We start from the raw sequence: 55473 nt of genomic DNA on the forward strand, positions 1-55473 counted from the left end.
GCTGTTGATACTGAGTTCTTTCGTGCATCGCAACACCTTATACGAAACAGGTGTTGCACGTCAGATTTGAGGCCGCCCGGCCAAAAGCGTTCATCGACGTGGACGAAGCGGAATACGACTGGTTCCTCGACACCATCCTCAAGGGCAAGTTCTTCATGGCGCAAGCAGCCGCGAAGGCGATGCAGCAGCGCGGCGCGGGCGCCATCGTGCAGACCGGCTCGCTGTGGGCGCTGCAAGCGATCGGCGCGACGCCATCGGCCGCTTATTCGGCAGCGAATGCGGGCGTGCATGCGCTCACGCGCAATCTCGCGATCGAACTGGCGGCATCGAACATTCGCATCAATACGGTCGCGCCGGCGGTTGTCGAAACGCCTGTCTACAACACGTTCATGAGCGACGATCAGGTAAAGGAGACGCTGCCCGCGTTCAATGCGTTCCATCCGCTGGGCCGCAACGGGCAGCCCGCCGACGTCGCCGAAGCGATTCTCTTTCTGGCCTCGCCGCAAGCGGCATGGATCACGGGCACAGTGCTTCCCGTCGACGGCGGCGTGATGGCCGGCCGTCACGCGTAACGTTCAGGCGGCCGGCCGTGTTTCGGCGGTGACGTCGAGCGGGCGGGGCATCGTCAATATGTCCCGCCGATGCCGGTATTTGCGGCCCCATTCGGTCACGGGCGCGGCCTCTTCGTCGAGACAGAAGTTCTCGAACTCGCGCCACGTTTGCGCGTAATCGCCTTCGCGCGCGAGCTCGAACTGATGCCCGTCCGTCGCGCACGATGCGAGATTCATGAACTGCTTCAGTATGGGCCGGCATGCGTGGCCGATGTACGCGTCCGCTTCGTCTCTCGGCCACTCGTTCGCGGCGATGAGCATCTGACGCCACGCGAGGATGGTGTCGCGGCACGCCGTGCATTGCGCATCGCCCTGAATGAGCGCGCTCGCTTCGAGCACGGCGACTGCGTGCTCCTCGAATTTCGGCAGCTTGATCCAGGCGGCGCGGGCGAGCGAATCGGGCTTGCCGTCATCGCAGCCGATGAGCGCGCTGTTGCTATCCGCTGGCAGCTCGATCTTCATGGCGACGCCTTCTTCATGCAGCATCACGCGCACGCCGAAGTCCGCGACGAGCATCGCGAGACGGCAGCCCCAGCGCATGCTCATGTCGTGAAGCCATGCTTGATCGCAGGTTCGGAGCGCCGCGTCGATTTCCTCGCGCGCATCGGCGAGCCATCGGCTTTGCGCAACTCCCTCTGTTCGACTCATGACGTCATTCCGATGCGAGCGGAATGACTAGCTTAACTCGCCAGCGTTCAGCGTGGAATCGCGGACTCGGTTAGCCTGTTCGACGTGAGCATGTGTCGATGACAAGGAGCGCCATTGAATAGCCAGCAACGCGCGCACGCCGTCGCCTCGCCCACGAGCCCTTGCGACGAACTCGCCATTCGCGCGCAGCCCGTCGCCTCCGATCAGCCGTGCCGGCGCAAGCGCCTTGCCTTGTCGGCGACGATACTCGGCTCGAGCATGGCGTTCATCGACGGCTCGGTCGTCAATGTCGCATTGCCGTCGATCCAGAGCGAACTCGGCGCGAGCATTGCGGCGATGCAGTGGGTCGTCAACGCGTATCTGCTCTTTCTCGGCGCGCTCGTGCTGGTCGGCGGCGCGATGGGCGACAAGCTCGGCCGGCGCAAAGTGTTCGTCGCGGGCATCGCGATCTTCACGGTGGCGTCGGCGGCGTGCGGCTTCGCGCCAGGCACCGGCTGGCTGATCGCGGCGCGCGCGTTGCAAGGCATCGGCGCGGCGCTGCTCGTGCCGGGCAGCCTCGCGATCATCGGCGCGGTGTTCGACGGCGAGGAGCGCGGGCGCGCGATCGGCACGTGGGCGGGCGTCGGCGCGATCACGTCATCGGTCGGTCCGGCGGCGGGCGGCTGGCTCGTCGATGCCTTCTCCTGGCGCGCGATTTTCTTCCTTAACCTTCCGCTCGCCGCCGCGACGATCGCGCTGGCGCTCGCCTCCGTTCCCGACAGCCACGACGCCGGCGCGCCGCAGACGCTCGACTGGTCCGGCGCGGCGAGCACGGCGGCGGGCTTGGCGGCGCTGACTTTCGGTCTCACGGAAGCGCCGTCGCGCGGTTTCGCCGATCCGCTCGTGCTCGCGATGATCGGCGCGGGCGTCGTGCTGCTCGCCGTGTTCATCGCGATCGAAGCCAGATCCCGCGATCCGATGATCCCGCTCGACATCTTCCGCTCGCGCGATTTCACCGGCGCGAATCTCGTCACGCTGCTGCTCTATTTCGGGCTCGGCGGCGTGCTGTTCTTCCTGCCGTTCACGCTGATCCGCGCGTATGGCTTCGACGCGACCGAAGCGGGCGCGGCGCTCTTGCCGATGCCGCTCATCATCGGCTTGCTGTCGCGCTTCACGGGCGGGCTGACGAGCCGCTTCGGGGCGCGCACGCTTTTGATCGCGGGGCCGTGCGTTGCGGGTCTCGGCTTCACGATGCTCGCGCTGCCGTTCGTCGCGGGCAGCTACTGGAAGGGCTTTCTGCCCGCGCTGGTCGTGCTCGGGCTCGGCATGACGATCACCGTGGCGCCGCTGACGACGACCGTGATGGCATCGGCGGGAAGCGGGCGCGCGGGCATCGCGTCGGGTATCAACAACGCGGTCGCGCGCGTGGCGAGCCTGCTCGCGATCGCCGTGCTCGGCATCGTGTTCGTGTGGTCGCACGACGCGGCGTTGTCGGCGCGGCTCGAGCGGCTGCACGTGCCGCACGAGCGCATGCGCGGGCTGGATGCGCAGCCGGCGCCGGCGTCGTCGACACCGCTTGCGCGCGCCCGAGCCGATGCCATCGCCGATGCGCTGCGCGCCGTCGCCGCGCTGTCCGCCGTGTGCGCGCTCGCGGCGGCGGGCGTGGCGGCAGCGACGATTTATCGCAGGAAATGAAAAATCCCGATGCCGGGATGAGCCGGACATCGGGATGCGAAGGTGCTGCCGTGAAGCTTCGTTATTGGCCGACGTGGGCCGGTTGTTGTTCCATCGACTTGGCGCGCTTTTGCAGCGCTTCGGTCGTGTGGCCTTCGCCGTTCGGCAGCCAGCCCGGAGGACGCAGCAGGAAGCCGACCGCATCCGACACGCTCTTCGCGTTGAACATGTCCTTCACGAGGCTGACCCAGTGCTGCATCTCGACGACGATCGGGTTATGCGAGGTCACCGGCGTCGTCAGACCGTAGACACAGGGCTCTTCGGCGCGCTCTTCCACGTACGTTCCGAAGAGGCGATCGAAGATGATCAGCACGCCGCCGAAGTTGGCATCGAGATACGTTGCGTTCGATGCGTGATGCACACGGTGCGACGACGGCGTGTTGAACACATATTCGAGCCAGCCGAGCTTCGGAATCCACGTTGCGTGCAGCCAGAACTGGTACAGCAGGTTGATCGATACGACCGCGAGCACCACTTCCGGCTTCACGCCGAGCCACACGAGCGGCGTGAAGAAGATGGACGAACCGGCGAGCTTGGTCAGCCAGCCGAGACGGTACGCAGACGACAGCGTCAACTGGTTCGGCGAGTGGTGCACCGCGTGATTGGCCCAGAAGAAGCGGATCGTGTGCGACGCGCGGTGATACCAGTAGTAGCAGAACTCCTGTCCGATGAAGAGCAGAAAGATCGTGAGTGCGGTGTTCGTCGTGACGGTGTGGATGCGATGCTCCCACGCGAAGTTGAACACGGGCGTCGCGAGCGAGATCGGCACGAAGGCGAGCAGCTTGCGGCCGACGAGATCGACGAGCGAGATCCAGGTCTCGTGCCAGTCGAAGGCTTTGTCGGTGCCTCTGTGCTTGAAGTGCAGGACGACGGCCTCGATCATCGACGCAGCGAGAACGACGCCCATCACATACATCGAAATTTTTCCGAGCAGTGCCAGTTCCATGATGGTTCGCCTTGGTGGGTGGTTGCGAATGAACCCATTGTGGCGATCGGCCCGGTTAAAAACCACGCACAAACTATTTCACGGAATGTCACGGCCCGCCCGCAAAGCCTTGTGGCATAAGGGGCGGGCGTTTCGCGGGAGTTGTTTCAGGGTATGTCGCGAGGCGCTACGGCCGGGCGGGAATCTCGAAGACGGTCCAGCCTTCATTCCTCGACATTAGAAAGCGCTTGATGGACTCGACGGTGACCGTGCGAATCCGGCCCGCATAGCGCAGTTCGTTCGGATGGTCGTTGAATGCCACGTTGGCTTTGAACATCCGGCCACCGAGCCGGGTGAACGTGCCGAGTTCCATCTCGGACGGCTGGTAGCCCGCCATCTTGAGCCAGGCTTGCGCCTGCTCGCGGTTGCCGAGCGTCGCGTCGCGAGCGCTCGCGGCGGCCAGCGTTTCGAGAACCCATGTGTTCGAGTTCTGATACCGGGTCGAAAACGGATACGCGACAAGGCTGTAATCCTTGTCATGCATCGATCGCAGCACGTTTCCCTGCGGCAGGCGCGCCAGAAGCGCCTGCGCCGTGGCAGGCGGCGGAACGATGACGAGCGCGTCGTAGGAAAACATGTCGTCGAGAAAGAAGTTTCCGACGCCCTCGTACCAAAGGTCCGAATTGCTGGTGCCGCAGGTGTTCAGCAGATGCGCAATCTGCCAAGGCGCCGCCGGACTCTCGCGATAGACAAAACCGGCATGGCTGTACTTCAGGCCGTATTTGCTCAGATCCTGGCCGACCCGGCCGAGCACGGCGACCTGAATGCCGCGCCGGTCGAGTTCGGCCGTGACGCGCTGGGCGGTAGACATCGCGCTTTGCAGCGTTGCTGGCGTCAACGCCGTGTCTTCGCAGCGCTGTCCGGCCTGAACGTGCGGCACGGCCAGCAGGCCGAGCAGGGCCAGCATTGCGCCAGCCACCCTCTGACGGCGCGTCATTGCGCGGCTTGAGCGTGGGGCGCGGGGCTCTCGCCTGGCACGCGCGCGTGATGCAGCAGGGCTTCACCGGCCGCGTTCGGCACGAACGCCAGTACCTTGCCGGATGCGACCAGCGCCGTGCCAGTAGACTGCGCGACGACGTTGACCGACTGACCGACCGACAACCCGGCCTGCTTCAACGCTTCCTTCGACATCTTCAACGACGCCTTGCCTGCGGACTGCGAGGCGGTCAGAAGCACGTCGACCGCGTCTTTGCCCGTTTCGACGATGCCGGCGACGATCAACATGCTGCCCATCCCTGCCAGTGCGACGCCAGCGGAAGGATTGTCGCCGCCGACGCTCGCCGCAACGCTAGCCGCCGGCGACACCAGGATCGACACGGCGCCAGTAGAGATCGCGTCGCTCGGCGTTTTGACATTGGCGGATTGCCCCATGCAAAACGCTGGTAGCAGGGCAATTATCGACGCGAGAAGGAAAGGTTTGATCGACATCAGAGAATGGTTCCGGAATGGGGAAATGTCCATTCTTTGAAAGTCGAATCCTCTGATCAATCGGAGTTAGCTGAGAACTGATGCCTGAGCGACGGCATGCTGCCTTGACGGCCCGCGCCTTTTTAAGCTTCCGGTTCCACACCCCACATCGATCAAGGACAAAAAGTCGGTAAGCAGCTTACGAACAGCTTGTGCGTACAAGCGCACGCCGGTATAATTGAGAACAATTCCCATTTACATCGCAATAAAGATGATCGCTGTCGCGCACGACCACCGCTCCGAGGATTCGCGGGCATGAGACCGGTTCTGGTTCGCCTGCATCGCTGGCTCGGCGTCGCGACCGCGCTTTTCTTGTTCGTCTCGGGTCTCACCGGCGCGATCATCGCGTGGGATCACGAGATCGACGGACTCCTCAACCCAACGTTCTTCGAGGCGCGCACGAACGCGCCCGCGCTGCCGCCGCTCGAACTCGCGCGCCGCGTGGAAGCCGCCGATCCGCGTGTCGAGGTGACATATCTGCCGCTCGGCGTCGAACCGGGACACACCGCGCAGATGATGGTGATGCCGCGCACGAATCCGGCGACCAACGCGCCGTTCGATGTCGCGTACAGCCAGATCGCCGTCGATCCCGCGACCGGGCAAGTGCAGGCGCGGCGCATGTGGGGCGCGGTGTCGCTCGCGCGCATCGACCTGATGCCGTTTCTCTACAAGCTGCACTACACGCTGCATCTGCCGATCGTCGGCGGCTTCGATATCGGCACGTGGCTGATCGGCATCGTCGGCATTCTGTGGTTCTTCGACAGCGGCATCGCGCTGATTCTGTCGTTTCCGAGCGTGAAGGCGTGGCGCAAGTCGTTCGCTTTTCGCGTCAAGCGCGGCGGCTACGCGCTCACGTTCGACCTGCATCGTTCCGGCGGCGTGTGGATCTGGGGCCTCTTGCTCGTAATGGCGCTCACATCGATTTCGATGAATCTTTCCGAGCCGGTCGTGCGCCCGGTCGTGTCGATGTTCTCGAAGCTCTCGCCGTCGTTCCTCGACAACCCGGAACTCGTGCGCGCCGGCCCGCCTGGCAAGGCGCTCGCCACGCGCGAAGAGATTCTTGAGAAGGCGACGCGCGACGCGAAGCGCGAGAACCTGACCGGGCCGATGGGCGCGCTCTACTACGCGCCGATGTTCAAGGCGTACGGCGTCGGCTTCTTCGCGCCGGGACACGATCACGGCGACGTGGGTCTCGGCAACGCCTGGCTCTACTACAACGCGCAAACGGGCGCGCTCGCCGGCTCGACGATTCCAGGCCGCGGCTCGGCTGGCGACATCTTCATGCAGGCGCAGTTTCCGCTGCATTCGGGGCGGATCATCGGCATCGGCGGGCGCATTCTCGTGAGCGCCGTGGGCATCGCGGTCGCGGTGCTCAGTGCGACCGGCCTCATCATCTGGTTCAGAAAGCGCGCGGCGCGCCGGCATTCGGCTGCCGTCGCGAACGCGCGGGCGGCGCGCTCGCTGACTTCGTGAAATAAAGCGCGCCGTCAGCGCGAGACCGTTGGGCATCGGCACGTCGTATTCCGCATTCACATTGAACAGGAAGTTCGGCCCGCCGATCGGTTTCTTGCCATCCGAAGCTGATCTCGGTGCGAGCGTGCTCAACGTGGCGAACAAGTCGTACTGGGCATTGACGATCGGCGGTTATCTGACGCAGGGCGCGCCGCGCACGGTGCTCTTGTCGATGACGACGGATTTCTGACCGGTTTCATCCGCAGCGCAAAAAAAAAGCCGCGTGTTCACAAGAGCACGCGGCGTTTGTGTTTTGGTGCTGCGCGAGTTCGAATACGTCGAGGGCAAGGCTTCGGGCATCGGCGCGAATGGTCTAATTCTTCACGCAGCGGAACCCTGCATAGACATACTGATAATGCGCCTGGAACCAGTTGCGGAAACTCGGCCGCAGCATGCACGCGGCGGTGCGCGGCGAGCCGCCTTTGATCACGAAGTGCTTGCCGTCGAAGAAATTCGCCGAATAGCCGAGATAGAACGGAAACGGCTCGAAGCCCGCCAGCGGGCCGAACTCCGTCGATGTCCATTCCCAGCCGTTGCCGAATTGCCCTTCGACGCCGAACTCGCTGCGATTCTCCGGATGCGCCTGCACCGGCGACGGGTCCCATCGGCGGAAATCGAAATTGCCTTCCGCGACCTGCGGTGTTCCCGACGCCGCGCGCTGCCACTGTGCTTCGGTCGGCAACGACTTGCCCGCCCAGCGCGCGTACGCCTTCGCTTCGGCATGGCTCACGTACACGGGCCAGTCGGGCGGCAGCGCGATTTCATCGAACATCGTGCGCAGCTTCCACGCGTCCTCTGCGTCGTCGCCGGGAATCCAGAACGCCGGATGCGCGATGCGCTGCTCTTCCTTCCACGCCCAGTCGGCGTCGTCCCAGTAATCGCGATTCCAGTAGCCGCCGGCATCGATGAAACGCAGATAGTCGCCGTTCGTCACCATATGGCGGTCGATCGCGAACGCCGGCACGTCGATGCGTTCCTCGCCGAATTCGTTGTCCCAGCCGAACGTGCCGCTTTCGCGCGTGAGTCCGAGCGTCGTGCGGCCCGCCGGAATGTGCACCGTTTCGTGCGTGAGCGCGCGATCGGACGTGCGCTCGGAAAACGCATTCGATGGCGCAATTTTTCTATCGACCGGCAATTGATGCAGCATGTACGCGAGCGTTTCCGCATGCATCAGCCGATGCTCGATCGCGACTTCGAGCAGCTTCGCGGGCGGTTCGTCGGAGGAAAGCGGCGCGGCGGCGATCCGGGTCGGGTCGAAATGTGCGTCGATATCGGCGCGCACTTTGTCCCGATACGCGCGCACTTCGTCGAGCGTGGGCCAGTCGGCGGGCTGATCGGTGGGCAGGCCGCCATCGACGGGATCGATGCCGAAGGCGAAAAGCTGATCGTAGGCGGGATTCGGGCTCGGCAGGTCGAAGAGCCGCCGATCGAGCAGATTGCGGTCGAAGGCTTCGAGATGCCCGATATAAAAGACGATGCGATGCCGCTCGGCGATCGGCCTGTCGTACAGGTGCTCGGGCTTGACGACGTCGAAAAGCGCGTCGGTGACGCGGCGCGCCTCGGCGAGGCGTTCGAGCAGCGGATGACGCAGGGAAGGTTCGCGGTTCATGTCGCCCAATCTCCGTGGCTGGCCAGTTGGCTTCGCATTCGGCCGGACGCGCGGCAAAGCTCGCGTCGGCCGAACAAAAGAGACTAAACCGTAGCGAACCGCGTGCCAACTGAAAAATAGGCGGCGATTATTCTCGCGAACGCAATAATCGCCCGCTGCGCTCCGTCAGACGGCGCGCAGCGCCTCGAAGTCGCGAATGCGGATGAACTTGCCCTGCGTTTCGATGAGACCCGCCTTGTCGAAGCGCGACAGCGTGCGGCTCACCGTTTCGAGCGTCATGCCGAGATAGCTGCCCATGTCGTCGCGCGTCATGCGCAGTGTGAATTCCGAGGACGCGTAACCGCGCTTCGAGAGCCGCGACGAGAGATCGAGCAAAAGCCGCGCGACGCGTTCGTCCGCCCGCAGCATGCCAAGCCGCACGACGTGATTCGCCTCGCGGTTCACCGCGTGACTCATCATGCGATGCAGCCGCTTTTGCAGCGCGTCGGTTTCGCGGCACATGCGCTCGAAGAGCGAATAGGGCACGACGCACACTGAACTGTCTTCCAGCGCGATGGCGTCGCACGTGTGCTCGCCTTCCTCGATGCCTTCGAAGCCGAGTGCATCGCCCGCGAGCAGCAGGCCCGTGACCTGTTCGCGGCCGCCGTCGTGCGCGATGACCGTCTTGATCGAACCGGAGCGCACGGCGAACAGCGCATCGAAACGGTCGCCGGTGCGAAAGAGCGCGTCACCCCGCTTGACCTTGCGCGTCACGGAGATGATGTTCTCGAGCTTGGCGATGTCGTTCGCGCACAAGCCTTCCGGCATGCAGAGATGACGCATCGCGCAGGTCGAGCAGTGCGCCGATTGTCGGCGCGCGCGAGAAAGGTCGGACAGGGCGGTCATTTGGGGTTCATTTTGTTGATGAATGACAAAACGATTCTCCCATAGGCCATCACCCCGTCCGCGTGAAAAAATGTCGCGGTCAGGGCATCGATCAAACTTTTTTACCTTATCGGCTTGCTTTTTCCGCTGGGTCGCTCGCAGCCGATGGAATCAGCAGCACCGGCAGTGTTGCCTGGCGCAGACACCGCTCCGCGACGCTGCCGAGAATCAGCCGCTGAAATCCTTTGCGACCATGCGTGCCCATGATGAGCAGGTCGGCGTTGAACGTATGCGCCGCGTTGACGATGAGGGCCGCGACGTCGTCGCTCGCGGTGGCTTCGACCGTCACGACTTCGCCCGTCACGCCGCGCGCTTTCATCTGATCGGCGGCTTCGCGCGCGAGCGATGCGCCTTGCTCCATCAGGCTCGAATGCAGCGACGAGGGATCGTAGCCGGGCACGTCGAGATACATGGGGCCGGCCTCGACGACATAGTACGGTTGCACGACCGCCTGATGCGTGACGGCCAGATCGAGCGCGGCACTGAAGGCGCGCTCGGAAGTCCGGCTGCCGTCGATGGCGACGAGTATGCGTTTGAACATGACGGTTTTCCCCTGAAATCGATCGATCGGCGCACGGCGCGCGCCGTCTTCCATGACTTCGCATGTTAGAGCGCACGCCGCGCACCGCAGCGCTGCTTTTTTGCGATAAGTCGATCTGGCGCAAGGCAGGTCGTACAATTCGTGGTTCTTCGACATCAGCGCCCGCTTAAGAATCGACGGCGCGGCCTCTTTTTAGCACTTCTCCAGCCAGCCCGCCCCACCGTGACTCAATCGCCGCCTGCCTTACCGTTCAGAACCGCTCTCTACGCGATGCTCGGCATCGGTCTCGTCAACATGCTCGTCGCGCTCGATCAGACGGTGGTCAGCACCGCGCTGCCGTCGATCGTCGCGGAATTGCACGGCTTCGAGTTCTACGCGTGGATCGCGAGCGCTTATCTGCTGGCGTCGGTCGTGACGGTGCCGGTGTTCGGGCGGCTCGGCGATTACTTCGGGCGCAAGCGCTTCGTGATCGCGGCGGTGATCACGTTCACGGTCGCGTCGGTGCTGTGCGGACTTGCGCCGAGCATGCTGTTCCTCGTGCTCGCGCGCGGGCTGCAAGGCGTCGGCGGCGGGATGATGGTCGGGACCGCGTTCGCGTCGATTCCCGATCTGTTCCCCGATCCGCGCGCCCGCGTGCGCTGGCAGGTGGTGCTCGCGGCGGCTTACGGCATCGGCACGGCGGCGGGGCCGTCGCTCGGCGGCTGGATGAGTCAGCACTGGGGATGGCGCTCGACCTTTCTCGTCAATCTGCCAGTCGGCGCGGCGGCGCTCTATTTCATCTGGGCGCATCTGCCGAATCTGCATCGGCCGCGCGAGGGCGGCGTGAAGATCGACTGGACGGGCGCCGTGCTCGTCGCGCTGGTGCTCGGCGGCTTCCAGGCGCTGATCGAGGCGCTGCCCAAGGACGGCATCACGACCGCGAATATCGCGCTCGGCATCGGCGTGGCGATCTGCGCGGCGGCGCTGCTGATCTGCGAGCGGCGCGCGACGCATCCGATCATCCCGCTCGACATCTTCCGCGACGCGCAGATGAACACGCTCTTCACGCTGTCCTTCCTCGCGGGCTTCGTGATGTTCTCGCTGATCTTTTTCGCGCCGCTTCTGCTGCAAGGCGGCTTCGGCCTGTCGCCACAGGCCGCCGGTCTGCTCGCGACGCCGATCGCCGCGTGCATCGCGCTCGGCAGCTTCATCAACACGCGCATCGTGATTCACATGAAGAAGCCGGTGAATATCCTGTCGATCGGCTTCACGCTGCTGCTGATCGCGTCGGTGGGGCTCGCGTTCGCGCGCGAATCGACGCCGCATCTGTGGATCGAGCTGCCGATGGCCGCGACCGGCATCGGCCTCGGTTTCATCCTGAACAACATGAATATCTTCGGGCAGGAGATTGCCGGGCGGGAGCGTTTCGGCATCACGACGGCGCTGCTGCAATCCACGCGCATGGTCGGGGGGATGATGGGCACGAGCATTGTCGGGACGATCGTCGCGCATCACTATGCGAGCGTCGTGACGCGCACGGTGAGCGTGCTCGGCCCGTCGGTGTCGGCGCAATGGCTGCCGCGTCTGTCGGACCCGCGCATTCTCGTCGATGAAGCGTTGCGCGAGCGCATTCTCGCCGAACTCGGCGCGGGCGGGCTCGATGCCGCCGCGCTCTTCGACGCCGCCCGCGACGCGCTCGTGCAGTCGATTCACATCGGCGTGATGCTCACGGCCGTCGCCGCGCTCGTGGCGGCGCTGCTGGTGCGGCGCATCGCGCACATCACGTTCAGAAAGCACGCGACGCCCGTGGAGAAATCCTGACGCCGCTTCTTTGACAAGTGGTTCGCCCCGCCTATAGTTTTTGCTTCACCGGACGGACCGGTTTCCGGCTTCGCATCGACCGCGCACCGCATTTGCTTCTCTGCCCTCGACGACGACTCGCACGCCTCGCGCGGAACGCTTGCGCGGGGCGCGGGTCACTCGCTTAAGCGGGCGGCCGCGCCACGCGCCTGCCGCTCACCGCCAACGAAGATGAGGAACTGACATGAAGATCACCGGAGACATGCTGATCGGGGCATCGGCCGTGCGGGGCACCGATGCCACCCTCCGCGCGTTCGACCCCGCGCGTAACGCCGATCTCGAACCGGCGTTCGGCGGCGGCGGCGCGGCGGAAGTCGCGCGCGCGTGCGAACTGGCGGAAGCCGCTTTCGACGATTATCGGCACGCGCCTTTCGAGACGCGCGCGCAGTTTCTCGAAGCAATCGCCGACAACATCATCGCGCTCGGCGATACGCTGATCGAACGCGCGATGGCCGAATCGGCGCTGCCGAAGGCGCGTCTCGAAGGCGAGCGCGCGCGCACGGTCGGGCAATTGCGGCTCTTCGCATCGCTCGTGCGCGAGGGCCGCTGGCTCTGCGCGACGCTCGATTCCGCGCAGCCGGACAGAAAACCGCTGCCGCGTTCCGACCTGCGATTGCAAAAGATTCCGGTCGGCCCTGTCGCCGTGTTCGGCGCGAGCAACTTTCCGCTGGCGTTTTCGGTTGCGGGCGGCGATACGACGGCGGCGTTCGCGGCGGGCTGCCCGGTCGTCGTGAAATCGCATCCGGCGCATCTGGGCACGTCCGAGCTCGTCGGGCGCGCGGTGCAGAAGGCCGTGACCGACAACGGTTTGCCCGAGGGCACGTTCTCGCTCGTCGTCGGCGCGGGCAATGCGATCGGCGAGGCGCTCGTCGCACATCCGGCGATTCAGGCGGTGGGCTTCACCGGCTCGCGGCGCGGTGGACTTGCGCTCGTCGATATCGCCGCGAAACGCGCAGTGCCGATTCCCGTCTTCGCCGAGATGAGCAGCGTGAACCCGGTGTTTGCGTTGCCGGGCGCGCTGGAGGTGCGCGGCGACACGCTCGCGGCGGCCTATATCGATTCGGTCACGCTGGGCGTCGGCCAGTTCTGCACGAATCCGGGCCTCGTGATCGGCCTCGCGAATCCGGATCTCGACGATTTCATCGACAACGCCGCGGCCGCGCTCGAAAAGAAGACCACGCAGACGATGCTCACGGCGGGCATCGCGGCGGCCTACGCGGATGGGCTCAAGCATCGCGATGAGGCCGCGAAGCGCATTGCGACGGGCGAGACGGGCGAAGCGTCGAGCGGCGCGCTGCCGGCGCTGTATCGCGTGAGTGCGGAGGACTTTCTCGCGAAGCCGCAACTGGCGGAGGAGATTTTCGGGCCGACGTCGGTGATCGTCGTGTGCCGCGACGAGGACGAGATGATTTCGGTCGCTCGCCGTCTGGAAGGCCAGTTGACCGCGACCTTGCTCATCGACAAGAGCGATGTCGAGCTTGCGCGGCGGCTTGTGCCGGTGCTCGAGCGCAAGGCGGGGCGGATTCTCGCGAACGGCTTCCCGACGGGCGTGGAAGTGTCCTACGCGATGGTGCACGGCGGGCCGTTCCCGGCGACGTCCGACAGCCGCTCGACGTCGGTCGGCGCGATGGCGATCGAGCGTTTCCTGCGGCCGGTGTGCTATCAGGATTTGCCGGCGGCGCTGTTGCCCGCGTCACTGGCGGATGACAATCCGCTGAATCTGTGGCGGTTGAGGGACGGGGAGTTGGGGCCGAATTGAATCTCGAGTGAAATATCTCTGATACGAATAAACGCATTTTATTCTTTTTAGAGATATTTTGTTTAGATCGACCGCCTATCTGTGTGGCGAATAAAATGCGTTTATTCGCCACACAGATAGGCAAGCCATGCAACAAGTCATCGTTACGGTTGCCCAGATGGGCCACGTGCTCGCGGCGGGCCGCAAACGCGCGGGTCTGACGCAAACGCAGGCGGCGGCGCGCCTCGGTATCAGTCAAAGCCGCATCTCTACTTTGGAACGTGATTCCCGCGCGTTGACGCTCGACCAACTTCTCGCGATGTTCGGTGCTTACGGGCTTCAGCTGGTGGTGCAAACCCGGCCCGACACGTCGCTGATCGAAGCCAACGAGGTGGACTGGTAATGGCCGGGCGGCGGCCTCATTCGCGCGCGCTGTCCGTGTGGGCCAACGATCAGCGCGTGGCGACGTGGAGTCTGCCCGCGCGCGGATCGGCGGAGCTCGTGTACGACCCGGACTGGATTCGCTCGGACGAGGCGCGGCCTCTTTCCCTGTCTCTGCCGATTCGTCTCGACGGCGCGCCGCTGAAAGGCGACGCGGTTCTCAACTACTTCGACAATCTTCTCCCCGACAGCGAGCCGATCCGGCGCCGCATCGCGCAGCGTTTCCAGACCGGCAGCGCCGATGCCTTCGACTTGCTAAGGGCGATCGGGCGGGATTGCGTCGGCGCGGTGCAACTGCTCGCCGACGACGAAGCGCCTAAAGACGTCGAGAGCATCGAAGGGACGCCGCTCGATGACGATGGCATCGAGAACCTGCTGAATCAGGCCGCCGGCGGTGCTCCCTTGGGTACCGATCATGACGACGACTTTCGCATCTCGCTCGCGGGCGCGCAGGAGAAAACCGCGTTGTTACGGCACGACGGTCGATGGCTCAAGCCCCACGGCGCGACGCCCACGACACACATCTTCAAGTTGCCACTGGGACTGGTCGGCAATCGACGCGCCGATCTCACGACGTCGGTCGAGAACGAGTGGCTGTGCATGCGTCTCCTGCAGGCGTTCGGCTTGCCTGCTGCGAACGTCGAGATTGCGACCTTCGGCAAGCAACGCGTGCTGGTCGTCGAGCGTTTCGACCGGCGCGTGCATCGCAATGGCGAGTGGATTCTCCGTTTGCCGCAGGAAGATTTTTGTCAGGCGAACGGTTTGCCCCCGCACAAGAAATACGAGCACGACGGAGGCCCGGGCGTGCTCGAACTCGCGCGCGTGTTGCAACAATCGACGCTGGCAAACCGCGACATTCAAACGCTCGTGACCGCGCAGATTCTGTTCTGGCTGCTTGCCGCGCCGGACGGCCACGCGAAGAACTTCAGCATTCGCCTGTCGAGAGGCGGACAATACCGCCTCACGCCGGTCTACGACGTCATGTCGATCTGGCCAGTGGAAGGCGATGGCGCCAAGCTGTGGTCGTGGTACAAAGCGAAACTTGCGATGGCTATACCCGGCACGAGCCGGCACTATGCCTTTCGCGAGATCAAGCGCCGGCACTTCAACGCAATGGCTCGAAAATGCGGCTTCGGAGAGAACGCGGAGCCGATCATTCAGCGGATCATCGAAAGCACGCCGGCGGTCATCGACAAAGTCACGGCGCAATTGCCCACGGACTTTCCGCCTCGGGTCGCCGAGCGTATTTTCGACGGCCTGAAAAGATCCGTAGCCGAGCTGGAAGTCATGCCCGCCGAGTAATCCTGACAACAACCAATCAACGGAGACGAACCACATGACAAGCGACTCGCGCCGCTACCCCGACCCCGCCGTGCGCGTTCTCGACCCGCGCTTCAACGCGCTGCGCATCGCCGCGGCGTCCGTGGAATGTCTTTATCAGGGCGCGCGCTGGTCCGAAGGCCCGGTCTGGTTCGGCGACGGCCGCTATCTGCTCTGGAGCGATATCCCGAACAACCGCATCCTGCGCTGGGACGAAGAAAGCGGCCAGGTCGGCGTGTTTCGCAAACCGTCGAACAACGCGAACGGCAACACGCGCGACCGCGAAGGGCGGCTCGTCACCTGCGAGCATCTGACGCGGCGTGTGACGCGCACCGAATACGACGGCTCGATCACCGTCATCGTCGATCGCTTCGAGGGCAAGCCGCTCAATTCGCCGAACGATGTCGTCGTGAAGTCGGACGGCTCGATCTGGTTCACGGATCCGAGCTTCGGCATCGACGGCTTCTACGAAGGCGAGAAGAACGAAGCGCAACTGAAGCCGTGCGTGTATCGCGTCGACGGCCAGAGCGGCGAAATCACGATGATGATCGATGCGTTCGTCGGCCCGAACGGCCTCGCGTTCTCACCGGACGAATCGGTGCTGTATGTGGTGGAATCGCGCTCGACGCCGCGCAAGATCTACGCGTTCGACGTGCTCGACGGCGGCCGCAAGCTCGGCGAGCCGCGTCTTCTGATCGACGCTGGTCCGGGCACGCCCGATGGCTTTCGCGTCGATATTCACGGCAACCTGTGGTGCGGCTGGGGCATGGGCGATGCCGAACTCGACGGCGTGCGCGTGTTCACGCCGCAAGGCGAGGCGATCGGCCATATCGACTTGCCGGAGCGCTGCGCGAACGTGTGCTTCGGCGGACGGCATCGTAATCGCCTGTTCATGGCGGCGAGCCACGGGCTTTATTCGCTCTACGTGAATACGCAGGGCGCGAAGGGCGGCTAAGCCTTGCCGATCTTCTCCATGATGCGCTCCGGATGTTTGCTCGCCGCAAAGCCGAAGCGTGCATAAAGCCCGTGCGCATCGGACGTGACCAGCATCATGCGGCGCAGTCCCTGAAGATCGGGATGCGCCATCACGCATTGCATCATCCATGTGCCGAGGCCCGCGCCGTGATGCTCGGGCAGCACGAACACATCCGCGAGATAGGCGAACGTGGCCGTGTCCGTGATCATGCGCGCATAGCCGATCTGCGCATTGCCGCGAAACAGCCCGAACGCGAGCGAATGGCGCGCGGCGCGCTCGACTTTTTCACGCGCGACGTCCGGCGACCAGTACGCCACTTCGCTCAGGTAACGATGCACGACATCGAAGTCGAATTCATCGATATTCGTGCTCAACCGATAGTCGTCCCGGGTCCACTGCATCGCGCCGCTCCATGAGCTTCATGAAGCGGAGAATAAGCGATCGGCGCGCCGCGCTCCATGCACACTTTGCGCGCGCAAGTGTCAGTGCACGGTGTAGATGCGTCCGGTCTCCGCGCCTTCGACGCTGCGGCTGTAGGCCAGCGCCACACGCGCGCCGCTCGCGGCCTCGAAGCCGCGAAAGTACGGACCGAAGCTTTCGCGCGCTTCTTCGAGCATCGTCGGGCTCACGACATTGATGCGCAGACCGCGCGGCAATTCGATGGCCGCGCCGCGCACGAAGCCTTCGATCGCGCCGTTGACCGCCGCCGCGCTCGCGCCTTCGCGAATCGGCTCCGCGCCGACGATGCCGCTCGTCAGCGTGAACGAACCGCCATCGTTCAGATGATCGCGCGCCGTGAGCACGAGATTGACCTGACCCATAAGCTTGTCGTTGAGGCCGAGGCGGAACTGCTCCGGCGTCATCTTCACGAGCGGGCCGAAATGCACGTGGCCGGCCGTCGCGACGATCGCATCGACTTTGCCGATGGTCTCGAAGAGCGTCCTGATGCTCTCCGGATCGAGCAGATCGACGCGATACGCGCCGCGTGTCGCGCCAATTTCGAAGACTTCATGACGGGCTTTCAGTTCGGCGGCGACCGCCTGGCCGACCGTTCCGGTCGCACCGATGACAGCGATTTTCATGATCGGGCTCGCATGGTTGACGTTGATATGGTCATGCATTGTGCGAGCGGCGTCACGCGCGAGCAAGCCGCGTCCGCTTCAAGGATTGCAAACCGCCGGTTTCGAATGGCTACTGCGTCGCGAGGCGTGCGGGCATCGGCGAAAGCAGGTAGAGCGAGGCCGCGAACTTGCAGACGAGTCCCACGCCGCCCACGAACGCAGCGGCCGGAAACACGTGCCATTGCAGCGCGAGCGTCGGCGCGACGAGCGCAACGGATGCGAACCCGAGCACGACCGTGAGCCAGCGCGCCCATTGCAGCCGGGACGCGACGCACACATACAGCAGGCCGATCAGAACGCGCGAAGCGAGCATGGCCGCGAGCGGATGACTCGATGCATCGCCGGGAAGGCCGATCGCGAGCGTCAACGCCAATTCGGCCCACGACAGCGCCCATGCTGCGCCGAGACATGCGATCGCCGATGTAAAGCGCTGCTCCGGCGTAACGATGTGCCGGGCTACCGTCTGAAGCGGCGCGGCTTCGTCGGATGCTTCGTCAAAACCGTCGTAGGCGTGGGTGGTCATGTGGTCCTTCCCCTTTATCGACTCTTGGCAATGCTGCGTCGTTTTGTCGGCCACGATCGCACTTGCTGCGATGCGGCGTTTAATTCGCCGTGCCTATGCGCATACGCCGTGCCAGCCCTAAGGTATGCGCGTTGCTTCCAGCCAAGTCTATTGAACGACGCACACAGGAGGGCGCCATGAGCAATATCAAGGAACAACATCCTCATTCCGAACGCGACGAAGAGGATCTCGACAAAGCTGTCGAAGACACGTTTCCCGCTAGCGATCCGCCCGCGACGGGCGGCGTGACGCGCATCGAATCCGACGATGAGAAGGAAGAAAAAAAGTAACGTCGCGAACGCGCGCAAGTAAAAAGAGCCGCATAGTCCATGCGGCTCTTTGCTTATGCGTGATGCGTATCCTGTTCATCCACGCTCGATCTCGAACAGCCGCGATGGCCGCATATGATTGAGCGCGTAGTGCTTGCGCCCGCGCAAGGTATGGCCGTGCGCATCGCGTGCTTCGAAGCGCACTTTGTCTTCGACCTCGGGCACAGTCGGCGCGACCATGCCGCGATCGATCATGCGATAGCCGCGCTCGAGCGCGAGCAATATGCCATTGCGGCCGGGACGGCTGTCGAAGCCGCCGAGGCCGTCGCCCGGTTCGGATACGTAGTTCACCGTCGTCGCGTTCGAGTTGATCACGGAGTCGGGCTCGCGTGCGCGCATTTCGGCCTCGCGCCGCGCGTGAATGCTTTTCGCGTCGGCATCGACGGTGTCGTCGGGTCCGTCGTCGTTCGCGACATCGACGCCGCGCGGCGGCTTCTCATAGACGCCTTGCGGACCGACGTGCAAGCCTTCCTTCGTGGTCTCGGTTTTCGCGCCCGCGCCCGCATGCGCTTCGCCGCCCGCTGCGGCCTTCTGCGCGTCGCTCATCTTCACGTGCGCGGTTTCCGTGCCGGGCGTCTTGATCGGACTGTCGGCGACCTGATCCTTCTGCTTGCCTTGCGGATCATTTGCTTCAGCGTTGTTCATCGCATGCGCTCCGTTGGAAGTTAGACGTGAATTGGCCAAGCCTGTACGCAAGACTCGTTCCGGCTATTTGGCGACGGAACCGCGAGCCTTGCCTGAGGGCGCCTTAACGGACGAGCTAAATTTCAGGCTTTTTTTTCGACCCCAAGCCGATTTCCTGCAAGTATCATTTGGAACCTGTCGGTGGCAAAGCGCAATACGCGAACACGAGCAATCAGGAGGGCGTGTCATTTTGCCGTCGAAGAAGCGCAATGCGATTCGAGCGAGCAGGGCACTTTCACACAGGTGACTCATGCAACACGATGCAGCCTTTTCACATCGAGGCTACCTTCTAAACTGCGCGCCCGCCCGGGCCGGAGATGGCAGCTACCAGCCGTATGTAGTGATCTCGCGATCGAGCGATGGCGAACTCGTCGCGAACCGATTCTTTCCATCCGACTTACGATTCCGCAACGAAGGCGAAGCCATCGCGCACGCGCGCGACTGGGCCGTGCGCTGGATCGACGCGAGCAACGTGACAGTGTGAGCGATAGCTCATGAAGCGCAGGGAACACAGGCAGGCGAGCCGCCGGACGGCAGGCTCGTCCAAAACCGGTTACCCTTGATGCTTCATCCGTCGTGCGCACGCGCGGCGGCCGCTTCTCTCGCATCATGGCCAACATGCAGAACACGCCCAGGTTTGGCGCCGTACCGCCGCTCGACACATCCCGCGACACCGCGCACGACACGCCTCAGGAATGGGGTCTCGCGCGCATCGTCGCAGACTTGCGCCAGTCGCGCGAAGAGCTGCATCGCACGCGGCATCCGCTCGGCATACGTGAATTGCCTTCACGCGAGGCGATCGTCGGGATCGTCAATGGCCTGCGCTCCGCGCTCTTTCCCACGCACTACGGTGCGCCCGATCTGACCGACGAAAGCGTCGACTACTACGTCGGGCAGACGCTCGAAACGAACCTGCGTCTGCTGCGTGAGCAAATCCGCCGCGCGCTGCGCTTTCTGCCCGAGCATCGCGAGACGAGCGAGGCCGATCTCTCCGCGCAAGCCTTCGCCATCGCGCGCGAGTTCGGCGCACAGTTGCCGCATATCCGCGCGCTGCTCGTGAGCGACATACAGGCTGCGTTCACCGGCGATCCGGCCGCGCAGCACATCACCGAAATTCTGCTGTGCTATCCGGGCGTATGGGCGATGACGCATCATCGTCTCGCCCATGCGTTGCACCAGCTCGGCGTGCCCTTGCTCGCGCGCTTCATCAACGAGATCGCGCACTCGCTCACGGGCATCGACATTCATCCGGGTGCGACCATCGGCCCGAGCTTTTTCATCGATCACGGCACGGGCGTCGTGATCGGCGAGACGGCGGTGATCGGTCAGCATGTGCGCGTCTATCAGGCCGTGACGCTCGGCGCGAAGAGCTTTCCTTCGACGAGCGATGGCGCGCTCGTCAAGGGCAATGCGCGGCATCCGATCGTCGAGGACGATGTCGTCATCTATGCCGGTGCGACGATTCTGGGCCGCGTGACCATCGGCAAAGGCTCGGTCATCGGCGGCAATGTCTGGCTCACGCACAGCGTGCCGCCGGGCAGCAACGTGTCGCAGGGCAAGATCCGCGAAGGTTCCGGTCCGGATGCGCCGGGCAACGGATTCGGCGCATGAAAAGACGAAAGGGCCGCGAGGCCCTTTCTGTTTTGCGCATGCGTGATGTCGTGCGACGACGCTACGTATTCGACACGCTGAACGCGTTCTGATTGCCGACGATGGCCAGAAACTCGCGACGCGTCGATGGATCGTCGCGGAACGAGCCGAGCATGCGTGAGGTGACCATCGACACGCCCGCCTTGTGCACGCCGCGCGTCGACATGCATTGATGCGCGGCTTCGAGAATCACGCCGACGCCAATGGGCTGCAGCACTTCGTTCAGCGTATCGGCGATTTGCGCGGTCATCTTCTCCTGAATCTGCAGACGCTTGGCGAAGGCATCGACGAGGCGCGCGAGCTTCGAAATGCCCACGACGCGATTGTTCGGCAGATAGGCGACATGCGCGCGACCGATGATCGGTACCATGTGATGCTCGCAATAGCTTTCGAAACGAATGTCCTTCAGGACGATCATTTCGTCATAGCCTTGCACTTCGGAAAACGTGCGGGCGAGGATGTCGTGCGGATTTTGCGTGTAGCCCGCGAAAAACTCTTCATACGCGCGCACGACGCGGCCTGGTGTGTCGAGCAGGCCCTCGCGGCTCGGATCGTCGCCGGCCCAGCGCAACAGAACGCGGACGGCGGCTTCGGCTTCCTCGCGGGTCGGACGATCGGCTGTATCAGCGGGCATGTCCGAGCCTGAAAGATGGTTTTTGCGCGGGGCGCTCATCGAAAGCTCCTGTGAGTCAAGGTGCAAATAGTACGTTCAGTGCATTCGGCACCCCGCCATTGTTCCACGTTTCGGATGGTCGATACGGATGTCAGGTTTTTCCGCCTCCGTCGATGCCCGAGCCCGTGCGCCACACCTGTTTGCCTTCTTCCGTCAGCACACCGCTGCTGTGCTCCTTGTCGGGTTCCGTGCCGGGCTCGGCCATCGACCCGCCCGGCTGCTCCTGCGCGGTTGGCTTGCGGCCCTTGCGCTGCGCGATGCGGTCTTCCTGAGAACGTCCGGCGTATTCGTTGCTCATGTCGCCTCTCCTTTCGAATTGATGCGATGAAAGGCGCGCAAGCCGCGTTCCAGCCGGACGTCCTGCCGCACGATTACTGCGGATGGCTCTCTACGCCGCCGAGCACCATCCACGTGACGCCGAACTTGTCGGTGACCATGCCGAAGCGCTTGGCGAAGAAGGTTGGGGTCATCGGCATCTGCACCTGGCCGCCATTGGACAGCGCATTGAAATGCTTTTCGGCCTGCTGTTCGTCGTTGGCCGTGAGCGAGAGCGATACGCCCTTGAATTCGGGCTTGCCGCTGCACATGCCGTCCGAACCCATCACCAGCGAATCGCCGATGGTGAAGGCCGAATGCATGATCTTGTTTTCCGATCCCGCCGGAATGCCGCAGCCGCTTGCGGTTTCGGCCTTGTTGGCTTCCGGGCTTTCGCTGTAGCGCATCATCATGACGACTTGCGCGCCGAGATGCTCGCGGTAGAACGTGATCGCTTCTTCGCAGCGGCCTTCGAAAAACAGATAGGGTTGCACTTGCATGTCTGCTCCTTGGGTTATGACGTCTCGTCAGGGTCCATATCCATCATGAGCGGCACGGATGCGTGCTCGTGCACGACACGCCAGTCGCCGTCGATCTTCCTGAAGCACACGGTGGCGCGCACGATGTCCTCCTGCTCGCCCACGGCGACGCGGTTGACGGTGTGCGCATAAGCCAGATCGCCGCTCGCGGCGACTTCCACTTCCCGCATCTCGAACGTGAGCGGGCCTTTCATGCTCTCGAACCAGCGCCGCCAGTTCTCGCGATACTGCTCGACGCCCCTGATCGAAGCGGGCGGCACGACATCGAACACGACGACATCCGGCGCGTAGTGGCGAAGGAGGGCGTCGGCGTCTTTCGCGAGCACAGCCTGCCGCCATGCTTCCATCAGTTCGCGGATGCGCGCGATGTCCTCAGGCGCATCCGTACGATCATTTGCTTTCGTCATGCGAGCCTCCTGTCGAACACGATGCTCGCGCGTCGTGACAATGCAACGGCAAGCATCGATACAGAACTATTTTTCTCGTTGTGTACACCGTCCACAAAAAGTAGCAGAGATAATGGACAGTGTCCACATCAGAAAAGCCCGACGAATCGAAATGACGAATGGCAAACCGCGAAGCACGTATCGGCATGGCGATCTGAAACGTGCGCTGATCGATGCCGGCATCGAACTCGCGCGCGAGGGCGGGCCGGATGCGATCGTCTTGCGCGAGGCCACGCGTCGCGCGGGCGTCGTGCCGAACGCGGCCTATCGGCACTTCGAGAGCCGTCAGGAATTGCTATCGGCGGTGCGTTCGGCTGCGTTGTCGTTCGTCGCGCAGGCGATGGAAGAGGAACTGGCGGCGCGTCCGAAAAAGCGCCGCCGCGCCGATGCCGCGCGCGCGGGATTGCGCGCCATCGGCACGGGCTATCTGCGTTTCGCGCAGACGGAAACCGGACTTTTTCGCACGGCTTTCACGGCGCCGCAAGCGGAGTGGCTCGAACACGAGGGATCGTATGGCGCGGGCCCGAGCGGCCTCGATCCATTCGAGCTATTGAGCCGCGCACTGGACGACATGGTCGAGGCGGGCGCGCTCGAAGCGAAGCGCAGACCGGAAGCGGAGTACCTCGCATGGAGCGCGGTACATGGCTTCGCGCTGCTGGTGATCGAAGGCCCGTTGCAGGGCATGAAGCGCGCCCAGATCGATCCGCTTGCTGCCCGCCTGCTCGACATGGTCGAGAATGGGCTCTGATTCGCGGCTACCAAAAAAAACGCGCCGCATCGAGCGGCGCGATTCATCGGCTGATTCGACGTTACTTCGCGGGGCGGGCGTCGTCGGCGACTGGCTCGACCACGCTGAAGAGCAACAGCAGACATAGCGTCGCGGTTCCGACCATGTACAGGAATACTGCGGTCCAGCTATAGCTGTCGAGCAAGAGGCCTACCGCAAGCGGGGCGCATGCGCCGCCGATCTGTCCCACCGAGTTCACGATGCCGAATGCCGTCGGATAGGTGGCTTTGGTTGCGAGGCCCATCGGATAGGCGGAGTAACCGGCAAAGCCGATGCCGAGCATCAGTCCCGCGAGAATCAGCGCGCCGCCGAGGTACGCGACGCTGTCGGGCGCATCGATCAGCAGGAAGGTCATGATCATGGTGCCGAGTGCGCCGAGCATCATCATCGGCTTGCGGCGGCCGCCGAGCAGGCGATCCGAGATGATGCCGCCGAGCATGTTGCCCGTCACCGCGCCGATGAAAGGCGCCGATGCCAGAAAGCCCATCTTCACCGAAGCGAAGCCCTTCACCGTGACGAGATAAGTGGGAATCCACGAGATGAAGATGTTGCTGATGCCGATCATGCAGCCATAGCCCAGCGCGATCCCGAAGATATTCCACGAGCCGAAGACCTGCCGAATCGTCTCGAGTTGCGGCACGCGCTTCGTGCGGTTGATTGCGTCGAGCCGGGGCATCGGCTTCATCTGCGCGCGGGAGAGCGACTTGCTGTTATTGCCGCCGACGGTCGTTTCATCGGCGATATAGCGGCGCTCGGCCGGCGAGCAGTAGCGGTTCTCGCCCGGCGAGTTGGTGACGAAGAACATCCATACGACCGCGAGCAGAATGCCCGGCACCGCGAATACATAGAAGATCTCGCGCCATCCCCACAACTGGATCACGATGATGCACACCGATGGCACGATCAGCGGCCCGAGCTTCGATGCGGCGATCCACAGGCCCGTGGCCGTGCCTTTTTCCTTCGCGGGGAACCATCGGTTGATGACGTTCGTGCAGCCGATGCCGAGCGGCCCTTCGGAAAGGCCGAGGCCCACGCGATACGCCATCAGCAAAAACACCGATGACGTCGTGCCCATCAATCCCGTGAATACCGATGTGAGGATCATGAAGACGGAGAACAGCAGGCCTGTCGTCTTTTCGCTGAGACGCTTATAAAGCAGGCCGACGGGAATCTGCACGAAGCCGTAAGCGAACGAGAACAGGCTCACGATCAGCCCGGCCTCGGTATTCGTGATGTGATATTCCTTCTTCAGATAAGGCAGCGCAATGCCGAAGTTCGCGCGATCCGCACAGGCGATCGCCCAGATGCAGAAGATCAAACCCATCACGACCCAGCGATGCTTCGTGTGTTTCTCCGCTACAGGTTCCGCCTTCGAGGAAGCGATGATGCCGTCAGCGTTGCTCATTGCGCTGTTGTCTCCGATGTCGTTTTCAAGGCTTTATTGTCGATATGCCTTCTGATGCTTCGAATTGTGGGCACGGTGGGCAAGAGCGTCCAATCTTTTATTGCTATTACCTGATTCCCGGATTGAATCGATCGGAACGCTGCTTTCGATGCTTCGATTCGTGGATCAATTGATAGCGTTTTGGGATTGGACGTCGCCGGTAAAAGCGGACATCATGCGCTCCACATCGCAAACGAACATCACGGAGCACGCGAATTGAAGCCGAGCATTCTGCAACTGAATCCCATCCTCGTACCGGCCATCAATGAAAAGCTGAACACGCTTTACACGATGCATCGCCTCTTCGAGCAGGAAGACAAGGACGCGTATATCCGCGAGCACGGCGCATCGATTCGCGGCGTGATTACCGGCGGCCATACGGGCATCTCAAACGATCTCATCGAGCGCTTGCCCGCATTGCAGGTGATCGCGGTGAACGGCGTCGGCACCGATGCGGTCGACCTCGAATTCGCCCGCTCGCGCGGCCTGCCGGTGACGGGCACCTTCGGCGCGTTGACCGAGGACGTGGCCGATCTCGCGATCGGTCTGATCCTCACCACGCTGCGCGAGATCTGCCCCGGTAACGAATTCGTGAAGACGGGCAAGTGGGTGAAGAACCCGAGCCCGAGCGCAATTCCCTTGTCGCGCCGTTTCAGCGGCAAGCGCGTGGGTATCGTTGGACTCGGCAAAGTGGGACGCGCGATTGCGCAGCGCGCCGCCGCGTTCGGTTGTCCGATCGCTTATACCGATGTGCGGCAGATGGACGATATCGACTATCGCTTCGTGCCGGATCTGCTGTCGCTCGCACGTGAAAGCGACATTCTCGTGCTCGCCGCCGCCGCCGATAAAGCGAAGGGCATCGTCAATGCCGCCGTGCTCGATGCATTGGGCAAGGACGGTTATCTCATCAACATCGCGCGCGGCAAGCTCGTGGAGGAAAGCGATCTCGTCGAGGCATTGTCGCGCGGTGTGATCGCAGGCGCGGGTCTCGATGTTTTCGTCGACGAACCGAACGTGCCGGCCGAATTGTTCGCGATGGATCGCGTGGTGCTCCAGGCGCATCGCGCGAGCGCGACGATCGAATCGCGCACGGCAATGGGCGAGATGGTGCTCGCGTCTCTCGCTCAAGCTCTTGCAGGACAGCGCCCCGAAGGCAGTCTCACGACCTGACGCATGCGCGTGAGTTCGTCCGGGGCGAACATATAATGATCGGCAATCACATCAACGTCGATTACGAATGCTCGATCTCGGACAAGTGCGTTGCTTCGTCGCGGCTGCGACGGAACTGAACTTCAGGCGCGCGGCCGCGCTGCTCAACATGACGCAGCCGCCGCTTTCGCGGCAGATTCATCTGCTCGAAGAAAACCTGGGTGTGAAGCTCTTCGAACGCGTCGGCCGCGCGGTCAAGCTGACGACCGAGGGGCGCGTGTTTCTCGCCGATGCAACGCGTCTGCTCAATCTTTCAGAGCAAGCCGAAAGCACCGTGAGGCGCGCGAGCAAAGGCAAGACGGGGCGCGTGCGCATCGGCTTCACGGGCGCTGCGGGATACGAGTTGATACCGGAGTTGCTCGTCGCGGCGAAGCGTGATTTGCCGGATATCGATGTCGTATTGCTCGAAATGATTTCCGTCGCGCAGATCGAAGCCTTCGAGGCGAACGCGATCGATCTAGGTTTCATGCGGCCCTTGCCTTCGCGGCAGAAAGTGGAGTTTCTTCTCGTCGATCGCGAACCGATGATCGTCGCATTGCCGGCCGGACACGCGTTGTGCCGCTTCGATCGGCTCGAACTCGCGCAATTGCACGAGCAGGCGTTCATCATGCATTCGCCCACGCACGGCAAATACTTCTACGACCGCATCATGAGTATGCTCGTCGCCGATGAAGCGAAGCCGAATTTCACGCAATACATCGATCAGACGCCAACCATTCTTTCGCTCGTTCGCGCGGGATTGGGGTTATCGATTCTGCCGGCGTCGTCGCAGCGATTTCATTACGACAACGTCGAGTTCAGGGACATCGCCGGCAATACCGTGCAGGCCGAAATGAGCATGGCGTGGCGTTCCGATCAGGATAATCCCGCCGTCACGGCCTTCAGGCACATGGCGGCGGAATACTTCGCTACGCGGCGCGCGTGATGGCGCACGCGGTGGCATCGATGGCTGCGCGGGCCTTGTCGACGATCTCGTCGATCTCGTCATGCGTGACGACGAGCGGCGGCGACAACACCATGCGATCGTGACTCGCGCGCATCACGAGATTGCCCGCGAAGCAGAAGTCGCGGCATATCGTGCCGATATCGTCGCTATTGGCAAAGCGCTTTCTCGTCGCGCGATCTTCGGCAAGCTGAATGCCCGCGACGAGTCCTGCACCCGCAATTTCACCGACGATCGGATGATCGCTCAATGCTTCTCGCAATCGCTTCTGGAAATACGGTCCCACGTCGTTTTTCACGCGCGCGACGATGCCTTCATCTCTCAGCAGCTTCAGATTCGCGACGGCCACCGCGGCCGCGACCGGATGCCCCGAATAAGTAAAGCCGTGATTGAACTCGCCGCTGTTCACGATTGCATCGGCGATGCGATCCGATAGCGCGACCGCGCCCATCGGCACATAGCCGCTCGTCAGACCTTTCGCCATGGTGATGACATCCGGCTCGAAGCCGAAGTGCTCATGCGCGAACCATTCGCCCGTGCGTCCGAATCCGCCGATCACTTCGTCGGCGATCAGAAGCACATCGTGTTCGCGGCAGATGCGTTCGATTTCAGGCCAGTAAGTCGATGGCGGGAAGATCACGCCGCCCGCACCCTGAAACGGCTCGCCGATAAACGCAGCGACATTCTCCGCACCGATTTCGATGATCTTTTCTTCGAGCTGACGCGCGCGCGAGAGACCAAAATCGTCAGCGTTCATTTCACCGCCTTCGCCGAACCAGTAAGGCTGATCGATATGCTCGACATGCTCCATCTTCGACGGCATCTGCTCGTGCATGTAGCGCATGCCGCCGAGCGTGGCGCCTGCGATCGTCGAGCCGTGATACGCATTCGTGCGCGCGACGACATAGCGCTTTTCCGGCTGGCCTTGCACGGCCCAATAGCGATGCACCGCGCGCAAGGCCGTATCGTTGGCTTCCGAGCCGCTATTGCAATAGAGAAAGCGGTTGAATTTCGCGGGCGCGAGTTCCGCGAGCATGGCGGACAATTCGATCACCGGCGGATGCGTCGTCTTGAAGAACGTGTTGTAGAAGGGCAATGCCTGCATTTGCTCGAGCGCGGCATCGGCGAGTTCGCGGCGTCCATAGCCGACGTTCACGCACCACAAACCCGCCATGCCGTCGATGATGCGGTTGCCTTCCGAGTCCCACAGATACACGCCGTCGGCCTTCACGATCACGCGGCTGCCCGTGCGATTGAGCGCGCCCATGTCGGAGAAAGGATGCAGATGATGTGCAGCGTCGAGCGCGCGGTAATGCGCTGTTGAATCGATTCGATCGTTCATGTCATCGTCTCCGTTTCAAACATGCAATAGCAGATGCTTGCGTTCCCACGAGCTGATCACGCGGAAGAACGCTTCGTATTCGGTTTCCTTCAGCGCGAGATAGGCGCGCACGAACTTTTCGCCGAACATGTCGGCAAGCGGCTCGCATGCGCCCATCAGCGTGAGGCCTTCGTCGAGATTGCGCGGCAATTGATAAGGCTGGCGATAGCCATCGCTCGCAAGCGGCTCGGTCGGTTCGAGATGCTGCGTCATGCCGAGATATCCAGCAGCGAGCGTTGCGGCGATGGCAAGATAAGGATTGCAGTCGACGCCCGGTATGCGATTCTCGATACGCCGTGCCTGAGGCGACGAATGCGGCACGCGAAATCCCACTGTGCGATTGTCATAGCCCCATTGCACGTTGATCGGCGCGGCCATGAAGCGCGATAACCTGCGATAGGAATTGATATACGGCGCAAAGATCGGCATCAGCGCGGGCGTATATTTCTGCAAGCCCGCGATATAGCTATAGAAAAGCCCGGTCGGTTCGCCTTCGCGATTCGTGAAGAGATTGTGGCCCGTGTCTTCGTCGACGACACTCTGATGCACGTGCATCGCCGATCCCGGCTCGTTTTCCATCGGCTTCGCCATGAATGTCGCGTACATCTTGTGGCGCAATGCCGTTTCGCGCACGGTGCGTTTGAATAGAAAAACACGGTCCGCGAGATTGAGCGGATCGCCATGCAGGAAGTTGATTTCCATTTGCGCCGCGCCGACTTCGTGAATCAGCGTGTCCACCTCCAGCTCCTGCAGCTCGCAATATTCGTAAATGTCTTCGAAGAGCGGATCGAACTCGTTGACGGCATCGATCGAATAGGCCTGACGTCCCGTTTCCGCGCGGCCGGTTCGGCCGACAGGCGGTTGCAAAGGCAGATCGGGATCGCGATTCATATCGACGAGAAAGAATTCGAGCTCCGGCGCGACGACAGGGCGCCAGCCCTTTGCGGCGTACTTTTGCAGCACTTCACGCAGCACGCGGCGCGGCGAAATCGCAACGGGCGTGCCGTCGAAATGCACGCAATCGTGGATTACTTGCGCGGTGGGATCGGTGGCCCACGGAATCAGGCGGATCGTCGTCGGATCGGGCACGCACACCATGTCGGGATCGGTGACGCCGGTGAAGCTGCCATCGACGGGATAGTCGCCCGTCACGGTCTGGATCATCACGGCTTGCGGCAGGCGCATGGCTTCACCCGATTCGAACTTGCTGCGCGGAATGATCTTGCCGCGCGCGGTGCCCGCCATGTCGGGAATGATCGCTTCAACTTCGGTGATGCGATGCTTGCGCAGAAATTCGTCGATGCGTTCCATTTTCGTTCTCGTGTTTCGAAAGGGCGCGCGCTTCCACCGCCTTCGCGATGCATCGCGAAGGCGCAAAAGAGCAGGCGCGCGCATTCACGCGTGCGTATGCACGCGCGCGGGCCAGTACCTGGGCGAAGAGAAAACGAAAGGAGGCGCTACGGCAGCAACGAAGCCGCGCCGACGCAATGCACGGCGATGAATGCGCGGGCGGAAATCGCGTTGCGACGCCGCACGCAGCGGCGGGAAAGGACGGTCAGAACCGACAGGAAGCGGCGATCGGGAAGCTTGCCGCAGCGATCGGCGCAGGAGTTGCGGCTCCAGCGTGCCAGAGGGCTTTGGACTGTCACGATAAGACTCGTTGGTCGAGTGAATTTACAGAGCAATTGCCGATGCCGACAATTGCCCTTCGGCCAGCATATACGAGCCGTAAAAGCCGTCAATACGTTTTTTCCATCGGTCGCGGGCGCGACTATTTTGTTGCGCCACGAGACTGTTGCTCAATTCATCGATAATGTCGGCTCTTTCAGTCGAAATGCTCACCGAGCCGATGCTCTCGAACCTGCTCGTTCAACTCGTCAATGGCTTAGCCGATGCCTGCGCGCTCTTTCTCGTCGCGTCGGGGCTGTCGCTCATCTTCGGCGTCACGCGTATCGTCAACTTCGCGCACGGCTCGCTCTATATGCTCGGCGTGTATGTCGCGTATAGCCTGACGAGCCGCTTCGGTGCGAGCGTGGCGGGCTTCTGGGCATCGGTCGCGGGCGCGGCGCTAGTTGTCGGTGCAATCGGCGCGGCGATCGAAGTGGGCGTGCTGAGGCGCATCTATCGCGCGCCCGAGCTGTTTCATCTGCTTGCCACATTCGCGCTCGTATTGATCATTCGCGACGCCGCGTTGTGGCTATGGGGACCGGAGGATCTGTTCGGCCCGCGCGCGCCGCATCTCGAAGGCGCCGTGCAATTGCTCGGTCATGCGCTGCCGACATACGATCTCGCGTTGATCGTCATCGGTCCGCTCGTGCTGCTCGCGCTCTGGTACGCACTCACGCGCACGCGCTGGGGCACGCTCGTGCGCGCGGCGAGCGCGGATCGCGAGATGCTCGGCGCGCTCGGCGTCAATCAGGCGTGGCTCTTCACCGGCGTGTTCTTCGTCGGCGCGATGCTCGCGGGACTCGGCGGCGCGCTGCAGGTGCCGCGCATGTCCGCGAATCTTTCGCTCGATATCGACACCATCGGCAATGCGTTCGTCGTTGTCGTCGTGGGCGGCATGGGCTCGATACCCGGCGCGTTCGTCGCGGCGCTGCTGATCGCGGAGATCAAGGCGATGTGCATCGGCATCGGACATGTATCGATCATGGGCGTCGACTTCTCGTTGTCGAAGTTCACGCTGGTCGCGGAATTCGTCGTGATGGCTGTCGTGCTCGTGCTGCGTCCGTGGGGACTCTTCGGACGCGCACAGTCGATCGCGCGTTCTGCCGCGCCCGCCGATCAGCCCTTGATTCCGGCCACGCGCAACGTGAAGATCGTTGCGGCTGCCATCGTGATCGCATTGGCGCTCGCGCCTGTCGCCGCCGATGCGTTTCCGTACATGCCTGTGCTTTTCGTCGAGATCATGATCGCGGTGCTGTTCGCCGCGAGCTTGCACTTCATCATGGGATCGGGTGGCATGCACTCGTTCGGTCATGCGGCGTATTTCGGCCTCGGCGCATACGGCGCAGCGTTGTTCCTCAAGGTTTTTGCATTGCCGATGGAAGCCGCGCTCGTGCTCGGTCCGCTCATCGCGGGCATCGGTGCGATCGTGTTCGGCTGGTTTTGCGTGCGCCTGTCCGGCGTCTATCTCGCGATGCTCACGCTCGCGTTCGCGCAGATCGTCTGGTCCGTCGTCTTTCAATGGGACGCGGTGACGGGCGGCAGCAACGGCATATTGGGCATCTGGCCGTCGGCGTGGCTGTCGTCGCCCGTCGCGTTCTATTACCTCACGCTCTTCTTTGCGGTGATCGGCGTCTGGCTCTTGCGCCGCATGCTGTTCTCGCCACTCGGCCTCGCGATGCGCGCGGGTCGCGATTCGCCCTTGCGTGCCGAAGCAATCGGCGTGAACGTCGCGCGCGTGCAGTGGGCTGCGTTCATCGTCGCGGCGCTCGTCTGCGGACTCGCAGGCTCGCTCTATGCGTTCTCCAAAGGCAACATCTCGCCCGAAGCGATCAGCGTGGGCCGCTCCGTCGATGGCCTCGTGATGGTCCTGCTCGGCGGCATTCAGACGCTGGCCGGTCCGATCGTCGGCGCGAGCGTGTTCACGTGGCTGCAGGATGCCGTCGCGCGTCAGACCGATTACTGGCAAGCGCTGCTCGGCGCGGCGATCCTCGTGCTCGTCATCGCGTTTCCGCAAGGCATCGCGGGTTTCGTGCGCGAGCGCTTCTTCAGGGAGGCGCGATGACCTTGCTTTCCATCGCGCATCTCTCGAAGTCGTTCGATGGCGTGCAAGCCGTCGACGATGTCTCGTTCGATCTCGAAGCGGGGCAGTTGCTCGCATTGATCGGCCCGAACGGCGCGGGCAAATCGACGTGCTTCAACATGATCAACGGCCAGTTGCAACCGACGTCGGGCGCGATCCGCCTGAACGGTCACGATATCGCCGGCATGCGTCCGCGCGATATCTGGCGACGTGGCGTAGGACGCACGTTTCAGATCGCCGCAACATTCAATTCGATGACCGTGCTCGAAAACGTGCAGATGGCATTGCTGTCGCGCGAGCGGCGCATCTATCGCCTTTTCAGCCGCGTCGAGTCATGGAAGGAAGATGAAGCGATGGCCTTGCTCGATCTCGTCGGCATGACCATGCATGCGCGCCGCAGTTGCGCGGTGCTCGCATACGGCGACGTGAAGCGCGTCGAACTTGCTATCGCGCTCGCGAATCATCCAAAGTTATTGCTGATGGACGAACCGACCGCAGGCATGGCGCCGCAAGAACGCAACGAATTGATGGCACTCACTGCGCGGCTCGCGAAGGAGCGCAACATCGGCGTGCTGTTCACGGAGCACAGCATGGACGTGGTGTTCTCGCATGCGGACAAGCTGATCGTGCTTGCGCGCGGCCGTCTGATCGCTCAAGGCAACGCCGATGCGATCCGCAACGATGCGCGTGTGCGCGAGGTCTATCTCGGCACGGGCGCATCGTTCTCGCCGCGTGCGGCGTTGAGCGCGGGAGCATCGTCATGACGATGCTGAAAGTCCATGCATTGAACGCGTTCTATGGCCGCGCGCAGATCTTGTTCGATGTCGGCTTCGAAGTCGGCCGTGGCGAAGTCGTGGCGCTGATGGGCCGCAACGGCGCGGGCAAATCGACGACGATGAAAGCCGTGATGGGCCTGTTGCCGCGCATATCGGGCGCGGTGTCGTTCATGGGCGAGGACATCGCGGGCATGGCGCCGCATCGCATCGCGCGACGAGGGCTGGGCTATGTGCCCGAAGATCGCCGCGTGTTCGGCGATCTCACCGTGATGGAAAATCTCGACACGGGCCGCCAGCCGCCGCGCGAAAACGCGCCGTCGTGGACGCCCGACAAGCTCTTTCGCGTGTTCCCGAATCTCGCCGAAATGCGCAACCGCCGCGCGAGCCGCATGAGCGGCGGCGAGCAGCAGATGCTCACCGTATCGCGCACACTGATGGGCAATCCGCGCCTCGTGCTGCTCGATGAGCCATCAGAGGGCGTCGCGCCGGTGATCGTCGAACAGATGGCCGATATGATTCTCGAACTGAAGCGCGAAGGGCTCGCGATACTTTTGTCGGAACAGAACCTGCACTTCGCGGAACTCGTCAGCGATCGCGTGTATGTGCTGGAGAAAGGCCAGATACGCCACGAAGGCGCGATGAACGCATTCGCCAGCGACGATGCCGCGCGCCGCGAGTTCTTAGGTGTTTAAAGCAAGCCATACATTGAAATACATTGGAAGAGGAGAGACTTAAATGACGATTCGTGCAGGCATGCACCTGACCCTGGCCGCCATTGCAGCGGGCATGGCCTTCGCCGCGCACGCCGATACCATCAAGATCGGCGAGATCAATAGCTATAAAGCGCAGCCTGCGTTTCTGATGCCGTACAAGAACGGCTGGAATCTCGCGCTCGACGAGATCAATGCGGCAGGCGGCATCAACGGCAACAAGCTGGAAGTCGTTTCGCGCGATGACAACGGCAATCCCGGCGATACGGTTCGCGTCGCGCAAGAGTTGGTCACGCGCGAGCAAGTGAAGTTGTTGTTCGGCGGCTATCTGTCGAATACGGGTCTCGCGCTCGCGGACTACGCGAAGCAAAGGCGCATCTTCTTTCTCGCGGCCGAGCCGCTCACCGACAAGATCGTCTGGCAGGACGGCAACAAATACACGTACCGTCTGCGTCCGTCGACCTACATGCAGGTCGCGATGCTCGTGCCCGAAGCCGCGAAGCTCAAGAAAAAGCGCTGGGCGCTCGTGTATCCGAATTACGAGTACGGGCAATCGGCGGTGGCCACGTTCAAGCGCTTATTGAAGGCGGCGCAACCGGATGTCGAGTTCGTCGCGGAGCAGGCCACGCCGCTCGGCAACGTCGATGCAGGCGCGGTCACGCAAGCGCTCGCCGACGCGAAGCCCGACGCCATCTTCAACGTGCTCTTCAGCGCGGACCTCGGCAAATTCGTGCGTGAAGGCAATACGCGCGGCTTGTTCAAGGATCGCGCGGTCGTGTCGCTTTTGACGGGCGAGCCGGATTATCTCGATCCGCTCGGCAAGGAAGCGCCGATCGGCTGGATCGTGACGGGCTATCCGTGGTACTCGATCGATACGCCCGCGAACAAGAAGTTCGTTGCCGATTATGAGGCGAAGTATCACGACTATCCGCGCCTGGGATCGGTCGTGGGCTATACGGCGATGATGTCGATCGCGAACGGCCTGAAGAAAGCGGGCTCGCCCGATGCCGACAAGCTCGCCGCCGCATTCAAGGGCTTGCCCGTCGATACGCCGTTCGGTCCCATCACGTACCGCAAGCAGGACAATCAGTCGACGATGGGCGCGTATGTTGGCGTGACGGGCCAGAAGGACGGCAAGGGCGTGATGACGTCGTTCCGTTATGTCGATGGCGCGAGCGTGCAGCCATCGGACGAAGAGGTGAAGAAACTGCGTCCGGCAGAGTGACGCGAAACGTCAATCCTTGGGAAAGGGCTTGCTGACGAATTTCGAACCGGCAAGCCCGAAGCGCCACGGCACATCCATCGCCTTGCTGATGCCGATGCGCGGCCCGTGAACGACAGCGAAATCTTCCTCGGGCGGCGCGATATGAAAGGGCGCTTCGAGCAGCGACATGCCGTTGTTCTTGTGCGTGATGCCGAGCGCCTGCGCGACGCGCCCCGGCCCCGAGCACAGCAGTTTGATCGGCGTGAGGCCGCGCCGCTCGCGCATTTCATCGATGCCGAAGAGCGGCTCGATTGCGCGAATCAGCACTCCCGCACCGTGGCCGGGTTCACGGCACACGAAATTCATGCACCAGTGAATGCCGTACGAGCGATAGACATAGACATGCGCAGGCGGCCCGAACATTGCTGCATTGCGCGGCGTGGGGCCGGAGAAACTGTGCGAAGCGGGATCCTCGCGATCATAAGCTTCCGTTTCGACGATGCGGCCGCCGACGCCATCGACGGTCACGATTGCACCGATCAGGCGGTGCGCGACGATCTCGGACGATGCATAAAAATCGATGGGTTCGGGCTTCGTGTTCATAAACGGTATTCTAGCCGCGCTGCGTAGCACACCCCAATGTTCAGGAGATGCCGAATGAAAACTTCGTGGTTTCTCAGGTTCTCGAATGCGCTCGCGCAAGTGGCGGGCCGCGCATCGACGTTTGTCATCGCCGTGTTGCTCGTGATCGTATGGGCCGCGTCGGGGCCGCTCTTTCACTTCAGCGACACGTGGCAGCTCGTCATCAATACGTCGACGACCATCGTCACTTTTTTGATGGTCTTCCTCATCCAGAACACGCAGAATCGCGACACCGCCGCGATGCAGATCAAGCTCGAAGAGCTCGACGAAAAGGAGCTCAAGGTGTTCCGCCTGCGTTACGAGAAGCTGGCGCAGGAAGCGCGCGATGACTTTCGCTCGGCGAGCAAGGATATCGACATGCCTTCGTTCGGGCATGGCGAAGACCGCTCCGGCGAAGCGGAGCGGTAGGGCGGCGCATTACTTCGTCAGACGCAGCACGCCCAGATTCCCGGCGATCTGCTGGAAGATGTTATCGAGCGTCGTGTTGTCCGGCGCGTGGTAATAGTTGCCCGGGCTCGCGCAGCTTTGCATCGTGAGCTGCGCGGTCGAGCTCGATGCGGATGCGCCAAAGGTGATCGAATAGATCGTGATGCCGGCGGCCTTGATCGCCGAGCAGATCGCCAGTTGGTAGGAATTGGCGTCGTCGGGGTAGCCCGCGTTGTTGCCGCTCGATGGGTCCTTGACGCTGCCGCCATGCAGCTCCGACGAGTCCGTGAGCGCGTTCGACATCTTGCTGCCGTCTGCACGAAGCACGGTCGGCGCCGACAGGCTGTTCGTGCCGACGCCGGACAAGCCGTTGAAATACAGCGTGTTGGGAATGGAGCCGGCCGCGCCGATCTGGTTCAGGCCGTCGGTAAGCACGATCATCACGCGTTGCAGGTTCTGCACGGAGCCATCGGTGGGCTTCGGCAGGCTCGGGTCCGTCGACGTCCAGCCGTTCTTCGCGCCCGCGACATTCTGCGACCACGACGGCTCCAGCATGCGCCAGCCCCACAGGAGACCGACCGGAATGACCGTCGAACCGGACGGCGTCATCTTGTTGACGGCCGTGGTGAGCGTGCTCGAGCTTTGCGTGAGGAACGTCATCGAAGTCGCGAGGCAGCCGGAATTCTGCGTGAGATTCTGGCCCGTCGTGTTGGTCTCGTCGAACTGTGTACCGATGCCGGTGCCCGTTCCGGCGGTCGGGTTGTTGCACTTGTTCGCCTGGCCCGACGAGCCGATGGTGAACGGCACATTTGATATGGATGACGAAGTACTGTTCGTCGTATCGCAATTGTTGTAGCGGCTCGACGAGCTATACGTGATGACCTTCAGCTTGGTCGTCGGCACGTTGTAGTAGTAGCGCTGGAACTTGCGCGTGTCCGTCGGCGAATAGGCCTCGGGCGAGAGATTGTTGTTCGTGCGCGGCTCGATCACGCAGCCGTTCCACGTGCTCGTCGATATGTTGCTGGTGTTGTAGGTCGGCAGCACCGAACTGAGCCAGCTTCCGGTGGACGGCAGCGCGCCCGTCGTGTTGACGGTGCTCGCGAATGGCACGAGCCCGATGAAGTTCTTGCTGGTGGAACTGCTTCCGCTCGGCAGCAGATCGGAGATCAGCGCGTTGGCCGCGGTTTGCAGGCCGCTCATCTTGGTCGGACCCGAGATGCCGTTCGCGGGGTCTTTCATCGAGCCGGTGTTATCCAGCACCATCACGAGCTCGAGCGTGCTCTGCGGAAGGCGCAGCGCGGTGTTGGTCGCCGATATCGTCGACGTGCCCGGCGATGTCCCGCCGCCGCTGGATCCCGAGCCGGACCCGTTGCCCGATGTCGTGCTGAGAACCTTCGGCGCAAGCAGCGGCAGCGATCCCGACGCCGACAGCACGATGGTTTGCCCGGTCGACGGCGCGCCCGATACGGTCGCGCTGAAATTCGCGTCCGGCATGGTGAAGCCGAGGACGCCGGCGGGACTGTTCGCGTTGTAATAGGCGAGGGCGTCGGCCTGCCACGTAGCGAGATTGGCGCCGGTCGGCGTATTGCCGTAGCGCTGGAGATCGGCGCCCGCCGACAGCGTGGCCGCATCCAGCGCCATCTGCATGCGGCCCTGCGTCATCACGTAGTCGATCGCATCCAGCGACATGCACATGGAACCGATCATGGCGCTCGCACACATCGCGAACATCATCGCGACGCTGCCCTTTTCGGCGTTCGACGGGCGGCTGCACGAGCGCAGCATCGAACCGAGGCGTGTGCGTCTGATTTTCATGTGGGCGTCCATGATCCTGCGCATGTCAGTAGAACGCTCGCATCGAGCGCGGGCGCACGTACACGCGGCGATACACGGTTTGCTGACCCGGCAGACCCGACAGAAAATTGGAGGTCATCGTGAACGGGTTATAGGAGAGGAAGACTTCCACGACGATCGCGGAATCGCCCGTGCGGAACGGCCAAGAGGTCGGCAGCGGACTCGTCGACGAGATCTTCGACGCCATGCTCGCGCTCTTGCTGTTGATCCATGAAGTCGGGGAGGCCGTCCACCGGATTTTCGGCGTGGCCTTCGTCATGGTGGTATCCATGTCCTTGCATTTGTTGCTGGCATCCGGATCGCACAGGAAGGTCACGTAGACCATGCCGTTCGCCTTCAGCTGATACGGCGCCGCGATCAGCGTCGCGTCCTGCCATAGCGAGCCATAGCTGTTCGCATCCGTGGTGTCGTTGTTGTCGGCGATGATCGAGGTCATCTGACCGATGGTGTTGGCGAGCGTGAACGCGGTGCGATCGACTGCGCTGACGGCGCGCATATACATGTAGACCTCGGCGAAACCGAGCATCACGATCATCATCATCGGCACGATCAACACAAACTCGATGGACACGCTGCCGCGATCCGAACGCAGCATGCGGCCGAGCTTTCCGCCAATCGATTCCCAGGTTTCGCTGATCGTTCTCATTTCTCGTTCTGCACCAGGAAATTGCGCTGGAAGGTCAGCAGGGGCACGCCGAACATCGCTGGAATGCCGGTGAAGCCGGGCATCGTGAGCTGGACGTTGTAGGCCACCACGTCGCCGTAGCCGCCCATGTCCTGCGTGGGCACGTAGGTCGTGCTGGCGGCGTTGTTGTAGCCGTAGCTGCCGTAGTTCAGCTCGGTCACCTTGATGGTCGCGCCGATGTTTCTCCATCCGCCGAGAATGTTCTCGACGATCTTCTGCGCCTGCTGCACGCGCGTGCCCGTGGCCGGAGCGGTCGTCGTCAGACCCACGCGCGACGCTTCCTGTGCCGCGGCCTGCACCATCGCGTCGACGATCATTTCCATCGCGAGCTCGACCGTGCCGATGATGACCATGACCGCGAGGACCATGACGAACGCAAACTCGATCGACGCGATGCCGCGCTCGTCGCGCAGAAGCTGCGTCGCGACGGCTGGCGGGCGAGGGCGGCGGCGCGCGGAGGCTTTCATTTGAGACGCGTCGTCTGCACCTGAGCCGTCGGGATGGCGGCCGGCCTCGCCGACGAAGACGACGATGCGGGCAACACCGACGATATCGACGGCGCGCGCTGCGACATCAGCTCGCGCTGAATGTCGTAGTAGCGCAGATTGTCCTCGACCGATGCTTTCGGCAGATCGCGCGACAGGATTTCGGCGGCCGCTTCCCGATTGCCGAGCAGCCCGTAGGCGAGCGCGAGATCCTGGCGCGCCTGCGGCGGCGCGGCGGGAAAGCGCGTGACGTCGAGCAGCACGTTCGCGCCTTCGCGCGGATTGCCGGAGAGCGTCAGCGACAGGCCCAGATTCACCGAGAGCAGCGGATCGCCTACGTTCTTCCTGAGCGCCTGGCGCAGCACCCGCTGCGCGCCCTTGTGATCGCCGTTCATGTCGAGCGCGGCGCCCAGTCCGGCGGAGGCGAGCGGTTCGTCCGGCGTCAGCACGAGCAGACGCTGGTAAGTCGCGATGGCGTCGTCGAAGCGGCGCTGACGCATGGCGACGCGCGCAAGCCCGATGAGCGGCGCGGTCGCCTTCGCATCGGCCTTGCTGGCCCGATCGTAGAAGACGCCCGCGCGCGTGAAGTCGCCGACCATGTAGAGCGTGTTGCCGAGTCCCGTCAGTCCAGCGACCGAGTGCGGGTCCGCCTGCACCGCCTTTTCATAGAGCGACGTGGCGAGCTCGACGTTGCCCGATTCGAGCGCCGTGTCGGCGATGCGCAGCTCGCTCATCGAACTGGGCGAGGAATTGCGCATGACGCCGTGGGTGTCGAAACTCTGGCGGGTCGTCGTCGTCGTCGTGCACGCGCCGAGCGCGATCGCGAGCGTCGCGCAGCCGGCCGCGAGTCCGAGGCGGCGCTTGCCGGTAAGTGGAATCCGTGTGGTCTTCATTTCTTTGCAAAGACACTGATGAGTTGAATGACGGCCGGGCCCGCAGCGATCAGCATCACGGCGGGGAGAATGAAGAGCATCATCGGGACGGCCATCTTGGGCGCGAGCTTGGCGGCCTTTTCTTCCATCGCGACGATGTGCGCGAGCCGCTCGGTATGCGACAGCGTGCGCAACGCATGCGTGATCGGCGTGCCGTAGCGCATGGACTGCGTGAGCGTGGAGATCAGCGCGCGGATCGACGGCAGGTCGATGCGATCGGCGAGCGCCTGCAGCGCGCGCGTGCTGTCGCCGGACAGCTTGAGTTCGTCGGCGGTCAGCGAGAACTCGCCGGAAAGCGGCGGGCAGATGCTCTTCATTTCGTCGGCGACGCGCCGGATCGACACGCCGAGACTGTTGCCCGCGTTCGTGCAGATGACGAGCAGATCGAGCGCATCGGGCAGGCACGACGCCATCGCCTTGCGCCGCCGCGACGCGAAAAAAGCGATCACGTACTCGGGCACGATCATGCCGACCACGAACACGAGCAGCATCATGACGCCGCGCACGGCCGGATAGCCGCCGACCACCGGAATGTGCGAGCCGAGCATCACGGCGAACGCGGCGCAGATCAGCCCGACGACGAACTTGATCGCCAGCAGGACGGACACCGCCGAATGACTGCGATAACCGCTGCGGATCATCTGCGCGCGCAGCTTCGCGCGGTACTTGGCGTCGAACAACGGCAGGCGGTCGCCGAGGCGCGCGAGGCGATGCGTGATACGCGCGGCGAGGCCGTCGCCGTCGTCTTCTTCGGCGAACGCGCTTTCGTTGCGCTGCACGAGCGCGGCCTGACGCGTGCGCTCGGCAATGCGGCCGCGCGTCCCGCCGTGCTTGGTTGCCCACCACAGCGCGATCCCGACGACGAGCGCGAGCAGCATCAGCAGGTTGATCAGTGTTTCGATGTTGTCCTGGCTCATCGCGCGGTATCCAGTTTCGACATCTTGTGAACGATGCCCAGGCCCATCGCGAGCGAAATCCCGGCGCACGTCAGCACCTTCTGGCCCGCCGACGTGTTGAACAGCACCATGAGATACGAGCGGTTGAGCAGGAACATGCTGCCCAGGATGAAGAACGGCACCGCCGCGAGAATCTTGGTCGTGATGCGCGCCTCGCCCGTCAGCGCCTTGGTTTTCTGACGAATTTCGCGACGCCTGCGCACGATGCCCGCCAGGTTTTCCAGCGTTTCGCCGAGCTGGCCGCCGGTCTCGCGCTGAAGCAGCAGGCAGACGCAGAAGAACGAGAAATCCGGAATGCCGATGCGCGTCACCGCCGTCGCCAGCACTTCTTCCAGATCGAGACCGACCTTGAGGCCGTCGCCCATCAACTGGAATTCGCTCTTGAGCGGCTCGGCGCATTCGGCGGACGCGACGCCCATCACGTGCGTCACCGGCACGCCCGCGCGCACGGCACGCACGATCAGGTCGATGAGATCGGGAAAGCCATCCAGAAAGCGGCGCTTGAAGCGCTCGACGAGAAACTTGTAGGCCTGCATCGCGCCGAGCACCGGCAGGCCGAAGACGAGCAGCGGCGTCGCGAACGAGGGCAGCGGCAGCAGCTTCGACATCGCGAGCGCAATGACCTCGGCGACGCCCGCCGCGATGATCACGAAGCGCAGCCCGCTCGCGCCGGCGACCGTCTTGAGGCGCGCGATCTTCGGCGCGAACCAGCGGCTCGCGACGTGCTCGTTGCGATTGAACGTGAAGAGGTCGGAGTCGTCGCGCGTTTCGCGTCCGGTCATCCCCGCCGACGGAAATGCGGCCTGCAGCCGCGCCTGAATGCGCGCTTCGGGGCGCTGCTTGCGCATGTCCTGTACCACGAGCAGCATGATGCCGAGCAGCAGCACGACGGCGAAGGCGCTGAAGGTGATCAGGTCGATGGAAGTCATGGCCGCATCGCCTCCAGCAACGCGTCTTCGAGACCGTAATACGCGGCGCGCGCGGCGAACGCCGGCCGCACGGCGCCCGTTTCGAACACGCCTTTCACTTCCTCGCTGTACGCGCTCGCGTCGTAGCGGAACGTGAAGAGATCCTGCGTGATGATGACGTCGCCTTCCATGCCCACCAGTTCGGTGATGCGCGTGACGCGGCGCATGCCGTCGCGCATGCGCTCGATCTGCACGATCATGTGCACCGCGCTCGCGATCTGACGGCGGATCGACAGCAGCGGAAGATTGCCGTTGGCCATCATCACCATCGATTCCAGACGCGTGATGCCGTCGCGCGGTGTGTTCGCGTGGATCGTGGTCATCGAGCCGTCGTGGCCCGTGTTCATCGCCTGAAGCACGTCGAAGGCTTCCGGGCCGCGCGTCTCGCCGAGGATGATGCGGTCGGGCCGCATCCGCAGCGCGTTGCGCACGAGATCGCGCTGCGTCACGGCGCCGAGTCCTTCGGCGTTTTCCGGGCGCGTTTCCAGACTGACGACATGCGGCTGCACGAGTTGCAGTTCAGCCGCGTCCTCGATCGTCACGGTGCGCTCGCCGTGTCCGATGAAGTGCGACAGCGCGTTGAGCAGCGTCGTCTTGCCCGAGCCCGTGCCGCCCGACACGATGACGTTCAGCCGGCACGTGCTCGCGAGCTTGAGCACGTTGGCCATCGCGGGCGACAGGTTGCCCTGCGTCGCCATGCGATGCAGCGTGATGTTGCGCTTCGAGAACTTACGAATCGAGATCGATGCGCCGTGGATCGCGAGCGGCGGCAGCACGACGTTCACGCGGCTGCCGTCGGCGAGACGCGCATCGACCATCGGGCTGCTTTCGTCGACGCGCCGCCCGACGCCCGCCGCGATGCGCTGCGCCACGTTGATGACGTGCGTGTTGTCGCGGAACTTGCAGTGGGTCAGTTCGAGCCGCCCGTGCCGCTCGACCCAGACCTGATCGGGCCCGTTGACGAGCACGTCGGTGATGGTGTCGTCGGCGAGCAGCGGTTCGATCGGACCGAGGCCGAACATGTCGTTCAGCAATTCGCCGACGATCTGCCCCTGCTCCGCGATGGTCACGTTCAGGCGCTCGCGCTCCGCCACGTCCAGCACGAGCTGCTCGACGCCCGGCTTCATCTGCTCGCGCGACTTGCCGACGGCGGCCGAGGGATTCATCGAGGCGAACACGCCGTTTCGGATCACCTTGAAGAGGTCCGAGCGCACGAGCACTTCGCTGCCTTCCGGCGCATGCGGGCGCGCAGGCGGGGCGGCCGGCGGCGGCGCTTCGGCCACCGGCGCGGCTTCCCCGCCGGGTGCCGCGTCCGGATCGGGTGTGCGGGGAACCTGCTTCTGACCGAACATCAGCCTCTCCTGAGCCTGAGCTTCTGGAAGAACGTGCGCTCGGCGTTCATTTGCTGACCGGTGAGGTCGCCGCCGATGCGCGTGATCATCTGATTGAAGCCGTTCACGGCTTTTTCCTTGGGCGCTTCACCGAGGTTCTCGGCCGTTGCGAGCGACTTCGCCTCGAACGGGATTTCGTACAGCACGTTGCGGCCGATCGCCGCCATGAAGTCGTTCGTCTGCACCTTGCCGGCGGAAACGGCGTTCGGATTGTTCAGGAGCAGCGAGGTCGGCGGATTGTTGTCGCGATCCTCGATGTGACGCAGCAGGCGGATCGTTTCGCGCGTCGAATGTACCGAGCGGTCCGCGACCAGATAGACGCGCGCCGCATGATCGAAGGCTTCCTGCGCGAGCGGATCGGTGACCATGCCGATATCGAGAATCACGTAATGGAAGCTGTCGCACAGCAGTTCGAGCACGCGCGGCAAGGCGCCCGGGCCGAACGGACGCGCGGCGCCGTATTCGTGTTCCGCCGACAGCATGAAGAGCCGGCTGCCCTTCGCGACGAGCGTGCGCTCCACGTATTGCGGATCGAGACGATGCACGTTCTGCAGCACGTCGATGAGCCCGTTGTTGCTTTGCAGCCCGAGCATGGAATTCGCCGCGCCGCCGTGCAGGTTCAGATCGACATAGGCGACGCGCCGGTGCGTGTCCTCCGACAGATGGCGCGCGACGTTGAGCGCGAGCGTGGTCACGCCGACGCCGCCGCGCGAGCCCGCGAACGCGATCGTCTTGCCGGCGCGCGCAAGCATCACCGGACTCACTTTGCCTTCGGAGACATTGACCGTGCGCTTGAGCAGCTCGACCGTGATCGGCTTCACGAGGTAATCGCGCACGCCGATCTTGAGCAGGCTGCGGAACAGGCCGACATCGTTACGCTCGCCGAGCGCCACGACCTGCACCGACGGCTCGCATACTTCGGCGAGGCGGCCGAGATCGGAGAGCGGCATCACCGAATCCTGCAGGTCGACCAGCAGGAAGAGCGGCGAGCGGTCGACGCGGGCGAGATAGGCGATGGCATCGTCGACATTGCCCACGACGATATGCGCGTGCGGCAACGCCTGTTCGAGCACGAAGCTCTTCACGATCTGCTCGGTCTTGCGATCGGAGACGAAAGCGATGAAATCCGCGTTGCGCGTGCCGGACTTGCTCTTCGAGAAAGAGAACTCTGTGCTCATGGCTGGCCTTTTGGCATCACTTGCTGTCGCGCGACGTCGATGTGTCGAGCGGGATCACGCGGCCGGTCTCGTAGCGCCGCACCGCGCTCGCTGCCACAGCCGCGTCCGCCGGGCCGAGCGTCTGCGGATGCACGGCGTCTTCGGGATGCGCGAGCTGCGCGGCCAGATTCGTGTACGTCGCGCAGCCCCATTGCATGCTCGGACGGCGGATGCCGGCGTCGGTCAAGAGCGACGGGCGCGCGAGGCTGTCGCAATCGGGCGGCACGGCCGAGGTGCCGTCATAGCCGATCACCGTTTCGTTCGGCATGTTGCGCGGCGGCTTGAAACAGCCGCTGGCGGCCACGGCAAACGCGCCGGCGAGAAGAAGCGAAAGCAGTCGTGTGTGTTTCATGACGGGCTCAATAGACGTAGCCTGCCGCGCCGACGAGACGCGGGGCGCCGGCCGGAAGCTGTATTCGACATCGCTCGACGGCGAAATCAGGGAATCGAGCGGCGAGCGCAGTCTGGACGGATCGGTCGGCTCGACGAGATACGGCGTGACCATGATCACGAGCTCGGTCTTGTTGTTCTGATAGTTCGTCGACGAGAACAGCTTGCCGAGAACGGGAATCGAACCTAAACCGGGCACCTGTGAAACCACGTCGCTGGTATTGCTCTGCAAGAGCCCGCCGATCGCGAAGCTCTGGCCGCTCGCGAGTTCCACGGTCGTGTCCGCGCGCCGCACGGACAGCCCCGGCACTGTGACGCCGCCGGTGGTCACGCTCGCGGTCGTGTCGATCTGGCTGACTTCCGGGCGCACTTTCAGGCTGATGCGCCGGTCGTTGAGCACGGTCGGCGTGAAATCGAGCTTCACGCCGAACTGCTTGAACTCGACGGTGATCGCGCCGTTGGTCTGCGACACGGGAATCGGAAACTCGCCGCCCGCGAGAAAGCTCGCGGTCTGGCCGGACAGCGCGACGAGATTCGGCTCGGCGAGCACCGTCAGCAGGCCTTCCTGATTCAGCGCGTCGATGAGCGCGCGGATGTCGACGTTGTTCGTCTTGAACGCGCCGAGGATCGAGTAGGCGTTGTTCGACGGCAGATTGATCGGATAGGAAACGGAGCCGTTCGCGCCGGTGATCGGCTGGTTCAGGTTGTAGATCGGGCGGCCGCTGAAAATGCCGCCATAGAAGTTGCCGACCGCATTGCCCATCGCCTGCCAGTTGATGCCGAGCTGCTGCGTGATGTTGCGATCCACTTCGGTGATGCGCACGCGCAACTGCACCTGCAGCGGCCGGTCGATCGTCATGCGGTTGACGAGCACTTCCTTGTCCGCGAGAAAGGGCGTCACCGCCTGGACGATGGCGTCCGCATCCGCCGGCGTCGACGCCTGGCCGGTCAGCATCAGCGAGCCCTGTCCCGTCGCGACCTGCACGTTCGTGTTCGGAAAGCGCGCGGCGAGCATGGCGCGCAAGGTGATCATGTCGCGCGAGACGACGATCGTGCGCTGCACGAGCGGCCGGTTGTTGGCGCCGAGCACGTACAGCGTCGTCGTGCCGGTCTTCTTGCCGAGCACGAACACCGCCTTGGGCGAGGGCACGTGCACGTCGGCGACGCTCGGATCGGCGACGAACACCGACACGACGTTCTCGTTCAGCTGCAGCATCGTGCCTTTGCCCGCGTCGAGCACGAGCGCGCCTTGCGCCATCGTGTCCGTCATTCCAGCACGCGCGACGTTCGTGGCGCGCGCGGGCGTCGCACCGGCGTAAGGCTGCATCGTCCCCGGCTGCGCGGCGTGCGCGGCGGCGCACGTCGCGAGCGCCGCGCACGCCACGGCCGGGAGAATCGGCACGCGGGCGGTGCGACGCGACGTGCGACTCGAACTGAACTGCGTTTTCATGAATGTGAATCCTGGCGATGGCACGCTTTCGAACGAGGGCACGGTGTCAACGCTCCGTGGGCACGGAGGGCAGCGGCGGAACGCCCGGGCCCGCACCGCCCGCCTGGGCAACGCTCGACGTGTCCGATTTCTCGGAGCCGCGGTAAATGGTCACGGTGCGCGGCATGGCCGGCGCAGCGCTCGGCGCACCCGTCTGCGTGGGGCGCGCGCGCGGCAGATCGCGCACGGCGCGGGAAATGTCGCCGGCCCAGATCGGCTTGCGTTCGGGCGCCGACGCGCCGGCGGGCGCCGCCGGGTCGCGGCTGACCGTCGCGAAGCTGCGCAGCGCGAGCGAGAGGCTGCCGAGACGCGCCGCGACCGCGACGACTTCGCCCATGCGCGGCGTGACTTCGAGCGTCACGGTGCGGGCGCGGGCCACGGCGACATCGGCATCGCCATCGATTTTCGGCCGCTTGATTTCGGAGCCGACGGCGAGCACGCGCACATGCTCCACCACCGTTTCGCTCGATACGGCGAGATCCGGCGATTCGGTGCGGCGGTCCATTTGCTGGGTGAGCAGCAGGTCGACATAGTCGCCCGGCTGGATCAGGCCGGCATTGCCGGACACGTCGTCGACGGCGACCGACACCGCGCGCATGTCGGGCTTGAGCGTCGCGGCGAGAAAACCGGGGGCGCTCGGCAGGAACACATCGTCGGAAACGAGGACGGTGCCCGCATCGACCGGATGGCGCAGCAACGCGCCCTTCAGGTCCGGCGCTCCCGCGACGCCGGCTACGATCGCGTTCGTCGGAATCTGCGTCTTGGGCGTGTCCTTCCAGGCGAGGTCTTCGTCGCGCAGCAACAGGCCTTGCGGCAGGCTCGCGGCGCTCACCAGCACTTTCTCGCTCGTCACGACGGGTTTGGCCGTGTGCGACGCGCTCGCGAGGACGACGCGCACGATCAGCGCGATCAGAAGAGCGCCGACCAGCAGCACGGCAAATTTGATGATGTTGGACATGGGGACGTCGTCCTATCGCGTCGAGAGGAGGTGCAGCAGGGCAGGCAGCACGATGACGAAGCCGCCGCCGAAGGCGAGCGCCACGCCGTACGGCACGCCGCGCTGCGCGGAGAACATCGCGAGCGCGCGCAGCGGTACGAAGCGCTGAGACGGATTCATGTTGCGGGTGGCGAGGCTCACGAGCGACACCACGGTCCCGATCACCGAGACGAGCGTCAGCGTGGCGAGCGAAAGACTGAACCCCACCCACAGAAAGATGACTGAAGCGAGCTTGGCGTCGCCGCCGCCCAGCATGCGTGCGGCGAACAGGACCGCGCAGGCGAGAAAGACGATGACGGCGAGCAGCAGATGCGAGATGACATCGTCGAGCGGCATGCCGGCGATGAGTGCATCGACGAAAAACAGGGCGCCGATCGTGAGAACGATGCTCGTCGGCAGGCGCCGGGTGCGCACGTCGCTGACGGCGAGCCACAGCAGGGCGCCCAGCACGGCAAGACGAATGACGAGAGACAGTACGTTCACGATGGGCTCGATTCGTTTAGGTCGGACGGGGTCCGGGCGTTGGACGGCCCGGACCCGGCACTCGGCTGCTTAGCTGCCAGCCGCGCTCTTCACTTTGGTAGTGAGATTCGAAAAGATGTCCTGCATGTTGGTGCTGAATGCCGAGCCGACGGCCACCAGCGCGACCACGACGATGCCGGCGAGAATCGCGTATTCCATGGCGCTGACGCCACGTTCGTCGCGCACGAAGGCCTTGAGAAGTTTTTGCATGTTGCTTCCTTGATGAGTGATGAGTCGGGTTTGCAGTGCCAGAGGGGAAGTGCTTACCACGTTGGAGCATATCCACAGCTGCCCTGGCCAAACTCGAGAACAAAAGGCAAAACAGGCTCTAATTCCACACGACCTGGGTGCTATGGATAAGCCCGTTAACGGCACGGCTTGAATCGGCTTTAACCGATTCGAGTAAATATTCGCGGGCGGGACGAATCCTTCGACGGCCCCGTGTGGCGGGGCTCGCAGGCGATTGGCGGCGTCGCCGGACGGCGTCGCAAACGATTGGCGTCGCGTCGGAAGCGCGGTGGAGATGCACATCGACGAACTCGTATTCGAACGTTTTCGTGAGCGCGGCAAACGTTTGCTTCGGCGATGAACGCGGGCATGCACGTTGCTCGCCTCATCGGCGCAAGTCCACTTCAAAAGGAGTACCGACATGCCCGAAAAGAAAACTCTCGAGCGCGCGGCGAAGGCCAGGCGCGAAGGCAAGTCGCCGAGCACGCAAGCCGGCGCGTTCGTGAAGGAGCAGATCGATCACGTGCGCCAGGGCAAGCACGGCGCGAAGTCGGCGAAGCAGGCCATCGCGATCGGGCTGTCCGAGGCGCGCCGCTCAGGCGTGAAGATGAAGGCGCCGAAGAAGGGCACGGCGTCCGAGGCGACGCGCAAGAAGGCCGCGCAGGACACGAAGGCCGCGCATCGCACGACGAAGAGCCCGAGCACCGAATCGAAAGCGAAGCGATCGGCGACGTCCACGCGCGTGCTCAAGCGCGAAAGCACCAAGGCCGCGTCGCACAAGTCGCTGTCGCGTCAGACGCATGCCGCCGCGAGCCGGCGCTCGGCGGCCGATCGTTCAGCTGCCGCGAAGAAGGGCTGGGCGACGCGGCGCAGGAACGCGGCCGCGAAGTCGAAGGGTTCGCACGCGCGTCACGCGTCGCGCTGAAGCAGAAGCATGCGGGCGTAGGACACCGCCATCGTCGCGAGTTCCTGTGCGGCGGGCGTGAGCGGCACGCCCGCGCGGCGCAGCAGGCACACGGGCGTTGTCGCGGCGCGTTCGGCGATCGGCACGATCTCGACATGCTCGCGAAAGAACGGATGCCCGGCGAGACTCGCGGGTTCGAGCCCGAGGTAATCGCTCGACGCGATGCAGTGCAGCGTGTCGAAGACGGCCTCGGTCGTCGCGGCGATGCGCGGCGGCGCGAGCATCGCGTGCTCGAACAGCGCCGACAGCTTGTTGCCGAGCGCGCCGCCGCCGCGTTGCCGCGTGCTGACCCACTCGGCGTCCTGCAAGTCCGCCAGCGTGCGCGATCGCGCGAGCGGATGGCCGCGCCGCGCGATCACCGCGACGTCGGAGTCGAAGAGCGGCGTCGTCTCCATGTCGTGGATATCGGCGCCGGGCGCAATCAACGCGAGCGCGAAGTCGAGGCTGCCGTCGCGCACCCATGACGTCAGCATGCGCGAGGTCGCGCTCGTCAGATGCACGTCGATGCGCGGACAGCGTTCCCGATAGCTCGCGAGCAGCGCCGGAAAGAGCCGCATCGTCGCTTCCGCCGCGAGTCCGAGCGCGACGCGCCCCGTCAGTTCGCCGCGCAGTTGCCGCATCTCGTCTTCCGTCTTGCGGCATTCCCCGACGATCAGCTCGGCGCGCACGCGCAGGCGCTCGCCGATCGGCGTAAGGCGCGCGCCGCGCACGTCGCGTTCGAACAGCGGTCCGCCGGCCAGCGCTTCGAGCTTCTGCAACTGCTGCGTGACGCCGCTTTGCGCGATGTCGAGCCGTCGCGCGGCGGCGCGCACGCTGCCCGCATCGGCGACGGCGACGAACATGCGCAACTGCGTCAGAGTCAGATCCACGCTGGATATCTCCGTCGAATGATCTCGAAAAGTGATCATGATAAGCAAAACGTGTCTTTTTGTGAGCGTTTTGCGCCCGTACCATCGGTGGCCATATTCAGGAGACACCGCGTTCATGATCAGACTCAGCTCACTCTTGCTGGCCGCCGCGCTCGCCGCGGCCGCGCCGGTTCACGCGAAAGACGCCGATACCTTGCGCCTCGGCATCGATCCCGGTTATCCGCCGATGGACGTGAAGACGCCCGACGGCCACGTCGCGGGCTTCGACGTCGATCTCGGCGATGAAATCTGCCGCCGCATCGCGATGCGCTGCCAGTGGGTCGAGCTGGAGTTCTCGGGGATGATTCCCGCGCTGCAGGCGCGCAAGATCGACGGGATCATGTCGTCGATGGCGATCACCGACAAGCGCATGAAGCAGATCGCCTTTTCCACCAAGCTGTTCGAGTTCCGCTCGCGTCTGATCGCGAAGCAGGGCGCGCCGCTCACGGCGAGCGCGCAGGGTTTGCGCGGCAAGCGCATCGGCGTGCAGAGCGGCAGCCAGTTCGAAACCTATGCGATGAAGAACTGGCAGCCGGGCGGCGTCGAAGTGGTGGCGTATCAGAGCATGGACGGCGTGCTGAGCGACCTGACCGCGGGACGCATCGATGCCGCGCTGCTCGGCTCGGTCGAAGCGGAACACGGCTTTCTGAAGACGCCGCGCGGCGCGGGCTTCGCGTTCGTCGGCGAGCCGCTGCCGATGGGCGATCACGGCGTCGGCATGGGCTTGCGGCAGGACGATGCGGCGCTGAAGGCGAAGGTCGACAAGGCCGTTGTCGACATGCGCGCCGACGGCACGTATCAGAAGATCGCGCGCAAGTATTTCGATTTCGACGTGTACGGCGACTGACCATGCAAACGAAACGTCATCCGCTCGTCTCGACCACGCTCGGCACGTCGCGCGAGCTCGTCAGCTTTCATTTCGGCGCTGCCCGCGAGGGTGAGCGCGTCTATCTGCAAGCCTCGCTGCACGCCGATGAAACCCCCGCGATGCTCACCGCGTGGACGCTGAAGCAACGTCTCGCCGCGCTCGAAGCCGAGGGCCGCATGCGCGGCGAAATCGTGCTGGTGCCGGTAGCGAATCCCATCGGCCTGTCGCAGCATGTGCTCGGGCAATTCCTCGGGCGCTTCGAGGCGAACAGCGGCCACAACTTCAACCGCAGTTTTCCGATGCCGTCCGCCGCCGCGCTGATCGAACGCGTCGGCGCGCGCTTGTCGCCAGACGATGCCGCGCACAATGCGCGCGTTCTGCGCGGCGCGCTCGTCGACATGCTCGGCGAGACGAGCGCGAAGAACGAGTTCGAATCGCTGCGGCTCGCGTTGCTGACGCTGGCTTCGGGCGCCGATATCGTGCTCGATCTGCATTGCTCGCTCGAAGCGACGATGCACCTCTACACGAGCCCCGCGAGCTGGCCGGCGATCGAGCCGCTCGCGCGCTTTCTCGGCGCAAACGGCGTGCTGCTCGCGACGGATTCGGGCGGCCAGTCCTTCGACGAGGTTCACGCGCTCTTGTGGAACGAAGTCCGGGCGCGTCTGGGCGACGGCACGCCGCTCGGCGCGCCGAATATCGCGGCGACGATCGAGCATCGCGGGCAGCGCGACGTCGATTACGAAACGGCGTCGCACGATGCGGAGGCGATCGTCGATTATCTGATCGCGCGTGGCGTGATTGACGGCAATGCGAAGGACGCGCCGCCGCTCGCGCAACCCGCGACACCGCTCGCGGGCAGCCAGCAACTGACGGCGCCGGTGAGCGGGATCGTCGTGTATCGCGCGAAAGTGGGCGCGCGGCTGAAGGCGGGCGATCCGGTGTTCGATATCGTCGATCCGATCACCGATGAAGTGACGACCGTCACGACGAGCAACGACGGCGTGTTCTATATGCGTCGCGCGATTCGCTTCGTGTACGCGGGCGCGCCGATGGGACGGGTCACGGGCGAAAGGACGATCAGAAACGGGGTGTTGATCGGGGCGTGATGGATACCACTTTGCGCGTGAACCTACGACCAGAATTCGCGCGCGACGTGCGCTGCCCAGTTCGGGAATTCGGACTTATAGAAAATATGCAGGCCCTCGTTGAACGAAGCCGCTTTCAGACCATTGCAAGACGCGAGCAGTGTCAGCGACGCCGGCGTAAAGAACGAAATGTGGCCGTTGCGCGGCATGCAATACCACCAGGACTCGATGCCGTGATCGGAGATATTCGCGGGCAGAAGCAGCGTGCTGAACACGATGCTTCCGCTTTCGTCGAGCAGGCTCGCGAGCGATTTCACTAGTTGATGCGGATCGGTATGGTGTTCGAATACTTCGAAAGTGAAAACGACGCGATAACGCTCTGCGAGCGCGCTTTCATCCGATTGTTGGCTGAAAGGATCGTAGGAGCGCACATTCTGAAAACCGCGCGCCTTGAGCTGTTGTTCAAACAACCCAAGACCCGAGCCGAAATCGAGAATCTTTTCCGTCGACAAGGCTGAAAATATTTCGGATATCTGTCGGGCGTTATCGTCTGGACGGACGAAGGTGTAGTCAGGATCCTGCCGGACGTAATCCGCGTTGTAGGTATGTGCACCGAAGTCTTCTGAGGTCCATTCATCGAACGCGCGAGTAAACGCAAACCCGCATTGTTCGCATCGGTAATAGTAGATCGGGATGCCGGAATAAGGATCGACCTTTTTTCCCGCCCCAATGTCCGCACCGCCTCGCGAGAAATCGACCACGCCACAAAGCGCGCTTCGACTCCCGCAGCATTTACACGTTGAGTCCAGCGGGGTGTATCGGAAATTCTCGAGCAATTTGGGCCTCCGTTGAAATTGCTCGGATCATAACCTTTCGGGGTGCGAACGAGTGTGCCGTTCTGTGCGGAGGATGATTACAACAGGACGATTCTTTCACCGGACGGACACGCCGGGCGCATATTTCCCGTGCTCGCTAGAATGACTCTTCCCTCTCGAGGAGTCTCGCCATGCTGGACTTCGTACGCCACGCCCGCACGCCGATGCTCGATCTCGCCTACGCCGATTCCGGTCCCGCCGACGGTCCCATCGTGCTGCTGATCCACGGCTGGCCCGATGCGGCGCGCGCGTGGAACGCCGTGGCCGCGCGGCTCAACGACGCGGGTTATCGGACCATCGTGCCGGAGTTGCGCGGCGCGGGCGGCACGCGTTTCCTGCGCGACGACACCGTGCGCGACGGCTCGGGCGTCGCGCTCGCGCAAGACGCCGTCGATCTCGCCGATGCCCTCGGCATCGCCACATTCGATGTCGTCGGCCACGACTGGGGCGCGCGCGCCGCGTACACCCTTTCCGCCCTGTTTCCCGGGCGCGTGCGGCGCATGGCCGCGCTCGCGCTCGCATATCAGCCGCGCGGCGTCTTCACATTGCCGGATTTTTCGCAGGCGCGGCGCTTCTGGTACCAATGGTTCATGTCGCTCGATGGCGGCCCGGACGCGGTCGCCGCCGATCCCAAAGGCTTCGCGCGCCTCCAGTGGGAAACCTGGTCGCCGCCCGGCTGGTTCGACGAGGCCGAATTCGCGACGACCGCGCGAGCATTCGAGAATCCCGACTGGGTGCCGATCACGCTGAACGCGTATCGCCGGCGCTGGCGCAGCGACCAGCCGTCCGATCCGGCGCTCGCCGAGCTTTACACGCGGCTTGCGACGATCGAGCGCATCGGCGCGCCGGCGCTGATGATCCAGGGCGGCGCTGACGCCTGCGACGAACCGGCGAGTTCGGAAGGACAGGCGCACTATTTCACGGCGGGATACCGGCGCGTCGTTATCGACGGCGCGGGGCACTTTCCGCTGCGCGAAGCGCCGGACGCGGTCGCGGAAGCGGTCATCGCGCATCTGACGTAATCAGCGGGCAGGCGAGCGGCTTGCGCAACGTCACCGGACACGGCTGACACGTTTGGCGACAAACACTGTATGCGTGTACAGTACTGATCGCTATGGCGGCCGCGCACTTCCGAACACTCGTGCGACCTCGTCGAACACTTCGAGCAAGCTGCCTAACTTATTGAACCGGTTGAAAAATTGGCATCGAACAACGCAATCCGCATTCGCGGCGCACGTCAGCACAACCTCAAGAATCTCGACCTCGACCTGCACACGGGCCAGATGACGGTCGTGACCGGGCCGTCCGGTTCCGGCAAGTCGAGCCTCGTGTTCGACACGCTCTACGCGGAAGGTCAGCGGCGCTACGTCGAGACTTTCAGCGCGTACGCGCGCCAGTTTCTCGACCGGATGGACCGTCCGCAGGTCGATCGCGTGGACGGCGTGCCGCCTGCTATCGCCATCGACCAGACGAATCCGGTGCGAAGTTCGCGCTCGACTGTCGGCACGATGACCGAGCTGAACGATCACCTGAAGCTCTTCTACGCGCGCGCCGCCGAACTCTTCGATAAAAAGACATCGCACCGCGTGCGTCACGACACGCCCGAAACGATCTACGCCGAGCTACTCGAACGCACGCGCGCCGACGATCCGCGTCTCGCGATCACGTTTCCGGTCGAACTGCCCGACACCGCGAGCGACGAGGAAGTCGAGCAATGGCTCTCCGCGAGCGGCTATACGCGCGTGCAGGCGAAGCGCCACGTGCAGACGGCATCGGGCGCGCGGCAAATGCTCGATGTCGTCGCGGACCGTTTTCGCTTGCAGAACACCGAGCGCTCGCGCGCGCTGGAAGCCATCGAAAGCGCGTTGCTGCGCGGCACCGGCCGCGTCGACGTTTATGTGCTGAAGGAAGAAGGCGAGCCGGACATCTGGCGTTTCTCCACCGGCCTGCATAGCCCGGAAAGCGATCTGCGTTACGCGGACCCGCAGCCGGCGCTGTTCTCGTTCAATTCCGCGTATGGCGCGTGCGAAACGTGCCGCGGCTTCGGGCGCGTGATCGGCGTCGATTACGGCCTCGTCATTCCCGACGATAAAAAGACGTTACGCGAAGGCGCGGTCAAAACGCTGCAGACGCCCGCGTGGAAAGAAAATCAGGACGATCTCGTGCGCTACGGCGCGAAGGCGGGCATTCGTCTCGGCGTGCCGTGGAAGGATCTCACGCAGCAGGAACGCGACTGGGTCATCAAGGGCTCGCCCGACTGGACCGGCAAGTGGCAGAACCAGTGGTACGGCGTGCAGCGCTTCTTCGACTATCTGGAGTCGAAGGCGTACAAGATGCACATTCGCGTGTTGCTGTCGAAATATCGCAGCTATACGACGTGTCCGGTGTGCGCCGGCGCGCGCCTCAAGACCGAATCGCTGTTGTGGCGTCTCGGCACGAAAGAGCAGGCCGATGCCGTGCTCTCGCCGCACGATCGCTTCATGCCGGCAGGCGTCGATTGGACGCGCGCGCAACTCGAAGCGCTACCCGGACTCACGGTGCACGACCTGATGCTGATGCCGATCGAGCGCATTCGCCGCTTCTTCGATTCGCTGACGCTGCCTTCCACCCTGCTCGACGAAGCGCTCAAGCTGCTGCACGCGGAAGTGCGCACGCGCCTGAAATATCTCTGCGATGTCGGTCTCGGCTATCTGACGCTGGATCGTCAGTCGCGCACGCTCTCCGGCGGCGAAGTGCAGCGCATCAA

The 55473-nt window shown here is 63.6% G+C and carries 60 protein-coding genes and 1 pseudogene (1 of these 61 only partly in view); 25 read left to right on the forward strand and 36 right to left on the reverse strand.

Annotation, left to right across the window (positions count from 1 at the left end):
- Positions 1-50: 50 nt before the first annotated feature.
- The gene (locus tag AWB76_RS14935; protein ID WP_445343872.1) at positions 51-572 is read left to right on the forward strand and encodes an SDR family NAD(P)-dependent oxidoreductase; all 522 of its coding nucleotides are present in this window, start codon (positions 51-53) and stop codon (positions 570-572) included.
- A 3-nt stretch (positions 573-575) separates the two neighbouring features.
- Here AWB76_RS14935 and AWB76_RS14940 read toward each other — a convergent pair whose 3' ends face one another.
- Positions 576-1259, reverse strand: coding sequence for a hypothetical protein (locus tag AWB76_RS14940; RefSeq protein WP_061160913.1), 684 nt, complete (start codon positions 1257-1259; stop codon positions 576-578).
- A 114-nt stretch (positions 1260-1373) separates the two neighbouring features.
- On the opposite strand from AWB76_RS14940, the gene AWB76_RS14945 reads away from it, so the two are divergent.
- The gene (locus AWB76_RS14945; protein WP_061160914.1) at positions 1374-2933 is read left to right on the forward strand and encodes an MFS transporter; all 1560 of its coding nucleotides are present in this window, start codon (positions 1374-1376) and stop codon (positions 2931-2933) included.
- Between the two features lie 61 nt (positions 2934-2994).
- On the opposite strand, the gene AWB76_RS14950 is transcribed toward AWB76_RS14945, so the two are convergent.
- The 3 genes from AWB76_RS14950 to AWB76_RS40910 form a co-directional block, all read right to left on the reverse strand.
- Entirely contained in the window at positions 2995-3918 is a 924-nt protein-coding gene (locus AWB76_RS14950; RefSeq protein WP_061160915.1) for a sterol desaturase family protein, read from the reverse strand.
- 166 nt (positions 3919-4084) lie between these two features.
- On the reverse strand, positions 4085-4864 hold the full coding sequence (locus AWB76_RS14955; RefSeq protein ID WP_244173371.1) for a DUF2145 domain-containing protein: 780 nt from the start codon (positions 4862-4864) through the stop codon (positions 4085-4087).
- A 26-nt stretch (positions 4865-4890) separates the two neighbouring features.
- Entirely contained in the window at positions 4891-5328 is a 438-nt protein-coding gene (locus AWB76_RS40910; protein WP_167357754.1) for a hypothetical protein, read from the reverse strand.
- A gap of 351 nt (positions 5329-5679) precedes the next feature.
- Between AWB76_RS40910 and AWB76_RS14965 the strand changes: the two genes are divergently transcribed.
- Positions 5680-6897, forward strand: coding sequence for a PepSY-associated TM helix domain-containing protein (locus AWB76_RS14965; RefSeq protein ID WP_061160919.1), 1218 nt, complete (start codon positions 5680-5682; stop codon positions 6895-6897).
- 94 nt (positions 6898-6991) lie between these two features.
- Complete coding sequence (locus AWB76_RS42700; RefSeq protein ID WP_279616407.1) at positions 6992-7126, forward strand: hypothetical protein; 135 nt, start codon at positions 6992-6994, stop codon at positions 7124-7126.
- A 123-nt stretch (positions 7127-7249) separates the two neighbouring features.
- Here the strand turns inward: AWB76_RS42700 and AWB76_RS14975 are convergent, their stop codons facing one another.
- The 3 genes from AWB76_RS14975 to AWB76_RS14985 form a co-directional block, all read right to left on the reverse strand.
- On the reverse strand, positions 7250-8545 hold the full coding sequence (locus tag AWB76_RS14975) for an SUMF1/EgtB/PvdO family nonheme iron enzyme (protein ID WP_061160921.1): 1296 nt from the start codon (positions 8543-8545) through the stop codon (positions 7250-7252).
- 165 nt (positions 8546-8710) lie between these two features.
- Positions 8711-9430 carry a helix-turn-helix domain-containing protein gene (locus tag AWB76_RS14980; RefSeq protein ID WP_074171356.1) on the reverse strand — a complete coding sequence of 240 codons (720 nt, stop codon included), beginning with the start codon at positions 9428-9430 and terminating at the stop codon, positions 8711-8713.
- Positions 9431-9536: 106 nt separating this feature from the next.
- Positions 9537-10010: a universal stress protein gene (locus AWB76_RS14985; protein ID WP_061161114.1), complete on the reverse strand. Its 474-nt coding sequence runs from the start codon at positions 10008-10010 to the stop codon at positions 9537-9539.
- 270 nt (positions 10011-10280) lie between these two features.
- On the opposite strand from AWB76_RS14985, the gene AWB76_RS14990 reads away from it, so the two are divergent.
- The 5 genes from AWB76_RS14990 to AWB76_RS15010 all read left to right on the forward strand — a co-directional run bounded on the left by AWB76_RS14990 (position 10281) and on the right by AWB76_RS15010 (position 16303).
- Positions 10281-11810, forward strand: coding sequence for an MFS transporter (locus AWB76_RS14990; RefSeq protein ID WP_061160923.1), 1530 nt, complete (start codon positions 10281-10283; stop codon positions 11808-11810).
- A gap of 223 nt (positions 11811-12033) precedes the next feature.
- Positions 12034-13608: an aldehyde dehydrogenase (NADP(+)) gene (locus AWB76_RS14995; protein WP_061160924.1), complete on the forward strand. Its 1575-nt coding sequence runs from the start codon at positions 12034-12036 to the stop codon at positions 13606-13608.
- 127 nt (positions 13609-13735) lie between these two features.
- Complete coding sequence (locus AWB76_RS15000) at positions 13736-13990, forward strand: helix-turn-helix domain-containing protein (RefSeq protein ID WP_061160925.1); 255 nt, start codon at positions 13736-13738, stop codon at positions 13988-13990.
- Complete coding sequence (locus AWB76_RS15005) at positions 13990-15330, forward strand: type II toxin-antitoxin system HipA family toxin (RefSeq protein WP_061160926.1); 1341 nt, start codon at positions 13990-13992, stop codon at positions 15328-15330. Before AWB76_RS15000 ends, AWB76_RS15005 begins: the two co-directional genes overlap by 1 nt.
- A 34-nt stretch (positions 15331-15364) precedes the next feature.
- Positions 15365-16303 (forward strand): SMP-30/gluconolactonase/LRE family protein, encoded by a 939-nt coding sequence (locus AWB76_RS15010; protein WP_061160927.1) that lies wholly within the window; start codon positions 15365-15367, stop codon positions 16301-16303.
- Here the strand turns inward: AWB76_RS15010 and AWB76_RS15015 are convergent.
- The 3 genes from AWB76_RS15015 to AWB76_RS15025 all read right to left on the reverse strand — a co-directional run bounded on the left by AWB76_RS15015 (position 16300) and on the right by AWB76_RS15025 (position 17968).
- Complete coding sequence (locus AWB76_RS15015; protein ID WP_061160928.1) at positions 16300-16725, reverse strand: GNAT family N-acetyltransferase; 426 nt, start codon at positions 16723-16725, stop codon at positions 16300-16302. The genes AWB76_RS15010 and AWB76_RS15015 overlap by 4 nt on opposite strands.
- An 81-nt stretch (positions 16726-16806) precedes the next feature.
- Positions 16807-17409 (reverse strand): short chain dehydrogenase, encoded by a 603-nt coding sequence (locus AWB76_RS15020; RefSeq protein ID WP_208606574.1) that lies wholly within the window; start codon positions 17407-17409, stop codon positions 16807-16809.
- 106 nt (positions 17410-17515) lie between these two features.
- Positions 17516-17968 carry a hypothetical protein gene (locus tag AWB76_RS15025; RefSeq protein ID WP_061160929.1) on the reverse strand — a complete coding sequence of 151 codons (453 nt, stop codon included), beginning with the start codon at positions 17966-17968 and terminating at the stop codon, positions 17516-17518.
- 176 nt (positions 17969-18144) lie between these two features.
- On the opposite strand from AWB76_RS15025, the gene AWB76_RS41600 reads away from it, so the two are divergent.
- Positions 18145-18297 (forward strand): hypothetical protein, encoded by a 153-nt coding sequence (locus tag AWB76_RS41600; RefSeq protein WP_167357755.1) that lies wholly within the window; start codon positions 18145-18147, stop codon positions 18295-18297.
- 75 nt (positions 18298-18372) lie between these two features.
- Here AWB76_RS41600 and AWB76_RS15030 read toward each other — a convergent pair whose 3' ends face one another.
- Positions 18373-18981, reverse strand: coding sequence for a DUF3005 domain-containing protein (locus AWB76_RS15030; protein WP_061160930.1), 609 nt, complete (start codon positions 18979-18981; stop codon positions 18373-18375).
- A gap of 289 nt (positions 18982-19270) precedes the next feature.
- Here AWB76_RS15030 and AWB76_RS15035 point away from each other — a divergent pair, with 289 nt between their 5' ends.
- Together AWB76_RS15035 and epsC are read left to right on the forward strand one after the other, a co-directional pair.
- Positions 19271-19504 carry a hypothetical protein gene (locus tag AWB76_RS15035; RefSeq protein WP_061160931.1) on the forward strand — a complete coding sequence of 78 codons (234 nt, stop codon included), beginning with the start codon at positions 19271-19273 and terminating at the stop codon, positions 19502-19504.
- 134 nt (positions 19505-19638) lie between these two features.
- Complete coding sequence (epsC, locus tag AWB76_RS15040; protein WP_061161116.1) at positions 19639-20631, forward strand: serine O-acetyltransferase EpsC; 993 nt, start codon at positions 19639-19641, stop codon at positions 20629-20631.
- Between the two features lie 61 nt (positions 20632-20692).
- On the opposite strand, the gene folE is transcribed toward epsC, so the two are convergent.
- The 4 genes from folE to AWB76_RS15060 all read right to left on the reverse strand — a co-directional run bounded on the left by folE (position 20693) and on the right by AWB76_RS15060 (position 22604).
- Positions 20693-21343: a GTP cyclohydrolase I FolE gene (gene folE / locus AWB76_RS15045; protein WP_061160932.1), complete on the reverse strand. Its 651-nt coding sequence runs from the start codon at positions 21341-21343 to the stop codon at positions 20693-20695.
- 91 nt (positions 21344-21434) lie between these two features.
- Positions 21435-21641, reverse strand: a complete 207-nt coding sequence (locus AWB76_RS15050) for a hypothetical protein (RefSeq protein WP_061160933.1) — start codon at positions 21639-21641, stop codon at positions 21435-21437.
- Positions 21642-21714: 73 nt separating this feature from the next.
- Complete coding sequence (locus AWB76_RS15055; RefSeq protein ID WP_061160934.1) at positions 21715-22158, reverse strand: VOC family protein; 444 nt, start codon at positions 22156-22158, stop codon at positions 21715-21717.
- A gap of 14 nt (positions 22159-22172) precedes the next feature.
- Positions 22173-22604, reverse strand: coding sequence for a YybH family protein (locus AWB76_RS15060; protein ID WP_061160935.1), 432 nt, complete (start codon positions 22602-22604; stop codon positions 22173-22175).
- Between the two features lie 151 nt (positions 22605-22755).
- Between AWB76_RS15060 and AWB76_RS15065 the strand changes: the two genes are divergently transcribed.
- Entirely contained in the window at positions 22756-23391 is a 636-nt protein-coding gene (locus AWB76_RS15065) for a TetR/AcrR family transcriptional regulator (RefSeq protein WP_061160936.1), read from the forward strand.
- 61 nt (positions 23392-23452) lie between these two features.
- On the opposite strand, the gene AWB76_RS15070 is transcribed toward AWB76_RS15065, so the two are convergent.
- A complete protein-coding gene (locus AWB76_RS15070) occupies positions 23453-24835 on the reverse strand; it encodes an MFS transporter (protein WP_061160937.1) in 1383 nt (460 codons plus the stop codon).
- Between the two features lie 255 nt (positions 24836-25090).
- Here AWB76_RS15070 and AWB76_RS15075 point away from each other — a divergent pair, with 255 nt between their 5' ends.
- Positions 25091-26044 (forward strand): 2-hydroxyacid dehydrogenase, encoded by a 954-nt coding sequence (locus AWB76_RS15075; protein ID WP_061161117.1) that lies wholly within the window; start codon positions 25091-25093, stop codon positions 26042-26044.
- Positions 26045-26111: 67 nt separating this feature from the next.
- Positions 26112-27008: a LysR substrate-binding domain-containing protein gene (locus AWB76_RS15080; RefSeq protein ID WP_061160938.1), complete on the forward strand. Its 897-nt coding sequence runs from the start codon at positions 26112-26114 to the stop codon at positions 27006-27008.
- Here the strand turns inward: AWB76_RS15080 and AWB76_RS15085 are convergent.
- The 4 genes from AWB76_RS15085 to AWB76_RS40915 form a co-directional block, all read right to left on the reverse strand.
- Positions 26992-28368, reverse strand: a complete 1377-nt coding sequence (locus tag AWB76_RS15085; RefSeq protein WP_061160939.1) for an aspartate aminotransferase family protein — start codon at positions 28366-28368, stop codon at positions 26992-26994. The genes AWB76_RS15080 and AWB76_RS15085 overlap by 17 nt on opposite strands.
- A gap of 15 nt (positions 28369-28383) precedes the next feature.
- On the reverse strand, positions 28384-29718 hold the full coding sequence (locus tag AWB76_RS15090) for a glutamine synthetase family protein (RefSeq protein WP_061160940.1): 1335 nt from the start codon (positions 29716-29718) through the stop codon (positions 28384-28386).
- A gap of 146 nt (positions 29719-29864) precedes the next feature.
- Positions 29865-30056, reverse strand: coding sequence for a hypothetical protein (locus tag AWB76_RS15095; protein ID WP_061160941.1), 192 nt, complete (start codon positions 30054-30056; stop codon positions 29865-29867).
- 25 nt (positions 30057-30081) lie between these two features.
- Complete coding sequence (locus AWB76_RS40915; RefSeq protein WP_157696130.1) at positions 30082-30249, reverse strand: hypothetical protein; 168 nt, start codon at positions 30247-30249, stop codon at positions 30082-30084.
- A gap of 7 nt (positions 30250-30256) precedes the next feature.
- Here AWB76_RS40915 and AWB76_RS15100 point away from each other — a divergent pair, with 7 nt between their 5' ends.
- Genes AWB76_RS15100 through AWB76_RS15115 form a run of 4 tightly spaced genes read left to right on the forward strand, consistent with a single transcriptional unit; the run spans position 30257 to position 34866 of the window.
- Positions 30257-32137 (forward strand): ABC transporter permease, encoded by a 1881-nt coding sequence (locus tag AWB76_RS15100; RefSeq protein WP_061161118.1) that lies wholly within the window; start codon positions 30257-30259, stop codon positions 32135-32137.
- Positions 32134-32919 carry an ABC transporter ATP-binding protein gene (locus tag AWB76_RS15105; RefSeq protein ID WP_061160942.1) on the forward strand — a complete coding sequence of 262 codons (786 nt, stop codon included), beginning with the start codon at positions 32134-32136 and terminating at the stop codon, positions 32917-32919. Before AWB76_RS15100 ends, AWB76_RS15105 begins: the two co-directional genes overlap by 4 nt.
- A complete protein-coding gene (locus tag AWB76_RS15110) occupies positions 32916-33623 on the forward strand; it encodes an ABC transporter ATP-binding protein (RefSeq protein ID WP_061160943.1) in 708 nt (235 codons plus the stop codon). Before AWB76_RS15105 ends, AWB76_RS15110 begins: the two co-directional genes overlap by 4 nt.
- 43 nt (positions 33624-33666) lie before the next feature.
- The gene (locus AWB76_RS15115; RefSeq protein ID WP_061160944.1) at positions 33667-34866 is read left to right on the forward strand and encodes an ABC transporter substrate-binding protein; all 1200 of its coding nucleotides are present in this window, start codon (positions 33667-33669) and stop codon (positions 34864-34866) included.
- A gap of 9 nt (positions 34867-34875) precedes the next feature.
- Here AWB76_RS15115 and AWB76_RS15120 read toward each other — a convergent pair whose 3' ends face one another.
- A complete protein-coding gene (locus AWB76_RS15120) occupies positions 34876-35448 on the reverse strand; it encodes a DNA-3-methyladenine glycosylase (protein ID WP_061160945.1) in 573 nt (190 codons plus the stop codon).
- 54 nt (positions 35449-35502) lie between these two features.
- On the opposite strand from AWB76_RS15120, the gene AWB76_RS15125 reads away from it, so the two are divergent.
- Complete coding sequence (locus AWB76_RS15125) at positions 35503-35895, forward strand: low affinity iron permease family protein (RefSeq protein WP_061160946.1); 393 nt, start codon at positions 35503-35505, stop codon at positions 35893-35895.
- A gap of 9 nt (positions 35896-35904) precedes the next feature.
- Here AWB76_RS15125 and AWB76_RS15130 read toward each other — a convergent pair whose 3' ends face one another.
- The 13 genes and pseudogenes from AWB76_RS15130 to AWB76_RS15190 form a co-directional block, all read right to left on the reverse strand.
- On the reverse strand, positions 35905-37728 hold the full coding sequence (locus AWB76_RS15130; protein WP_244173372.1) for a TadE/TadG family type IV pilus assembly protein: 1824 nt from the start codon (positions 37726-37728) through the stop codon (positions 35905-35907).
- A 25-nt stretch (positions 37729-37753) separates the two neighbouring features.
- Positions 37754-38413, reverse strand: coding sequence for a TadE/TadG family type IV pilus assembly protein (locus tag AWB76_RS15135; RefSeq protein ID WP_167357756.1), 660 nt, complete (start codon positions 38411-38413; stop codon positions 37754-37756).
- Entirely contained in the window at positions 38410-38919 is a 510-nt protein-coding gene (locus tag AWB76_RS15140) for a TadE/TadG family type IV pilus assembly protein (RefSeq protein ID WP_061160947.1), read from the reverse strand. The genes AWB76_RS15135 and AWB76_RS15140 overlap by 4 nt, the downstream gene beginning before the upstream one ends.
- A complete protein-coding gene (locus AWB76_RS15145) occupies positions 38916-39830 on the reverse strand; it encodes a tetratricopeptide repeat protein (protein ID WP_061160948.1) in 915 nt (304 codons plus the stop codon). The genes AWB76_RS15140 and AWB76_RS15145 overlap by 4 nt, the downstream gene beginning before the upstream one ends.
- Complete coding sequence (locus tag AWB76_RS15150) at positions 39827-40786, reverse strand: type II secretion system F family protein (RefSeq protein ID WP_061160949.1); 960 nt, start codon at positions 40784-40786, stop codon at positions 39827-39829. The genes AWB76_RS15145 and AWB76_RS15150 overlap by 4 nt, the downstream gene beginning before the upstream one ends.
- Positions 40783-41754 carry a type II secretion system F family protein gene (locus AWB76_RS15155; RefSeq protein ID WP_061160950.1) on the reverse strand — a complete coding sequence of 324 codons (972 nt, stop codon included), beginning with the start codon at positions 41752-41754 and terminating at the stop codon, positions 40783-40785. The genes AWB76_RS15150 and AWB76_RS15155 overlap by 4 nt, the downstream gene beginning before the upstream one ends.
- Positions 41751-43145 (reverse strand): TadA family conjugal transfer-associated ATPase, encoded by a 1395-nt coding sequence (locus tag AWB76_RS15160; RefSeq protein WP_061160951.1) that lies wholly within the window; start codon positions 43143-43145, stop codon positions 41751-41753. The genes AWB76_RS15155 and AWB76_RS15160 overlap by 4 nt, the downstream gene beginning before the upstream one ends.
- The gene (locus AWB76_RS15165; RefSeq protein WP_061160952.1) at positions 43145-44362 is read right to left on the reverse strand and encodes a CpaE/TadZ family protein; all 1218 of its coding nucleotides are present in this window, start codon (positions 44360-44362) and stop codon (positions 43145-43147) included. The genes AWB76_RS15160 and AWB76_RS15165 overlap by 1 nt, the downstream gene beginning before the upstream one ends.
- A 16-nt stretch (positions 44363-44378) precedes the next feature.
- The gene (locus AWB76_RS15170; RefSeq protein ID WP_061160953.1) at positions 44379-44753 is read right to left on the reverse strand and encodes a CpaD family pilus assembly lipoprotein; all 375 of its coding nucleotides are present in this window, start codon (positions 44751-44753) and stop codon (positions 44379-44381) included.
- Between the two features lie 7 nt (positions 44754-44760).
- Positions 44761-46118: pseudogene (locus tag AWB76_RS15175) on the reverse strand (type II and III secretion system protein family protein).
- 169 nt (positions 46119-46287) lie between these two features.
- Positions 46288-47238, reverse strand: coding sequence for a Flp pilus assembly protein CpaB (cpaB, locus tag AWB76_RS15180; protein ID WP_061160954.1), 951 nt, complete (start codon positions 47236-47238; stop codon positions 46288-46290).
- A 12-nt stretch (positions 47239-47250) separates the two neighbouring features.
- Complete coding sequence (locus AWB76_RS15185; protein WP_061160955.1) at positions 47251-47760, reverse strand: A24 family peptidase; 510 nt, start codon at positions 47758-47760, stop codon at positions 47251-47253.
- 69 nt (positions 47761-47829) lie between these two features.
- Positions 47830-48009 (reverse strand): Flp family type IVb pilin, encoded by a 180-nt coding sequence (locus AWB76_RS15190; RefSeq protein ID WP_061160956.1) that lies wholly within the window; start codon positions 48007-48009, stop codon positions 47830-47832.
- A 439-nt stretch (positions 48010-48448) separates the two neighbouring features.
- Here AWB76_RS15190 and AWB76_RS15195 point away from each other — a divergent pair, with 439 nt between their 5' ends.
- Positions 48449-48952: a DUF6496 domain-containing protein gene (locus AWB76_RS15195; RefSeq protein WP_061160957.1), complete on the forward strand. Its 504-nt coding sequence runs from the start codon at positions 48449-48451 to the stop codon at positions 48950-48952.
- Here AWB76_RS15195 and AWB76_RS15200 read toward each other — a convergent pair.
- Complete coding sequence (locus AWB76_RS15200) at positions 48937-49860, reverse strand: LysR family transcriptional regulator (protein ID WP_061160958.1); 924 nt, start codon at positions 49858-49860, stop codon at positions 48937-48939. The two genes, AWB76_RS15195 and AWB76_RS15200, sit on opposite strands and share 16 nt — an antisense overlap.
- Positions 49861-49975: 115 nt before the next feature.
- Here AWB76_RS15200 and AWB76_RS15205 point away from each other — a divergent pair, with 115 nt between their 5' ends.
- Positions 49976-50746 carry a transporter substrate-binding domain-containing protein gene (locus tag AWB76_RS15205; RefSeq protein WP_082864448.1) on the forward strand — a complete coding sequence of 257 codons (771 nt, stop codon included), beginning with the start codon at positions 49976-49978 and terminating at the stop codon, positions 50744-50746.
- A gap of 2 nt (positions 50747-50748) precedes the next feature.
- Positions 50749-51873: a succinylglutamate desuccinylase/aspartoacylase family protein gene (locus AWB76_RS15210; protein WP_061160959.1), complete on the forward strand. Its 1125-nt coding sequence runs from the start codon at positions 50749-50751 to the stop codon at positions 51871-51873.
- A 23-nt stretch (positions 51874-51896) separates the two neighbouring features.
- On the opposite strand, the gene AWB76_RS15215 is transcribed toward AWB76_RS15210, so the two are convergent.
- On the reverse strand, positions 51897-52613 hold the full coding sequence (locus AWB76_RS15215; protein WP_244173373.1) for a class I SAM-dependent methyltransferase: 717 nt from the start codon (positions 52611-52613) through the stop codon (positions 51897-51899).
- 245 nt (positions 52614-52858) lie between these two features.
- Between AWB76_RS15215 and AWB76_RS15220 the strand changes: the two genes are divergently transcribed.
- Positions 52859-53749 (forward strand): alpha/beta fold hydrolase, encoded by an 891-nt coding sequence (locus AWB76_RS15220; protein WP_061160961.1) that lies wholly within the window; start codon positions 52859-52861, stop codon positions 53747-53749.
- A 177-nt stretch (positions 53750-53926) separates the two neighbouring features.
- Positions 53927-55473 carry the 5' portion of an excinuclease ABC subunit UvrA gene (uvrA, locus tag AWB76_RS15225; protein ID WP_096031306.1) on the forward strand. Its footprint extends 4276 nt past the window's final position, so the window shows 1547 of its 5823 coding nt (coding positions 1-1547); the start codon lies at positions 53927-53929; its stop codon lies beyond the right edge, outside the window.

The organism is Caballeronia temeraria (assembly GCF_001544795.2).
GTDB classification, from domain to species: Bacteria; Pseudomonadota; Gammaproteobacteria; order Burkholderiales; family Burkholderiaceae; genus Caballeronia; species Caballeronia temeraria.

Bases quoted from the DNA above. Each gene is read 5' to 3' on its own strand.
- AWB76_RS15115 (WP_061160944.1), top strand. From the start codon at position 33,667: ATGACGATTCGTGCAGGCATGCACCTGACCCTGGCCGCCATTGCAGCG.
- folE (WP_061160932.1), bottom strand. From the start codon at position 21,343: ATGAGCGCCCCGCGCAAAAACCATCTTTCAGGCTCGGACATGCCCGCT.
- AWB76_RS15170 (WP_061160953.1), bottom strand. From the start codon at position 44,753: ATGAAACACACACGACTGCTTTCGCTTCTTCTCGCCGGCGCGTTTGCC.
- AWB76_RS41600 (WP_167357755.1), top strand. From the start codon at position 18,145: ATGAGCAATATCAAGGAACAACATCCTCATTCCGAACGCGACGAAGAG.
- AWB76_RS14940 (WP_061160913.1), bottom strand. From the start codon at position 1,259: ATGAGTCGAACAGAGGGAGTTGCGCAAAGCCGATGGCTCGCCGATGCG.
- AWB76_RS15055 (WP_061160934.1), bottom strand. From the start codon at position 22,158: ATGCAAGTGCAACCCTATCTGTTTTTCGAAGGCCGCTGCGAAGAAGCG.
- AWB76_RS15220 (WP_061160961.1), top strand. From the start codon at position 52,859: ATGCTGGACTTCGTACGCCACGCCCGCACGCCGATGCTCGATCTCGCC.
- AWB76_RS15050 (WP_061160933.1), bottom strand. From the start codon at position 21,641: ATGAGCAACGAATACGCCGGACGTTCTCAGGAAGACCGCATCGCGCAG.
- AWB76_RS15100 (WP_061161118.1), top strand. From the start codon at position 30,257: ATGCTCTCGAACCTGCTCGTTCAACTCGTCAATGGCTTAGCCGATGCC.
- AWB76_RS15195 (WP_061160957.1), top strand. From the start codon at position 48,449: ATGCCCGAAAAGAAAACTCTCGAGCGCGCGGCGAAGGCCAGGCGCGAA.
- AWB76_RS15005 (WP_061160926.1), top strand. From the start codon at position 13,990: ATGGCCGGGCGGCGGCCTCATTCGCGCGCGCTGTCCGTGTGGGCCAAC.
- AWB76_RS14995 (WP_061160924.1), top strand. From the start codon at position 12,034: ATGAAGATCACCGGAGACATGCTGATCGGGGCATCGGCCGTGCGGGGC.
- AWB76_RS15160 (WP_061160951.1), bottom strand. From the start codon at position 43,145: ATGTTCGGTCAGAAGCAGGTTCCCCGCACACCCGATCCGGACGCGGCA.
- AWB76_RS15030 (WP_061160930.1), bottom strand. From the start codon at position 18,981: ATGAACAACGCTGAAGCAAATGATCCGCAAGGCAAGCAGAAGGATCAG.
- AWB76_RS14965 (WP_061160919.1), top strand. From the start codon at position 5,680: ATGAGACCGGTTCTGGTTCGCCTGCATCGCTGGCTCGGCGTCGCGACC.
- AWB76_RS15165 (WP_061160952.1), bottom strand. From the start codon at position 44,362: ATGAGCACAGAGTTCTCTTTCTCGAAGAGCAAGTCCGGCACGCGCAAC.
- AWB76_RS15065 (WP_061160936.1), top strand. From the start codon at position 22,756: ATGACGAATGGCAAACCGCGAAGCACGTATCGGCATGGCGATCTGAAA.
- AWB76_RS15125 (WP_061160946.1), top strand. From the start codon at position 35,503: ATGAAAACTTCGTGGTTTCTCAGGTTCTCGAATGCGCTCGCGCAAGTG.
- AWB76_RS15090 (WP_061160940.1), bottom strand. From the start codon at position 29,718: ATGGAACGCATCGACGAATTTCTGCGCAAGCATCGCATCACCGAAGTT.
- AWB76_RS15150 (WP_061160949.1), bottom strand. From the start codon at position 40,786: ATGAGCCAGGACAACATCGAAACACTGATCAACCTGCTGATGCTGCTC.
- AWB76_RS14950 (WP_061160915.1), bottom strand. From the start codon at position 3,918: ATGGAACTGGCACTGCTCGGAAAAATTTCGATGTATGTGATGGGCGTC.
- AWB76_RS14985 (WP_061161114.1), bottom strand. From the start codon at position 10,010: ATGTTCAAACGCATACTCGTCGCCATCGACGGCAGCCGGACTTCCGAG.
- AWB76_RS15080 (WP_061160938.1), top strand. From the start codon at position 26,112: ATGCTCGATCTCGGACAAGTGCGTTGCTTCGTCGCGGCTGCGACGGAA.
- AWB76_RS14980 (WP_074171356.1), bottom strand. From the start codon at position 9,430: ATGACCGCCCTGTCCGACCTTTCTCGCGCGCGCCGACAATCGGCGCAC.
- AWB76_RS15135 (WP_167357756.1), bottom strand. From the start codon at position 38,413: ATGAGAACGATCAGCGAAACCTGGGAATCGATTGGCGGAAAGCTCGGC.
- AWB76_RS40910 (WP_167357754.1), bottom strand. From the start codon at position 5,328: ATGGGGCAATCCGCCAATGTCAAAACGCCGAGCGACGCGATCTCTACT.
- AWB76_RS15190 (WP_061160956.1), bottom strand. From the start codon at position 48,009: ATGCAAAAACTTCTCAAGGCCTTCGTGCGCGACGAACGTGGCGTCAGC.
- AWB76_RS15000 (WP_061160925.1), top strand. From the start codon at position 13,736: ATGCAACAAGTCATCGTTACGGTTGCCCAGATGGGCCACGTGCTCGCG.
- AWB76_RS15210 (WP_061160959.1), top strand. From the start codon at position 50,749: ATGCAAACGAAACGTCATCCGCTCGTCTCGACCACGCTCGGCACGTCG.
- AWB76_RS15060 (WP_061160935.1), bottom strand. From the start codon at position 22,604: ATGACGAAAGCAAATGATCGTACGGATGCGCCTGAGGACATCGCGCGC.
- AWB76_RS15105 (WP_061160942.1), top strand. From the start codon at position 32,134: ATGACCTTGCTTTCCATCGCGCATCTCTCGAAGTCGTTCGATGGCGTG.
- AWB76_RS15205 (WP_082864448.1), top strand. From the start codon at position 49,976: ATGATCAGACTCAGCTCACTCTTGCTGGCCGCCGCGCTCGCCGCGGCC.
- epsC (WP_061161116.1), top strand. From the start codon at position 19,639: ATGCAGAACACGCCCAGGTTTGGCGCCGTACCGCCGCTCGACACATCC.
- AWB76_RS15010 (WP_061160927.1), top strand. From the start codon at position 15,365: ATGACAAGCGACTCGCGCCGCTACCCCGACCCCGCCGTGCGCGTTCTC.
- AWB76_RS14990 (WP_061160923.1), top strand. From the start codon at position 10,281: ATGCTCGGCATCGGTCTCGTCAACATGCTCGTCGCGCTCGATCAGACG.
- AWB76_RS15145 (WP_061160948.1), bottom strand. From the start codon at position 39,830: ATGAAGACCACACGGATTCCACTTACCGGCAAGCGCCGCCTCGGACTC.
- AWB76_RS14975 (WP_061160921.1), bottom strand. From the start codon at position 8,545: ATGAACCGCGAACCTTCCCTGCGTCATCCGCTGCTCGAACGCCTCGCC.
- AWB76_RS15085 (WP_061160939.1), bottom strand. From the start codon at position 28,368: ATGAACGATCGAATCGATTCAACAGCGCATTACCGCGCGCTCGACGCT.
- AWB76_RS15035 (WP_061160931.1), top strand. From the start codon at position 19,271: ATGCAACACGATGCAGCCTTTTCACATCGAGGCTACCTTCTAAACTGC.
- AWB76_RS15130 (WP_244173372.1), bottom strand. From the start codon at position 37,728: ATGAAAATCAGACGCACACGCCTCGGTTCGATGCTGCGCTCGTGCAGC.
- AWB76_RS15155 (WP_061160950.1), bottom strand. From the start codon at position 41,754: ATGACTTCCATCGACCTGATCACCTTCAGCGCCTTCGCCGTCGTGCTG.
- cpaB (WP_061160954.1), bottom strand. From the start codon at position 47,238: ATGTCCAACATCATCAAATTTGCCGTGCTGCTGGTCGGCGCTCTTCTG.
- AWB76_RS15110 (WP_061160943.1), top strand. From the start codon at position 32,916: ATGACGATGCTGAAAGTCCATGCATTGAACGCGTTCTATGGCCGCGCG.
- AWB76_RS15120 (WP_061160945.1), bottom strand. From the start codon at position 35,448: ATGAACACGAAGCCCGAACCCATCGATTTTTATGCATCGTCCGAGATC.
- AWB76_RS15015 (WP_061160928.1), bottom strand. From the start codon at position 16,725: ATGCAGTGGACCCGGGACGACTATCGGTTGAGCACGAATATCGATGAA.
- AWB76_RS15140 (WP_061160947.1), bottom strand. From the start codon at position 38,919: ATGAAAGCCTCCGCGCGCCGCCGCCCTCGCCCGCCAGCCGTCGCGACG.
- AWB76_RS15025 (WP_061160929.1), bottom strand. From the start codon at position 17,968: ATGACCACCCACGCCTACGACGGTTTTGACGAAGCATCCGACGAAGCC.
- AWB76_RS14955 (WP_244173371.1), bottom strand. From the start codon at position 4,864: ATGCTGGCCCTGCTCGGCCTGCTGGCCGTGCCGCACGTTCAGGCCGGA.
- AWB76_RS15070 (WP_061160937.1), bottom strand. From the start codon at position 24,835: ATGAGCAACGCTGACGGCATCATCGCTTCCTCGAAGGCGGAACCTGTA.